Raw genomic sequence first — 55647 nt, forward strand, 5'->3', positions numbered from 1 at the left:
CGGTCGGTACGGCGACGAAAGCCCTTGCCGCATCCGGCAGCGGTCCGATTATTTTCATGACGTGGGGCGGAGCGTTCGGCGCGGGAGTGCGCACGGCTTTCTCCGAGCCTTACACGAAGAAGACCGGGATCGAGATAAAGGACATCACGCCTTTCAATCTCGGCAAGTTCCAGACAGCCATGCGCAACGGCAATCCCGAGGGATATGACATCGCATGGTTCAACGACGAGGTGGAGCCGGCCCAGCTCGGCGCCGACGGCATGCTTGAGGAAATCAACTACGAGTGGATGCCGGCGGCGGAGGGCGTGATTGCCGGCGCGCGCCAGAAGTACGGCGTCGCGCCCTACGTGACGCTCTACCAGATGTGCTACAACACCGAGGCGCTGAAGGGAAAGACGCCGCAGAACTGGAAAGACTTCTGGGACGTGGAAGGAATTCCCGGTCCGCGCTCGCTTGGCTCATGGGTGTGCGGTGTGCTGGAGGCGGCGTTGCTTGCCGATGGCGTGGAGCCGGACAAGCTTTATCCGCTGGACGAGGATCGCGCGTTCAGGAAGCTCGACGAGATCAAGCCGCATATTCGCGTGTTCCACGACACCCAGGCCAACGATGCCATGCAGCAGATGCTCGAACAGGGCGAGGTCGCGATGACCTTGACCTGGGCGACCGATACGCTGGCCGCGCATCTTGCCGGAAAACCCGTCAATATCGTCTACAATCAGGGCTTCTACTTCAGCCCGCTGGTCGGCATCGCCAAGGGCACGCCGAAGCTGAAGGAGATCCACGAATATCTGAATATGTTCTTCGAGCCGCAGGCAGAGCTCGATTTCATCAAGGCATGGCCGACATCGCCTGCGAATCCGGCCGTGCTCGACCTGCTTACCGACGAGCAGAAGGCGTCCGTCGCTCCCGGCAATCTTGACAGGATGATCAACTTCAACGTCGAGTACTATCTGGCCAATCGTGCCAGGCTGCAGCAGAAGTACGACAGCTGGCGCGTTGTGTAGCCCGGCCGGGCTTTCTGAGGGGCCGCAACGACGGATCGGGGCGGCCCTCCCGGGACCAGTTCGCAAGCCTAGTCGATCGGCGAGGATCAGGCCTGAATGACCCAGAACACACCGACCGGCGTGGAAAAAGGTACCGGTGCGTCCATCGAGATCCAGGATCTCTCCAAGAAGTTTGGAGAGTTCACGGCCGTGTCCGACTTCAACCTGAGCATCCGGGGCGGCGAGTTCATCTCCGTGCTGGGTGCTTCCGGCAGCGGCAAGACCACGGTGCTGCGTATCCTGGCGGGCCTTGAGGAGCCGACCGGCGGCCGCATCCTGATCGATGGGCAGGACGCAACGCTCCTTCCGTCCGAAGCGCGCGACATCGGGCTTGTGTTTCAGGACTACGCGCTGTTTCCGCACATGTCGGTCGAGCAGAACATCGCTTTCCCGCTGCGCATGCGGAAAGTTCCGAAGGACAGGATCAGGGCCGACGTGGACCGCATCCTTGCGCTCGTCGGCGCGTCGCATCTGAGGACGCGAAAACCCAACCAGCTGAGCGGCGGCCAGCAGCAGCGCATCGCGCTTGCCAGGGCGCTGGTGTTCAACCCAAAGCTGCTCCTGCTGGACGAGCCGCTGTCGGCCCTGGACAAGAACCTCCGCGAGCATATGAAGGCCGAGATCAAGGCGCTGCACCGCAAGACCGGCGTGACGGTCATCTACGTCACGCACGACCAGTCCGAGGCTCTGGCGCTCTCGGACAGGGTCGTGGTGATGCGGGACGGCCGGATTCTGGACATCGACGCGCCCGACACGCTGTATCAGCTTCCGACCTCGTCCTATCTGGCCACCTTCGTCGGCGACGCCAATCTGATCGACGGCGTCGTGGCGTCTGTCTCGGGCGACAATGTCCAGATCGACAGCCGGCTCGACAGGATAGAGCTGCCGAAATCGCGCGTTCGTCTGGAAAGCGGCGTTTCGGAAGGCGCCCGCATCAAGCTCGTCGTCAGGCCGGAGAACATCGTGATCGATCCGCCGCAGCATATGGATGGATTGCTGCGGATCGACGGCTCTATCCTGGAGATGCTCTACAATGGCGCGCACACCATCTACACCGTTTCATCCGATCGTCTTCCGGAACCCCTGATCGCCCGGTGCGGACAGCATCAGAGCGGCACGTTCCAGACGGGGCACAACGTTCCGATCGGGCTGCGGACCGATCGGTTCGTCGCCGTGCCTGACAATGGCGAGAGCGTCGGTCCATGAGCGGCGCTCCGATGCCGACCACGCTCGCGGCGGCAACGGCCACGCCTGCGGCAAGGACGGGCAGGCGAGGGAGATTCCCTTTTGGCGGCTGGCTGCAAGGGAACGCGTTCATCTGGCTCGTTCCCGGCATTGCCCTGATGCTTGCCGTCTTCATACGCCCGATCCTGCTCATCGTGCAGGAATCGTTCACCGATCCCTCATTCGGCCTCGAAAACTACAGGACGCTCGCCAGCGACCCGCTTTACCGCAGGGTCATGTGGAACTCCGTCAACTCCGCCTTGCAGGCGACGCTTTTCTGCATCCTGATCGGGTACCCGGCGGCATACGCCATCTACAAGGCAGCCCCGAAGTGGCGGCAGGCGATGCTGGTGATCCTGCTGTTCTCGTTTGCCGTGGGCACAATACCGAGAGCTTTCTCGTGGCTCGTGATCCTCGGCGACAAGGGGCTGGTGAACAACCTTCTGTTCTGGATCGGCGGATGGGAAACCCCGGTTCACCTGCTCTACAACCAGATCGGCGTGGTGGTGGGCATGGTCCATGTCATGTTGCCCTATATCATCCTGATCCTTCTGGGATCGATGATGCGGGTCGGCACGACGCTCGTTCCGGCGGCCCGGACGCTCGGGGCGCGGCCGCTCCGCGCGTTCTTCGAAATATTCCTCCCATTGACGATGCCGGGCGTCGTGGCGGGGGCGATGCTGGTGTTTGTCTATTCTCTCGGCTTCTATCTCGTGCCGGCCGTGCTTGGAGGCGCTTCCCAGACCACCGTCGTCATGCAGATCGAGAGCCTGGCCCTGCGGTCGGGTCTCTGGGGCATGGGTTCAGCGCTCTCGACCATCGTGATCGTCGTCTCGGTCATCGGCGCCAGCGTCTATGTCCGGATGACCGGCCTGAGCGATATCACGAAACGCCATTGAGACCAGGTCCCTCGATGAACGCCGCCCGAATTGCCAGACCGATCTTTCTGATTGCTCTCTTCACCTTTCTCGTGGCGCCGATCATCATTTCCGGCAGCGTCTCCTTCACCAGCGACCGGTTCATGAGCTTTCCGCCGAACGGTTTCTCGCTGAGATGGTACGAAAAGATCGCGCAGGACCCCGGTTGGCGCGGCGCATTCGTCGACACCATCATTATCGGCGCCATCTGCATGGTGATCGCCACCACCGTCGGCACGCTTTCCGCGTACGGCATCAGCCGCATCCGATCGGCGTTCCTGCGAAACGCGGTGCTGATCCTTTTTCTGTCTCCGCTTGTCGTGCCCTATGTCGCGTACGGGATGGCGGTCTATCCGATCTTCGCGTCCTACAGGATCATCGGCACCCATCTGGGCGTCGGTCTGGCGCAGTCGATCATCGCGATACCGTTCGTCGTCATCACTGTCATATCGACGATACGCCGGCGCGATCAGGTGCTGGAGGCGGCCGCCAGGACGCTGGGGGCCAGCCCTGTCCAGGCATTCTGGCACGTCGTGCTGCCGCTTCTGACGCCGGGCATCATCGCAGGCGCGGTGCTCTCCTTTCTCACGTCGTTCGATGACGTGATCATGCCGATGTTCCTTGGCGGCGCATCGGTTTCAACGCTGCCGAAGGCGATGCTGGACGCCTTGTCCATGAGCAGCGATCCTTCGGTCATGGCCGCGTCGAGTGTCATCTCGCTCATCGGCCTGATCACATTTCTCGTCATAACGTTCGTAAGGCGGGCGCGCGAGCGCTGAACGCGCCGACATCCAGCTTCATCGGGAGGTATTTTGTGAGCACGATTCTGGCGAATAGTTTTGTCGCGGCCAATGGCGAGGCCACCGCGATTTCCGTGGCGCACTGGCTTACGGACATCGCCGCATCGACAGATGGCCCGGTCTCGATCTGCCTGTCGGGAGGAGGAACGCCGCGCATCCTTTATCGTATGCTGACCGAGCCTCCATTCCTCGGACGGTTCCCCTGGTCGCGTGTCCACTGGTTCTGGGGCGATGAGCGTTTCGTCGCACCGGATCATCCGGCCAGCAATTATCGCATGGCGCGCGAGGCAATGCTCGACCTCGCCCAGGTTCGGCCGCTCCAGATACATGCAATCGATACGACGCGGGCCGACGCCCGGGAGGCGGCCGATGCCTACGAGGCCACGCTTCGGACCTTTCAGCGGGACATCAGGACACCCGCCGGCAAGGACACGCTGTTCGACGTGGTCCTGCTCGGATTGGGTGAAGACGGCCACACGGCATCGCTGTTTCCGGGAACGCCTACCCTTTCCGAGACGGGGCGGCTGGTCGATTCGATCGTCGGCGCGCGTCCCGAGCCCCGTATAACCCTGACCTTCCCGGCTATAGCCTCGAGCCTTCACGTCGCCTTCATCGTCTGCGGATCGGGGAAGCGGGATATCGTGCGCCAGATCCGCGACGGCGCGGACGTGCCGGCGGCGCGGGTGACGTCACGCGGCACCATATCGTGGTTCTTTGACACGGCCGCCGCCGACGATATTGTGTCGGACAGTAAGCGGCGCGCCGCGCGGGCGTGATTTCCGTCGGCCGCGGCCGACAGATCGCAATCGGGCCTTCGCATGCCGAGCAATGGTGTATGTTCTCACCGCTGATCCCGGAGGGCAGGGCGCTTGAACATCGTTTTGGCGCGCACGTTTCTTGAGCTTATTCAGGCGAGGAGCTTCAACAAGGCTGCCGACCGGCTATGCGTGACCCAATCCACGGTCACCGTGCGCATCGCGGCGCTCGAGGAAGAGCTTGGCCAGCAGCTTTTCACCCGCGACAAGGCCGGCGTCGACCTTACCGTCGCCGGGCGGAAGTTCCAGCCCTTCGCCGAAATGCTGCTCCAGACCTGGCAGCATGCCAAGCAGGAACTGGCGCTGCATTCCTCCCGCTCGGTGATGTTCTCGGTCGGCGTCGCGGCGGCGCTGTGGGAGGGGTTGGGCGACCGCTGGCTGCTGCGGATGCAGCGGGAGCAGCCGAGCGTCGCCCTCGGCATCGAATCCGGGCGCTCGGCCCACGTGGTCGAGAAACTCGCTCAGGGCTTCCTGGATGCGGCGGTCGTGCTGGAAGTCATGCCGCGCAAGGACCTGATCATTGAAGAGCTCTTTTCCGAGAAGCTGCTTCTGGTTTCGACCTACCCGCGCAAGGCCGAACGGTGGAATCCGGACTATGTGTACATCCAGTGGAGCGAGGACTTCGCCGTCTACCACCGCACGATCATGCCGAGCGAGATCACGCCGCCTGTCAGCTTCACCGACAATGCGGCCGCCCTGCAGTTCATACTGGAAAGGGGCGGGTCCGGCTACTTTCCCCTCCGGCAGGTCGGAAAGCTGATTGACGAAGGCCGTCTCCATATTGTCGAGGGCGCCGGCGCGGCGCAGCAGCGCACATACCTCGCCCACGCGCACGCCTTGGTCGGACTCGCATGGTTCGACGATGCCGTCGCCACGCTTCGCGAGCAGGTTTCACATCTGTCCGATGCGGAATCCGACCCGCGTTTCGCACATCTCTAGGCCCAGCTGACATTGGCAGACGCATGCGCGCACCGCTTGTGCGGTCGCGCGCTCACCTATCGAATTATGCGATTTGGGCAATGATTTCTTTTCATTTTACTTGGCCATTTTGAGGTGTGAAACTGAATGAGGATCGGGATTGTGAAATAAAATCTCTAAAATATTTCAGATTGTTCGGAGGACAGTAAAATAAAATGACCGCGTCATCTGCATATTCTGAAAACCTTGCGAAAGCGAAGGCTCTTGATTTTCAGACGAGAGCCTACATAGGCGGAAAATTTGTTGATTCCGTATCTGGAAAGACGTTCGACTCTATTTCTCCGATCACCGGAAAAGCTCTTGCCAGCGTCGCGGAATGTGACGAGGCGGATGTCGACAGGGCGGTAGAGGCCGCGCGCAAGGCCTTCGACTCGGGCGTATGGCGCAACATGGCGCCGGCTCGGCGGAAGGCACTCATGCTCAAATGGGCGGATCTGATGGAAAAGCACGCGCATGAACTGGCGCTGCTGGATGTGCTCGACATGGGCAAGCCCATCAAGGATGCCTATGGCGCCGACCTGCCGAGCACGATCACCTGCTTCCGCTGGTTCGCGGAAGCGATCGACAAGGTCTACGACGAGATTTGCCCGAGCGATCCCGGAAGGATCGTTCTGGTCATGCGCGAGCCGCTTGGCGTCGTCGCCTGCATCATCCCGTGGAACTTCCCGCTGATGATGATGGCCTGGAAGGTCGCGCCGGCCCTGATCGCCGGCAACTCGGTGATCCTGAAGCCGGCGGAGCAATCGCCGCTTAGCGCTCTGCGCATTGCGGAACTAGCGGCGGAAGCCGGTATCCCGGAAGGCGTGTTCAATGTTGTGCCCGGCTTTGGCCCGACGGCGGGGCAGGCGCTGGGCCGTCACCCGGATGTGGATTGCATTGCCTTCACCGGTTCCACGGAAGTCGGAAAGCTCTTCCTCAAATATTCCGCGGAATCGAACATGAAGGCCGTCAATCTGGAGTGTGGCGGAAAGAGCCCGCACATCATCCTTGACGACGCGAACATCGACGCGGCGGCGACCTCCGCCGCATGGGCCGTCTTCTATAATCAGGGAGAGGTCTGCAGCGCCGGAACGCGTCTCCTGGTCGACGCATCGGTGAAGGACCGCGTGCTCGACAAGGTGAAGTCGGTGGCTGAATCGATCGTCGTAGGCGATCCGCTCGACCCTGACACGCAGATGGGCGCGATCGTGGACCAGACGCAGCTCGATCGCGTCCTGGGCTACATCGAAGTCGGCAAGGAAGCCGGCGCCAGGCTCGTATGCGGAGGCGAGCGCAGCAGGCGCGACAGCGGCGGCTATTTCGTCAAGCCGACGATCTTCGATGGTGTCGATCCGTCCATGCGCATCGCCCGCGAGGAGATATTCGGCCCCGTCCTCTCCACATTGACCATCAAGGGAGCCGACGATGCCGTGCGCGTGGCCAACGACACCATCTACGGGCTCTATGCCGCGGTCTGGACCACCGACATCAACAAGGCTTTCAAGGTCGTCCGCGGCGTGCGGGCAGGCGCCGTCAACGTGAACACCTATTCGGGCGGCGACATCACGACTCCGTTCGGCGGCTTCAAGCAGTCGGGCTTCGGCCGGGACAAGTCGCTCCACGCTCTGGAGAAATACACCGCCCTGAAGGCGTCCTGCATCGTGCTTGCCTGAGTGGCGAGAAACCCAAGCCGAAGAGCTTCACATGAAAATCGATACCGAGTTTCCGAACGCCAGAGAGGGTGTGTTCGTCCCTCCCGGCTTTGCCAGTCCGGACGAGATCGTCGAAATCGTCCAGTTCTGCGAGGCCATGGGATACCACGGCCTGTGGGCGACGGACTTCATCACGCCGACGCCCATGTACGGCATTCCGGAGGGTGAGAAGCCCGACTGGTTCGAGCCGCTGATATCGATCGCCTTCTGTCTCGCCCACACGCGGAAGATCAAGCTGGGCACGGGCCTGATCCTCGCGCCCTTCCGCGAGCCTGTAATCCTGGCGAAGCAGGTCGCCACACTGGATCAGTTCAGCAATGGCCGGATGTTTCTCGGACTGGGCCTCGGCATGTGCCGGGACGAGTTCGAGGCGCTGAACCCGCGCCGCCCGAAGGCCCACCGCGGCAATATGATGGACGAGTTGATCGAACTTCTCCATCGCTTCTTCTCCGACGAACAGAATGTCACTTTCGATGGCGAGTTCAACGCCGTCGCCGGGATCAACCTCTATCCCAAGCCGGTGCAGAAGCCGTTCCCGATGTATGTCCCGCTTCGGGCCGAGGAAGCCCTGGAGCGCATCGCGAAATGGGGGCTTGGCGTCACGGCGCCCTTAGCCATCCTGCCCGACCGGCTGAAGGCGCTCGAGCCGCACCTCCATGCGGCCGGGCGCACCCTGAAGGATATCGATGCCGTTGCCGAAGCCGAGGTCTTTTTCGGAAAGACGAAGGAAGAGGCGATCGAGGGCTACAAGAAAACCCGGCATGGCCAGTTCAGACTGAAACGCCAGCCGCTGGAGTCCTTCCTTGCCCAGAACTTCGTCGGCACCGTCGACGACGTCGTCGAAGGCGTTCTGAAGGTGAAGGAAGCAGGCATCGACCACTTCAACATTCTGCATGTGCCGGGCGACACGCTGTCCGCCCGCAAGGAACTGCTTCAGCAGTTCTCTGAAGAAGTCATGCCGAAGATCGATTGAGCTCTACAGGTCAAATTCAGGAGGACCCCGATGATCTACGAAATGCGCCGCTATGACGCCATGCCGGGCAAAATGGCCAATCTGCACGAACTGATGGAGACGCTTGCCGTTCCCGTATTCAAGAGGCTCGGGATGGAAGTCGTTGCGTGCTTCAATCCGGAACTCGGCGATGACGAGAATTCGCTCATCTATCTGCTGGGCTATGCCGACATGGCCGCCAGACAAAAGGCGTGGGACGCATTCTGGGTCGACCCCGAATGGACGGCCAAGCGGACGGAACTCGCCAAGAAGTTCGGCGGGCCTGTCGTGGCCAAGAGCAACAGCGTTTTCCTCAAGCCGACGAAATATTCGCCGCTGAAGTGATCGCAGGCCCGCGGCTATCCGTGCCTTTTTGCTGTCAGCCGGCGGCGTCGCCCGCCGGCATCAGACGCATAAAACCAATTATACATCACACGTCAGGGCAGGCCGAGGACGAGCGCTGCCCTGAATTGTCCGCCGCCTTTCAACGCCGGATTAACGAACGCGTGCTAGGATCGTGGCCGGTTTTAGCCTTCATCGAAGTCCCGGATAAGGCTGACGGCGGAGGGGGTTGAAAAAGAAATATTGAGACGCAAAAATTCGTTTCTGAATTTTCTTTATAAGTTTGCGGCCGTTTCGAACAATCAGGCAATAATGATTGCACAGTGCACAGCGCTGTCCCGCCTGATACCGCTTATGTATTTTATCCTGGTGGTCAACAGCTGGATGCTTGCGGCCAGTTTCTGGGAAAAAGCGCCGCTCTGGCTGACGCTCTACGCATCCTCTGGGCTCACCGTGGTCTGCGCGATCCGCATCGTGGCGTGGTGGCGCAGTCGAGGCGAGACTCTCACCTTCGCCAAGGCGAAGAAAGAGTTGACGCGGCTTCCGATCCTGACGGCGGCGCTGGCGGTGGCGTTCACCTCTTGGGCGCTCGCGCTCTTTCCCTACGGCGACGCGTTTGCAAAGGGACACGTCGTCTTCTACCTGACGATTTCCCTCATCAGCACGATGTTCTGCCTGATCCATGTCAGGTCGGCGGCGCTTATTCTCGCGGGGATTGCGGGAACGATAATCGTCACGTTCCTGGTTCTCCAGAACACGCTGATCTTCCATGCGATCGCGCTGAACATCACGCTGGTCACGATCGCGGCGGTCATCGTCATCCTCATCCAGAGCCGCGACTTCGTGCGAATGGTCAACGCCCTGGCGCGCAGCGAGGCGCTGAGCGACGAGAACCTCAGGCTGGCGAATATAGACAGTCTCACCAACCTGCCCAATCGCCGCGCTTTCTTCAGCCAACTGAACGAATCGTTCCGGATCGCCGAGAAATACGGCACGCGTCTGGCGCTCGGGGTCATCGATCTGGACGGGTTCAAGCCCGTGAACGATCTCTACGGACATGCCGTCGGCGACAAGCTGCTCGCGGAGGTCGCCGACCGGCTTTCAAAGGTGTTCTCGAAAGGGTCGATGTTCACGGCGCGTCTGGGAGGAGACGAATTCGCGTTCATAATATCCGACGCGCCTGACGACGAGACGCTGGTCCGCCGGGGCAACGAGATCGGGCTTGCCTTGCGGTCGCCGTTCTCGATCCCGGAGGCGACCATCCAGATATCGGGATCGGTGGGGATCGCCGTCTATCCCGAGATGGCCTCGTCGTCCGAGCAGCTCTATGAGCGCGCGGACTACGCTCTCTATCATGGCAAGGATACGCAGCGCGGCGGAGCCACGCTGTTCGCCGCGAGCCACGAGGCGAGGATCAACAGCGACGCGAAGATAGAGCAGGCCTTGAAGCTCGCCGATTTCGACAGGGAGCTTTCGGTGGTTTTCCAGCCGATCATCGACGTCCGGAACCAGGCCACGATCGGTTTTGAGGCTTTGGCGCGCTGGTCGAGCCCGTTGGTGGGCGTCGTTTCGCCAGCGCAGTTCATTCCCGTCGCCGAAAGGGCGGGCATCGTCAGTTCGATCACGCGGCCCTTGTTGAAAAAGGCCCTGGAATCGGCGGCGTCATGGTCGGACGAGATCCGGCTTTCGTTCAATCTCTCCGCCCACGACCTCAATTCCGCCGAGGGCGTGCTGGCGATCGTCGGCATCATCCAGGGCAGCGCCTTCGACGCCAGGCGCCTCGATCTGGAAATGACCGAGACCGCGTTCACGCATGATTTCGAGCAGGTGAGACGGTCGATCGAGATACTCAGGCTGCTCGGCTGCGGCATCTCCCTCGATGATTTCGGCACCGGCTATTCCAGCCTGTCGCGGCTTCATTCGCTGCCGCTGACGAAGATCAAGATCGATCGCAGCTTCGTCACGGGTCTGGACACCAACCCCGCGAGCCACAAGATCGTCAAATCCCTGCTGGCCCTGAGCCGCGACATGGGGCTTGATTGCGTCGTCGAGGGTGTTGAGACGCGGGAAGAACTGCTGGCCCTCAAGAAGCTCGGCAAGGTCATGGTCCAGGGATATTATTACTCGCGGCCCATCGAACGGAGCGACGTCATGGATTTTCTCGCGGCAGGGTCCGGCGCCGGTTCGCGAGCGGTGAACTAGGTTCTCCGGTGTGAGCGGAGCAGCATCGCCGCGACACGCCGGCGGGCTTGAAACTCGGCGCTTATGAGCGCTTGATGGGAAAAGGACGACATCCGCCGCCCGCGCGGATTCGACGGAAATGCTCCGTGATTTGTTGACGTTTGTCGTGCATTTTCTGGCCGACGGGCGGTTTTGATGTTACCGCTGGCGCCCTGCAGCTTCGCGGTCGGGGCTTCCTATCGGACATGACGGGGAAAGCGGATGGAGTGGGATTTTCGATACTGGTCGACGCTCACCGAGGCGCAGCAGACTGCCTTTCTCGCAAGTTATGTTAGCACGCTGGATTCCGGCTATCAGTGGCGCAAGACGACGATCACCTACTCCTTCCCGTCGTTCCCGACCGGCGAGGAATACCTGCCCTACGTGCCGGCGGGTGAGACGCTTCGCTTCAGCCCGCTCGACGCGCAGGAGAAGGCCTATGTCCGTTTCTTCTTCTCCTATATCGAGAGCTTCCTGAACCTCGATTTCCAGGAGGTTTCGGGCGCGGCCGGCGATATCGTCATCGCCCAGCACAATATGGACGTTGCCGGCTATGCCGACCTTCCCGGCGATTTCTCGAAATCCGGCATGTTCCTCGCGGACGACGTGCAGTCCACCGAATTCGGCGACTTCGCCTACACGGTGCTGACCCACGAGATCGGCCATCTGCTCGGGCTTGAGCATTCCCGCGCCTATGACGGAGAGATCCGCCCGAATCCGAGCCTGCCGGTGCAGTACGATACGACGCTGATGTCGGTCATGTCCTATTCCGACATGGTCAATCTCGCGGCCGGCAAATATGTCAGCGCGCTGATGCCGCTCGACATCGCCGCCCTCATGGACATGTACGGCGCGCGCGCCTCGACGGAGAACAACGTCTTCCGCGTGGTGGACGGCTATCCGACGCCGACCCATAGCGGCAACACCTGGACGATCAGCGGCAACGTGCCGTTCACGGTGGTCGATACGGGCGGCTTCGACACCATCGATGCGTCCGGTTACACGGCGACCGCCGGTGTCCGGTTCGTCTTCGACGAGGGATTGTGGCTGTCCGGGCAGAATCCCTACAACCAGCTGAGCTACTATATCGACGCCGGCAACCGTCCATGGATCGACCTTGCGGGCCAGACGGACGGCGTGCCGATGATCGGCATCTTCCAGGGAACCGTGATCGAGAAGTTCATCGGTACTGCCGGCGGCGATCACGTCTACGGCAATGCGTTCAACCAGACTGCCGATGGCGGAGCGGGCGTCGACGTCTTCTATTTCTCCGGCGTCGCCGGCGGATACGACCTTTCGGTGGACGCTGCGACCGGCGACATCATCGTGGTCGACATCAACCTCTCCGACGGCAATGACGGCACCGACAGGCTGATCGGTTTCGAACTGGCGAGCTTCGCCGGTCAGGCGGCGGTCACCATCCAGAGCCTTCTCGATCCGATTCTCTGGTACGAAAGCCGCGACGACGTGACCACCGTCGCCGCCACGTGGCAGTTGATGATGGGTATCGTGCCCGAGGCATCCGGCTTCGAATATCTCATCTCATCGCCCGCCAATCCGACCGATCTCAACGATCCCTATTTCGCGCAGTTCAACGTCGAGAACACATACCTGAACTTCGCCTGCAATCTCGCCTTCGAGATTCCGCAGAGCCTTGCCTGGTACGAGGCCGAATATGGCAGCCTCAGCTTCGCGCAGGCCGTCGGCAAGGCCGTGGATACGATCATCACCGCATCGGGAACAGCCAATCTCGCCGGCGCGAAGAACTTCTTCCTCGGCGCCGAAAGCTATTACACGCAGGTGGCGCTGGAGCGCATCGTCCGCCCCGGCGTCAGCCTCGACGACGCCGTGAAGGTTGCGATGCTGAGTTCCGTGCTCTACGAAAGCGTCAAGGCCGATGCCGGCCCGTATGGCGAGGCCGTCAACGATTTCGCCAACGAGGTCCGCGCGGCGGGACTGTCGGATTCCTTTGGAGAAAGCCTGTTCGCTTGAGGCGTCGCCTGCTTCCATGAGCGCTTCCACCGGAACGGACGGCTATCGTCGCCTCTACGACGGCTTCCGCTGGCGGGTGCCGAGCCGCTTCAACATCGGCGTCGCCGTCGCCGATGACTGGGCGCGACGGGAGCCGGATCGGCCCGCCATCCTCGAATACGGGTCGGGACGGCCCGCGCGGACGCTGACCTATGGCGATCTGGCGCGCCGGTCGAACGCCTTCGCCAACGCCCTGCGGGCGCGTGGCGTGAGGCGCGGCGACCGGGTGGCTCTGCTCCTGCCGCAGGGGTTCGAAGTCGTCATTGCCCATGTCGCCATCTACAAGCTCGGCGCCATCGCGCTGCCGCTGGCTGTGCTCTTCGGCATCGAGGCGCTGGAATACCGGCTCTACTCTGCGGGTGCGAAGGTCGTGGTGACCAATGCCGGCGGCGTCGAAAAGCTGCGCAAGCTGACGCCGCGCCTGCCCGGCCTGGAATTCGTCGTCTGCGTCGAAGGCGCCGCGGATGCGCTGGACTTCGACCGGCTGGTCGCCGATTCGCCTGCTGCTTTCGAACCGGAGGATACGGGACCGGACGACCCGGCACTGATGATCTTCACCTCCGGCACGACCGGGCCGCCGAAGGGCGCGCTGCACGGCCACCGCGTGCTGCTCGGCCATATGCCGGGCATCGACATGGCCTACGAGTTTCCGCCCCGGCCCGACGAGGTGATGTGGACCCCGGCGGACTGGGCATGGGCGGGCGGCCTGCTCAACGCGCTGTTTCCCGCCCTGATGCTGGGCGTGCCCGTGGTGTCGGCGCGCTTCGACAAGTTTGCGGCCGAGCCGGCGCTGGCGCTGATGGAGGAGATGCGGGTGACCTCGGCCTTCATTCCGCCGACGGCGCTGCGCATGCTGAAAGGCGCCTCGGGCGCGTTGGACAGCAGCCGCCTGCGGTTGCGCGCCGTCTGCTCGGCCGGCGAATCGCTCGGCCGCGAGACGTTCGAGTGGGCGCAGTCCGCGCTCGGGGCGAGCGTCAACGAATTCTACGGCCAGACCGAATGCAATCTCGTGCTCGGATCGAGCCGTGCGCTCGGCGTCAGCCGCGCCGGCGCCATCGGCCTTCCGGTGCCCGGCCATCATGTGGCGCTGATCGACCCGGAAGGACGGGTGCTGCCGGCCGGCAGGCCGGGCCAGATCGCCGTCCGCAAGCCCGATCCGGTGATGTTCCTCGGCTACTGGCAGAACGATGCGGCGACCGAGGCGAAGTTCGTCGGCGACTGGATGACGACCGGCGACCAGGGCATCATGGACGCGGACGGCTATGTGCATTTCTTCGGCCGCGACGACGACGTCATCACTTCGGCCGGCTTCCGCATCGGTCCCGGCGAGATCGAGGATTGTCTGACCGGCCATCCCGCCGTCGCGCTGGCGGCCGCGGTAGGCAAGCCCGACCTGCTCCGCACGGAGATCGTCAAGGCCTATCTCGTGCTGAAGGACGGCGTCGAGGCGAGCGACGGCCTGGCCGAGGAGATCAAGCTTTGGGTGCGCGAGCGCCTGTCCGCCCACGAATACCCGCGCGAGGTGGAGTTCGTCGGGTCGATGCCGCTGACCACGACCGGCAAGGTGATCCGCCGCATCTTCCGCGACAGGGCGCGGGCGGAAGGCAGCGCCTGAGCGTCCTGGCTATTTCCTGCGCAGCAGGCTCTTCACGCGGTTCCTGACCAGCCGCGCCATGTTCCGCGTCTCCTGGTAGAGATGGAGTTGCGACGCCGCCTGCCGGGTGGCGCGGTCGCTGTCCGGCGTCATGCCGATCACCATCGTGCCCATCGGCCGCCGCTCGCTCCACAACCGGCTCATCACCGGATGGTCGGGCACCGCGCAGGAATCCGTCATGACGATGTTGGGATCGTCGAGATGCTGTCTGGTCACCTCGATCATCAGCAGCGTTCCCGGCGAGAAGGCGGCGAGCGTCTCGTCATAGGCCGTCTTCCACGTGTAGGCGACGCCGGCTTCGACGAAGACGACGACCGACGCGATGACCCGGCCGTCCAGCACGAGAGAATGGACGCGGCAGTGGTCCTCCTCCGACAGACGGTGCACGGCCTCGCGGGCGAAGGCGGCCCTGTAGCGGTCGATCGCCATCGCCGTGCCCTGGCGTCCTTTCCAGCCTGCGGCTTCCAGCGACAGGAAGCTCTCCAGCCCGCTCCGCACTTCGTCGACGGTTCGGTCGATCCGGTACTCGAGCGTGCCCGTTTCCTCCAGCCGGCGCTTGAGGCGACGGAACTCGCGGTAGTGGTGCGACCTGAGCGATGCCTTGAGATATTCCCTGCCGTCGAGCCGGCTTGCGAGGACCGGCCGTTCCACGCGCGCCGTGATAACCAGCGGCAGGCCGCGGCTGTCTGCCGCGCGGCTGACGATCGAGGCCACCGGTCCGTCCAGCCGCATGTCCGGCAGGACGAAGATTCTCGGCAGCTTGAGATGCGGCCGTGACATCATCGCGAAGAAGCTCTCGACCACGCCCTCCGGCTCGTCGCGGTCGAGCAGCGGTGTCCCGAGGGGACCGAAGGGGCTCGACCAGGCGCGCAGGATGGGTTGTCCCAGCGGCCCGACCGGCCGCTCGACCGAGAAGGGGACGAGGAAACGCAGCCGGTTCCTGAATTCGTCCCCGTCGCGGATCACCGCAAGCCGCACCTCGCGATCCTCGAGCCGCGGCATGGCCGGGGCGAGGAAGCGGGGATTGAAGAAGACGTTCGGCTCCACGGTGCGCGCGCTGAGGAAATCCAGTTCCTCGACCAGGTCGAAGCCGGCGGCGGCCGGGTAGATGGCGAGCTTGCGCTGCGGCCGGCTGCTTTCCAGCAATTCGTATTGCGCGACATCGGCGCTGTCCGGACTGATGCCGGCGAGCCCGGCGATCATCGGCGCCGAAGCGCTGCCGCTGGTTTCTTCGAGGATGGGTATGGCCGCCATCAGACCGCTCCGCGAGCCGGTGGGGAGAAGAAGATCGCCATGACGATGCCGAGCCGGCGCCAGACGGTGAAGGAAAGCGCCGAGGCTTCGAAGACCATGGAGAGCGTGGTCGCGATCGCCGCGCCCCAGAGCCCCATGGCCGGAATGAGCAGGACCGAGAGGAATATGTTGAGCGCCAGCGTCAGCGCATAGACGGCCGCGCAGATGTTCTGGTTGCCGCTCATGGTGAGCAGGCTTTCCGCCGGCCCCACGGCAGCGCGCGCCACGACGCCGCACACCAGCAGGAAGAGCAGCGGATAGCCGGCTGTGAACTCCGGACCGAACAGCGCCAGCATCGGCTCGCCGAGCACGATGACGACCAGCGCCATCAGCACCGACGGCCAGAAGGTCCAGGATACGGTTTCGCGCGCGAAGGCGGCGAGGCGCTCCGGATCGCCATGGGTGATCGCGGCATAGCGCTGGGCGACCCCCGCCTTCACGGCGAAATAGACGAAATGCACCAGCGCCAGTGTCTTCACCGCCGCGAAATAGACGGCGACGCTGTCGGGGTCCATGAAGAAGCCGACCATCAGCACGTCTGCATTGGTCAGCAGGAAGAAGAAGCTCTCGACCAGGAAGATCGGCAGCGAAATGGCGAACCACGTCCACAGGTGGACCCGGATCGGTCCGCGCGGCACCCGGCGGTCGACCCGCGTGGTGACGCTGACGAGTTGCGCGATCGTGGTCGCGTAGGTGGCGAGGATGGCGGCGATCACCGCCGTCACCGCATTCGCCTCGTAACCCAGAAGGAGGGCGCCGGCCATGCATGCCAGGATGAGCACCGGGCGCGTGATATAGGTGGGCGACAGCGCCGAGAACGCCCATGCATTGGCGCGCGAAATGCCTTGCAGGAGGTCAGACAGTGCGATCATCGGCATGCAGATCACGCCGAGGATGAAGGGCACGACATAGTAGGTCTCGACATGCGGCGACAGCAGCCAGATGCCGAGCGCGCCGGCGCCGGCGATGAGCGTCGAGGCGATCAGCACGAAGACCCGGCTGGCGACGAGTATGCCGCGCAGCTCGTCCATCATGTGCTTGGCGCGGAATTCCGGGATGAAACGGATGATCGACGTGTGGAAGCCGAGGCACGCAAGGTTGCCGGCGATGATCATCGTGGTCCAGACGAGAACGAAGATGCCGTACTCGAAGCTGCCCATCCAGCGGGCGAGCAGCACCTGGCTGACGAAGGCGATGACGGCGCTGAAGATGCGGATGCCGAAGGCGATCACGGACATGCGGCCCGCTTCGCCGCGTTCGTCCGACGCGGAGATCAGGGCGTCCACCCTGTCGAGCGTCGGCCGCAGCCTCAACGCAAGGCGATGCGGCAGCAGCCGCTCGGCCGTGGTCGCCGCGGAAAAACGCACGCACTACTCTCCCGTTTCCGGCTGCGACCCTAGCCGAGAGTCTTTAAGAAACCATTGGATTGAATGCTTCATATGGAGCGTCCGCCGCCACGCCATTTCGATGGCGCGAGGCCCGCGGGATGCGCTAGACAATCTGCCGAAGCCGCGCCCGCACCGGGCGCATCTGGGGAGAGAGACATGAAGCTTGGCATACTGACGGCTCCGTTTCCGGAGACGCCGCTGCTGGACGTGGCCGCCTGGGCGGAAACCGCCGGTTTCGAGGCTCTTGAAATCGCCTGCTGGCCGAAGTCGACGGGGCCGACGCGGCGCTATGCCGGCACCGCCCATATCGACGTTGCGGCCATTTCGGCTTCGGAAGGCAAGGAGTTGGTCGCCGCGCTGGCGGAAAAGGGCCAGTCGATCTCGGCGCTCGGCTACTATCCCAACCCGCTCCATCTCGACCGCGGGCATCGCGAGGCGGTGACCAGCCATCTGAAAAAGGTGATCTCGGCCGCCGGCCGCATGGGCGTTTCGCTGGTCAACACCTTCTGCGGCGGCGACGCGTCGCAGACGGTCGACGCCAACTGGCAGGAGGCGCTGAAGGTCTGGCCGGACATCATTGCCCATGCCCGTGAAAACGGCGTCAGGCTCGCCTTCGAAAACTGCCCGATGATCTTCAGTCACGACGAATGGCCGGGCGGCCACAACATCGCCTATTCGCCCGAAGTCTGGCGTCGCATCATCGAAACCTGGAACGGCGAGGTCGGCATGAACTACGATCCGTCGCATCTCGTCTGGCAGATGATCGATCAGGGCCGTTTCATCCGCGAATTCGGCGGGCACATGCTCCATGTCCACGCCAAGGACCTGATGATCGACCGCGACGGCCTCTACGAGCGGGGCATCCTTTCGGCCGGTATCGGCTGGCAGGTACCCCGCATGCCCGGTCTCGGCGAGGTGGACTGGAACGCCTTCTTCTCCGGCCTTTACCGTGTCGGTTATGACGGCCCGGTCATAATCGAGCACGAGGACCGCCGCTTCGAGGGTTCGGACGAGGCGGTGAAGCGCGGCTTCCTGCTGGCCCGCGACGTGCTGCGGCCGCTGGTGAAGTAGGCTCCTGTCACCTTCTCCGACAGGGGAGAGGGAGGGGTAGCGCCGCCGTTTAAGCGAACGCCCCGTGGCAGTGCTTGTATTTCTTGCCGGAGCCGCAGGGGCAGGCCTCGTTTCGGCCGATCTTGCCCCAGGTCGCGGGATTGTTCGGGTCGCGATCCTCCGGCGCGACGACGCGCTCCGTCACCACGCGCGTCATCAGGGCCGCGTCGCCGAAATCGCCTTCGTTGAAATCGTCCTCACCCGTCGTCGCGTCGAGGTGATGGCCGATGGTCTGCGGCGTCTGTGGCGGCGGTGCCTCGGCCGCCTCGCGCACCAGCTCGACACGCATCAACTGCGCGGTGACCGCCTGGCGAAGATTGCCGAGCATGGTCTGGAAGAGCTCGAAGCCCTCCTGCTTGTACTCCTGTAGCGGGTCGCGCTGGGCGTAGCCTCGGAACCCGACGACGGAGCGCAGATGGTCGAGATTGACCAGATGCTCGCGCCACAGATGATCGAGCGTCTGCAGCAGGATGGAACGCTCGACATAGGCCATCACGTCCGGTCCGAAGCGCTCCGCCCGTTGCTGCGCCGCCTCGTCGGTGAGCTTGATCAGCCGCTCACGGATGTCTTCCTCGGCAATGCCCTCTTCCTTCACCCAGTCCTCGACCGGAATGTCGAGGTTGAGGAAGTTGCGCGCATCCTCCTTGAGTCCGGCGGCGTTCCATTGCTCGGCATAGGCCGTCTCGGGAATGTATTTGTTGACCAGCTCCTCGATGACGTCGTGGCGCATCTCGGTGACGGTCTCGGTGAGGTTTTCGCCGTCCATGAGGTCGAGACGCTGCTCGAACACCACCTTGCGCTGGTCGTTCATCACGTCATCGAATTTCAGCAGGTTCTTGCGGATGTCGAAGTTGCGGGCCTCGACCTTCTTCTGCGCCTTTTCCAGCGCCTTGTTGATCCACGGATGGGTGATCGCCTCGTCTTCCTTGAGGCCGAGCTTCTGCAGCATGCCGTCCATCCGCTCGGAGCCGAAGATGCGCATCAGGTCGTCCTGCAGCGACAGGAAGAATTTCGAGCGGCCGGGATCGCCCTGGCGGCCCGAGCGGCCGCGAAGCTGGTTGTCGATGCGGCGCGATTCGTGGCGTTCGGTGGCGAGCACGTAGAGCCCGCCGGCGGCCAGCGCCTTCTCCTTGAGACGCGCGACGTCCTCGCGGATCGCCTTTTCGCGCGCGTCCCGATCCGGACCCGGCTCGGCGTCGGCGAGTTCCTCGGCTATGCGCATGTCGGCATTGCCACCCAGCTGGATGTCGGTGCCGCGGCCGGCCATGTTGGTGGCGATGGTGATGGCGCCCGGCTTGCCGGCCTGCGCCACGATCTGCGCTTCCTGCTCGTGATGGCGGGCGTTCAGCACCTGGAATTCCTTGAAGCCCTCCTTGCGCAGCCGTTCAGCGAGTTGCTCGGACTTGTCGATGGAGGTCGTGCCGACGAGGATCGGCTGGCCTTTCTCGCGCGCCTCGCGGATTTCCTTGACGATGGCGCGGTACTTTTCCTCGACCGTGCGATAGACCTCGTCGTGCTCGTCGATGCGCTGCACCGGCAGATTCGTCGGGATCTCGGTCACTTCGAGGCCGTAGATGTTGCCGAATTCCTCCGCCTCGGTCAGTGCCGTGCCGGTCATGCCGGAGAGCTTCTTGTACATGCGGAAGTAGTTCTGGAAGGTGACCGAGGCGAGCGTCTGGTTCTCTGGCTGGATCTGGACGTGCTCCTTGGCCTCCAGCGCCTGGTGCAGGCCCTCGGAGAAGCGGCGGCCGGGCATCATGCGGCCGGTGAACTCGTCGATGATGACGATCTCGCCGTTGCGGACGATGTAGTCCTTGTCGCGCGTGAAGAGCCGGTGCGCCTTCAGCGCGTTGTTGACGTGGTGGACCATGGCGACGTTCTCGACGTCGTAGAGCGATTCGCCTTTCAGCAGTCCGGCGCCGCGCAGCATGTTCTCGACGTTTTCCGTGCCTTCCTCGGTGAAGATCGCCGTGCGCTGCTTCTCGTCCACCTCGTAGTCGGCCGGCGCGAGCTTGGTGATGAAGGCGTCGACGGTGTTGTACATCTCCGAACGGTCCTCGAGCGGGCCGGAGATGATGAGCGGCGTGCGCGCCTCGTCGATCAGGATCGAGTCGACCTCGTCGACGATCGCGTAGTTGTGGCCGCGCTGCACCATCTGCACGCGCTCATACTTCATGTTGTCGCGCAGATAGTCGAAGCCGAGTTCGTTGTTGGTGCCGTAGGTGACGTCGCAGGCATAGGCTTCGCGCCGCTCGGTATCGTCCATGCCGTGGACGATGACGCCGACGGTAAGGCCGAGGAACTTGTAGATGCGGCCCATCCATTCCGAGTCGCGCTTGGCGAGATAGTCGTTGACGGTGACGACATGGACGCCCTTGCCGGCGAGCGCGTTGAGGTAGACCGGGGCGGTGGCGACCAACGTCTTGCCTTCGCCCGTCCGCATCTCGGCGATGCCGCCGCCGTGCAGCACCATGCCGCCGATCATTTGCACGTCGAAGGGCCGCATGCCGAGAGCGCGCTTCGCCGCCTCGCGCACGGTGGCGAAAGCGGGGACGAGCAGATCGTCGATATCGGTTCCGTTGGCGAGCTGTTCGCGGAATTGCACGGTGCGCGCCTTCAGAGCATCGTCCGAAAGGGCGGCAAGCTCGTTCTCCAGCGCGTTGATCGCCGCGACGCGAGGCCGGAAGCCCTTGACCCGCCGGTCATTCGACGAGCCGAAGATTGTGCGAGCGAGAGAGCCGAGGCTGACCATCCAGTGGTCCTTTCATCCCAGTCAAGGCCGACCGTGGAACGCCGGCCACTACCGCCATACAAAGTTAGAGGCGGAGACAAACAAGAAAAGCGCCCGGAAATCACTTCTGGACGCAAAGTCGTTGGACAGATAAGAGGGGGCCGAAGCGATGTCAACGCCGCGTGAACATGCGGTCGAGCGCTGAATTCCGCCACATTCGGATCGCCTTGAGGGCGGTCGTAAATTTCACCCGGAGACACTTCATGCTGGTCGTAACGCGTCGTTTGAGGCCGCTTGGCCTTGCCATGGGCCTGTCGCTCGCCATGCTGGGCGGCCTGCAGGCCCAGGAAGACAAGGTGGTCGCGACCGTCAACGGCCAGCAGATCACGGAACAGGACCTCAAGGCCGCCGTCACCGATCTCGATCCGCAGCTTGCGCGCCTGCCGGCCGAACAGCAGCGTGCCGCCGCCCTGTCGGCCCTGATCGAACTGCGCCTGATGGCCGGCGAGGCCGGGGCCAGGGGGCTGGACAAGAATCCGGAGTTCCAGCGTCGGCTGGCCATGCTCAACCAGCGCGCCCTGCATGCCGAGGTCATCGATCAGGAAGTGGCGAAGAAGATCACCGATGAGGAAGTCCGCGCCCGCTACGATCAGGAGATCGCCGCCACGCCGGCCGAGAACGAGGTCAAGGCCCGTCACATTCTGGTGAAGACGAAGGAAGAGGCCGAGGCCATCATCAAGGAGCTCGACGGTGGCGGCGACTTCGAAAAGATCGCCAACGAGAAGACCGAGGACCCGAGCGGCAAGACCAGCGGCGGCGATCTCGGCTATTTCGGCGCCGGCCAGATGGTGCCGGAATTCGAGAAGGCGGCCTTCGCGCTGGAGCCGGGAAGCTACACCAGGGAACCGGTGCAGTCGCAATTCGGCTGGCATGTCATCAAGGTCGAGGACAAGCGCGCCAAGCAGCCGCCGGCCTTCGACGAGGTGAAGGACCAGTTCCGCAACGTCGTGCTGCGCGAGAAGTATTATGCGCTGGTGAAGCAGTTGCGCGATGCCGCGACCGTCGACATCGCCGACGCGGACCTGAAGAAGGCGCTGGAGCCGGCGGCGGAAGGCGCGGGCGAAAAGCCGGCCGAGCAGCCTCAGCAATAGCGGTCAGCGGGCGCCGGCCTGTTCCGGAGCCGCGCCGCTTCGCCGGAAATGCTCAGTCCCGGCGGAAGATGCCTTCCAGCGTCGAGATCAGCGAGGCGGTCTCGAACGGTTTGCGCACTATGGGCACGTCCTTGAATTCCGGCGGGATCATGGCGCTGTCGGCGTAGCCGGTGGCGAACAGGAAGGGAATGCCGCGCCGCCGCAGTTCCTCCGCCACCGGGATGGAGGTGCCCTGGCCGAGATTGACGTCCAGAATGGCCACATCCGGCTCGACGTCGCGCAGCCGCGCCAGCGCCTCCGCGGCCGACCCCGTGGTGACGATCTTCTGGACGCCGTGGTCGGACAGCGTCGAATCGACGTCCATGGCGATCAGCATCTGATCCTCGACGATCAGCACGGTCACGTCGCTCCCGAGCGCCGATCCCGAGGCGTCGTCCGTCGTTCGCGCCGCGCCAGCCATGTCCTGTGAACTCGCGCCCAGAGCGGACGACAGGTGACGCGCCGGGAGGACGAAGGTCGCGCGAAGGCCCTCCCGCTCGAAATCGACGATGCTCCTGCCGCCGAGATCGTAGGGTATGCTGCGATCGATCAGCCGGCTACCGAAGCCCTGTCGCGCCGGTGGCGTCACCGGCGGCCCGCCGCTTTCGCGCCAGACGATCTCGGCATCGCCGTTCGGCAGGTAGCGCCACGTCACGGACAGCGTGCCGCCCGTCCGGGAGAGCGCGCCGTATTTCGCGGCGTTGGTCGCCAGCTCGTGGAGCACCAGCGCCATGACCGAGAAGGCGCGGCTGTCCAGCCAGAGTTTCGGCCCTTCGAGCATGATCGTCGATGCAGGTCCCCGATAGGGCGTGAGTTCCGCATTGATGAGATCGACCAATGCGCCGCCGCCGTCGCCGCGTATCACCTGGTCGTGCGCGAAGGCGAGAGCCTGGATGCGGCCCTTCAGCGACGCCACATAGCTTTCGAGCGTGCGCCCCTCGCGGATCGGATGGCCGACCAGCGATTTGATCACGGCGAGGATGTTCTTGACCCGGTGGTTCAGCTCCTCGTTGAGCATGCGCTGGCGCACGTCCGCCCGGGCGCGCTCCTCGCTCATCAGTTCATTGTAGCGCAGCGCGACCTCGACGGTGGCGCCGCGCGTCGCCTCGGCGATCTCGCGGTCGGCCTCCGTCCAGGGCTGCGACTGCCGGTGCACGGTCTCCTTCCAGATTGCGAAGCTCTTGCGCGGCGTCAGCCGGTCGCCGAGCGGCCCGGGCTGGTAGGACTTGTTCGGATCGCCCGCCCAGTTCAGCGTCTGCACGAACTCCTTGCGGAAGAAGAAGAGATAGTCCCGCGGCGTCTGCGAGAGCGGAACGGCGAGCAGGCCGGCTGCTTCCCCGGCGAAATCCTCGCCCGGCGGGTATTTCTGCGCCAGCGCATGCGTCGCCCACACCCCGCCGGCCGCGACCGAAGTGACGAAGCGGGCAAGGTCCGGAACGGCGCCGGCGGGTGGCGTCGAGCCCAGCCCATGCCAGCTGCCGTTCATCCACAGGCCGACGCCGTCGCTCGGGATGAGTTCGGCGAAGTCCGGGAGGTTCTCCCGGAACAACTGTCCGATGTCTGTATGGTGCGATGCGAGCCGCAGGAAGCGATCCAGAGATCGCCGGGCCGCGTTTGCCGTGTCGAGCTTGTGCTTTTCCCGAAGGGCGTTGAGATGCAGGGAGAAGAACTCCCCGAACATTTCGGCGGCGACGCGCTCCGCCATCTCCATCCGGCGGGGCGAATAGTGGTGGCATGCGATCAGGCCCCACAGCGCCCCGTCGACGATCACCGAGATCGACATGGAGGCGGCTACGCCCATGTTGCGCAGATATTCGAGATGGATGGGCGAGACGCTGCGCAGATGGGCGAAGGAGAGGTCGAGCGGTTCGCCCGATCCGTCGAGCGCCGGTTCGATGGCGACACGCGCCCCGCTGGCATCGGAGATGATGCGGATGGTGTTGCGCAAATAGAGCGCACGCGCCTGCTGGGGGATGTCGCTCGCCGGAAAATACTGGCCGAGGAAGCTTTCGAGATCGGCGCGTTTCGCCTCGGATACGACCTTGCCGGCCCCTTCCTGCTGGAACTGGTAGATCATCACGCGGTCATAGCCGAAGCTGCCGTGCACGAGTCGCGCCGTCTGCTTGACCAGACGCTCGACGCTGTCGATATTCTTGATCCTGCCGATCAGCTCGCGGGCGAGCTGCAGCGGACGCCCATGGGCGCCCGGCTCGAACTCGATAATGACGCTCGATTTGAAGCTGTGGATCGCCATGTCGAAGCGCCCGCCCGCCGGCAGGCCGACATCGAAAAGAAGTGCCGGGCGCGACGCGTCTCCCGCAATGGAAAGGGCATTGCGCAGGTCGTGCGCCACCTTCGCTCCGAGAAGGTCGCCCAGCGCGCGGCCATTGATCTCGCCTTCCAGCCCGAGCATCGCCGCCGCGTTGCGGGAGTGGCGCAGCACGATCGCGGCGCTGGCGTCGCAGGCGATGAGAGAGCCGTGCGGCTGGATGCTGCCGGGGATGTGAATCGGCTCGCGGTCGCAATTGGTGAGGTCGACGCGCTCCCCGCCGCTCATCTTGCGGCTCTCCGGAACGCGTCGAGTGCGTGGCCGAACGTGGCCGATGCGGCCGCGACCGCCGCGTCGGGATCGAAAGGCTCCGCCGCTTCCAGCGCGCCAATGTAGTTTTTCCAGCAATCGGCGCCCCGGCTTTGCACAGACAGATGACGCGCACCGTGCTCCGCCCTGAAGCCGAGCGATATCGCCCGGCGGAAAAGCAGCTTCGCGCCAAGCCGCGAGCCTTCCAGCACGTAGGCGACGCCTAGCGCCTCCGAAATCGAGCGCGGCTGGAGCGCAACGCCGATCGCGGGCGTCCTTCCGATGCCGAGATCGGCCATGTCGGCCTCGATCAGGTGCCGAAGCGGCTCCGGCCGCCAGCAGATCGCCGGATTTTCCTCGAAGCACGGTTCGACTGCCGCCCTGAAGGCGTGTATGCCCGTCAGATAGCGGCTGTAATCGCCGATGGTGTCGAAACCGCCCACAAGGCGGTCCAGCTCGGCGTGTGCGGCGGCAGTCCGTTCGCGCAGTTCGAAACGTCGCGTCTTCGTCAGCATTGCAGGGCGGTCTCGCTGCCTTCTCGGTTGTCGCCAGGCCGCGGGGGCCGACCGAAGCCTGTCCACGAAGCAAGTCGCCGAATAGATAGAACAATGGGCCTGTACGTCAATTTCCTTGGGCGTTGGCGGGTCTTGCGCCTGTCCCCGCGATCGGGCAAACGGAACTCCCGTTTATTCCGCAAGCCGTCCGAGGCCCCATGTCCGCCACCGTTTCCCCGCTCGCGCCGAAGAAATACGTGAAGCTGCCGGCGCTCGAGGGTGTCCGCATCCGGACGGCGGAGGCGGGCATCAAGTACAGGAACCGCACCGACCTCCTGCTGATGGTGTTCGACGAAGGCACCGAGGTCGCCGGCGTCTTCACGCGGTCGAAATGTCCTTCGGCTCCGGTCGATCTGTGCCGCGCCAACCTTCCGGGCGGCCAGGCGCGCGTGCTGGTGGTCAATTCCGGCAATGCCAACGCCTTCACCGGCAGGAAGGGCCGCGAGACGACGTCGCTCACCGCCAAGGCGGCGGCGGCGGCGGTCGGCTGCCGGCCGGACGAGGTGTTCCTCGCCTCGACCGGCGTCATCGGCGAGCCGCTCGACGCCGGAAAGTTCTCGCATCTGCTCAAGGATATGGCCAAGGGCGCGGAAGCCGGGCTCTGGGGTGAGGCCGGCAAGGCCATCATGACCACCGATACCTACCCGAAATATGCCACCGCCACGGTGAAGCTCGGCGATGCCGACGTCACCATCAACGGCATCGCCAAGGGCGCGGGCATGATCGCGCCGGACATGGCGACGATGCTCTCCTTCGTCGCCACCGACGCGCCGATCGCCGCGACCGTCCTCCAGCAGATGCTGTCGGCCGGCACGAAGGGCACCTTCAACGCGGTGACGGTGGACAGCGACACGTCCACCAGCGACACGCTGCTGCTTTTCGCGACCGGCGCGGCGGCGAAGCGCGGCGCGCCGAGGATCACCGATCCGAAGGACGCGCGCCTCATGCAGTTCCGCCGGGCATTGAACCGCATCCTGAAGAATCTGGCGCTGCAGGTCGTGCGCGACGGCGAAGGCGCCCGCAAGCAGGTCGAGGTGACCGTCACCGGTGCGAAATCCGCGCGCTCGGCCAAGAGGATCGCGCTTTCGATCGCCAATTCGCCGCTGGTCAAGACCGCGGTCGCCGGCGAGGACGCCAATTGGGGACGCGTCGTCATGGCCGTCGGCAAGGCGGGCGAGCCGGCCGACCGCGACCTTCTGTCGGTCTGGTTCGGCGACATCCGCGTCGCCCGGGAAGGCGAGCGCGATCCCGATTACTCCGAAGCCGCGACCTCCGACTACATGAAGCGCGACGAGATCCGCATCCGCGCCGACATCGGGCTCGGGCGCGGCAAGGCCACGGTCTGGACCTGCGATCTCACCAAGGCCTATGTCGAGATCAACGGCGACTACCGGAGCTAGAGCTTGCCGACCCCACTCGCACAGCCTGAACTGGCCGCCGTGCGCCGGTTCGAGGCTGCGGGCTTCAGGGCCTGGCCGGCGGCGAAGGTCCATTATGACGGCACCTGGCTCGTGCGGCTCACGCCGGGCCATCCGGCCAAGCGCCTGAACTCGGTCAATCCGCTCGATCCGGGCGATACGCACCATCTGGAGAACCGCATCGAAAAGGTCGGCCGCGAGTTCGCGGCGGCAAGCCTGCCGCTGACCTTCCGCATGTCGCCGCTTTCAGGCGACGCTCTGACCGAGCATTTCGACCGGATTGGCTGGCGGCGGTTCTCCGAGTCGCTCGTCATGCACCGCCCGCTCGACGACGACCTGATCGCCGATGGGCTCGACCAGATCCCGATGCGCGACGTCGCCCGCTTCGTCAGCGCGGCGATCAAGGCCAAGGGCGCGACCAACATATTGCGGCCGGCGCTCACCGACATATTGCTGGCCATCGAGCCCGAAGCCGGTCTCTTTTCGCTGGAAAGGGACGAGGAGCCGCTGGCGGTGGCGATCTGCGTGCAGGATGGGGACCTCGCCGGCCTGTTCGAGGTGGCGACGGCGGAGAGCGAGCGCGGCAAGGGATATGCGCGCCGCATCGTGCTTTCGGCGCTCAAATGGGCGCGGCTGCGCGGCGCTCGCACGGCATGGCTGCAGGTCGAGGAGAGCAACGCGCATGCGCGGGGCCTCTACGATTCGCTGGGCTTCGCCGAACTCTACCGGTATCATTACCGCCAGCCCCCGGAGGCGGCATGACAGACCGCAAGCTGGTCCTCGTCGCCGCCTGCGCGCTGATCGACGTCGACGGTCGCGTGCTGCTGGCGCAGCGCCCGCCGGGCAAGACGCTGGCCGGTCTGTGGGAGTTTCCCGGCGGCAAGGTGGAGCCCGGCGAAACGCCGGAGGAAACGCTGATCCGCGAGCTGCGCGAGGAGATCGGCATCGAGACGAAGACCACCTGCCTCGCGCCGCTGACCTTCGCCAGCCATACCTATGAGACCTTCCACCTTTTGATGCCGCTCTATGTCTGCCGGCGCTACGAAGGCATTGCGAGGCCGCTGGAAGGACAGGCGCTGAAATGGGTCCGCCCACGCGACATGCGGGATTATCCCATGCCGCCGGCCGACGAACCGCTGATCCCTTTCCTCATCGATCTGCTCTGAACGCCGCTTTTCCCGGAATTGTTAAGAGAACGTTCAGCCGAACGTGAAAAATGTAGGCGATCTGGATGCATATCGACCCGTCGCGCGGGCGACGGCAGGGGGCCGCGATGCAGAATGAGGAAGATTGGGAACGAATCCGGAGCAGCCGGGGCGACCGTGCCTTGCCCGGTATCAGCCCTGTCCGGGTTGCCCTGTTGTTCGGCACGGCGGCGATCGCGCTGGCGCTGTTCGCCACCTCCTACCTCGCCGACAGCGGCCGTCGCTTCTATGCCGATGGCGGTCGCCCGGTCGAAGTGGACATGATGTCGACCGGATCGATCTCCCCGTCTCGCACCTACACCATCCGCAAGAGCGTGCTGCAAAGCTCGCCCGACGCCGAATGCATCATCCGGTCCGACGGTTCGACCCAGGGCGAGTGCTGATCGGGTGCGGATGCTCGCGGCGCGCTGGCGTTGCTTGGCGCAATGTTTTTCAACTCAAAGTTAAGGTTGCGGCCTGAGCGTCTGTTAATCTCTTTGCGGTAATTGAAGGACCGACGAGGAGATCCCGTGCGCATGCGAGCCCTGATCCATCGCTTCATCGACGACTGCGCCGGCGCTACGGCGATCGAGTACGCGCTGATCGCCGCGATCCTGTCTCTCGTCGCCATCACCGGCTACTCGACCATGGCCAACAGTGTCCAGAATGCCTATCAGGCGCAGGGCGCGGCCGTCGACAGCACGCGCGAGCGCTTCCAGTAGCCGTCACTTCTCTCCCAGAACCGATTTCAGCGAGATCTTCGCCGAGCCCGGCTTGAGCGGCTTCTGCTGCGTCGGCGATGGCGCCCAGCCGGAAAGCCAGACGATGGCGAAGGTCGCGCGGATGCGGCCGTCCGCATCGGCGAAGCGTTCCGCGTAGATTTCCGCCGCGCGCCGGAAAAGCCTTCGCGTCCCCGGCCGCCGCGAACGGTCGGCGAGCGCGTTGGTCGAGCCTGTCGCCCGGAGATCGCGGATCAGGTCGAACATGGTGTCGTAGCGCACCATCAGCGTCTCTATATCGGAGACCGGCAGCGCCAGCCCGGCGCGCTGCAGAAGCGCACCGGCATCGCGCACGTCGGTGAAGGGGATGACCCGGGGGCTGGCGCCGCCATATAGTTCGGTTTCGGCCGCAAGCAGGCTCTCGCGCAGCTCCGAAAGCGTGCCGGCGCCAGGAAAAGCGGCGAGGAAAAGGCCGTCGGGCTTCAGCGCCCGCCGGATCTGGATCAGCAGTCCCGGCAGGTCGTTGACCTCGTGCAGGGAAAGCAGCGACACGGCGAGGTCGATGCTTTCCGGCGCGAGCGGCACACCTCCCGGCCCGCCGACGATACCCGGCTCGCCGCAGAGAAAGGCCGCGTCCGCCTCCAGCCGCTCCGCGTCTTCGGCGCGGCCGCTGGCGATCACGGCGCGGCGGGCGTCGTCGGTGAAGGAGTAGAGGCTCACCGCCCGCCCGAACCGCCGCCCGACCGTCGAGAGCCTGTCCTCAAGGTCTTCGGCCACGCGCTTCATCAGGAACAGCGCCGACGGGTCGCCGTCTTTCAGCGCGCGCAGCCGGCGCGCGAGGGTCAGTCTGGTGTCGAACAGTTCTTGCAACGGCGTTTCCGGGTCGGTTTATTCATGGATATGGAGGGGCGGTCATCCCGGCGCCAGCCATCGATAGGGGTTTCGTGGACAATCGGGCGTCCGAGATCAAGTCTGTGCTTCGTTCCGGATTGAGCTGGAGCGCGAATCTTCTGTTCCCACCCGCCTGTCCGGGCTGCGGCCTGCGCGTATCCCGTCCCGCGACCTTGTGCGGCGACTGCTGGCCGAAGCTGCGTTTTCTGGAGCGGCCATGGTGCGACGTCCTCGGCACGCCGTTCGAGCGCGACGAGGAGGAGGCCGTCGTTTCGGCCGCCGCGATCGCCGATCCGCCTGTCTTCGACCGCTCGCGCGCGGCGGTCGCCTATACCGGTGTCGCCCGCAAGCTTGTGCAGAACCTGAAATATGGCGACCGCACCGACCTTGCGCCATGGATGGCGCGCTGGATGCTGCGCGCCGGCGCCGAACTGTTCGAGCCGGGGCAGGTCGTGGTGCCGGTGCCGCTGCACTGGCGGCGCTTTCTGTCGCGGCGCTTCAACCAGTCGGCCGAACTGGCGCGCGCGCTTGCCCGGCTGAGGGGCCTGACCTTCGCGCCGGAACTTCTGGTGCGGGCCCGGCTGACGCGCCAGCAGGTCGGGCTCGGCCAACGCGAGCGCAAGGAGAATGTCCGGGCGGCTTTCGCCGTGCCGGCTGCGCTGAAGCCGCGCGTTTCTGGCGCCGTTATCCTGCTTGTCGATGATGTCTATACGACCGGCGCGACCGTCTCAGCGGCGGCAAAGGCGCTGAAAAGGGCCGGTGCCGCGCGCGTCGACGTGCTCACCTTCGCGCGCGTCCTGCCAGGGGACTTCCTGCCGGAGGATCAAGACCTTATATAGCCGGTTGATGCAACGAGGCCGGTCATGGTCGATGTAACGATCTATACCCGAATGATGTGCGGCTACTGTGCCGCGGCGAAGCGTCTGCTCGACAGGAAGGGCGTGGCCTATGACGAGCGCGACGCCAGCTTTTCCCCGGAATTGCGCCAGGAGATGATCTCCCGGGCCAACGGGCGTTCCACATTTCCGCAGATCTTCATCGGCGACGTCCATGTCGGCGGCAGCGACGATTTGCATGAACTCGAGCGGCAGGGCAAACTCGACGCCCTGCTGGGCAAGGCATAGCCGGGGCGTTTGAGGGCGAGGCGATGGGTGTTTTCAGGGCTGCGGCCGTTCAGATGCGTTCCGGCACCAGCGTCGAGCGCAACGCGAAGGCCATGGAAGAGCTGGTGCGCGAGGCGGTCGCGCAAGGTGCGCACTATGTCCAGACGCCGGAGATGACCGGCGCGCTGCTGCGCGACAAGGAGGCGTTGCGTGCGTCGCTCAAGCCCGAGAACGAGGATCTGATCGCCGGCGCCGCGAGCCGCCTCGCTTCCGAACTCGGCATCTATCTCCACATCGGCTCGACCGCGATCGCGCGGCCGGACGGCAAGATCGCCAACCGCGCCTTCCTGTTCGATCCGAAAGGCGGCCTCGTCACCACCTACGACAAGATCCACATGTTCGACGTCGATCTGGACAATGGCGAGAGCTGGCGCGAATCCGCGACCTACGAGCCCGGCCAGAGCGCGGCCGTCGTCGACCTGCCCTTCGCCCGGCTCGGCTTCGCGGTCTGCTACGATCTGCGCTTCCCGCAGCTTTTCCGCGCCGAGGCGCTGGCCGGCGCGAACGTGCTCACCACGCCGGCGGCCTTCACCCGCCAGACCGGCGAGGCGCACTGGCATGTGCTGATCCGCGCCCGCGCCATAGAGAACGGCGCGTGGGTCGTTTCGGCCGCGCAGGGCGGCGTGCATGAGGACGGTCGCGAGACCTACGGCCATTCGCTGATCGTCGATCCGTGGGGCAGGGTGGTTGCCGAGGTCGACGGCAATGCCCCGGGTGTCGCCGTCGCCGAGATCGACACCGAAGCCTCCGTGGCGGCGCGTGGGAAAATTCCGAACCTCAGGAACGCCCGCGAATTCAAGGTGGCTGCGACCGGCGACGCCGCGCCTGCCCTGAGGGCCGCATCTTGATCCGCTTCTCCCTCCACTGCGAGCACGCCCACGAATTCGAGGGCTGGTTCCGCAGCAACGACGATTTCGACACGCAGAAGAAGCGCGGTTTCGTCGAGTGCCCGGCCTGCGGTTCCAACAAGGTCGAGAAGGCGCTGATGGCACCGGCGGTCTCCACCTCGCGCAAGCAGGAGAAGATGGCGCTCGCCATGGGCGAGCAGCAGCGGCGTGCCATGGCCGAGTTGAAGGCGCTCTCGCAGAAGATGCGCGAGAATGCCGATTATGTCGGCGACAAGTTCGCCGAGGAGGCGCGCAAGATCCATTTCGGCGAGACGGAAGCGCGCGGCATCTACGGCGAGGCCACGGCCGAGGAGGCGAAGGGCCTGATCGACGACGGCGTCGATTTCATGCCGATTCCGGTATTCCCGGACGAACAGAACTGAGCATTTCCAGAAAAAGTGAAACGGTTTTGCGTCCGCAAATACGGATAATTGCTCCGGCCTGACCCGTATCGCGATGTCCGTCTGGCCCATTCCCGCCGGTCGCGATGAGGTCAGTGTAGCGGTTCGACTAGCCGATTCCATCAGCAGGGCCGCTTTCCATGTCTCGCGTCTGGAACTCCGCCCTGGCCCTGCTGCTCGTCACCGGCACCATGCTCGGCCTCAACCTGCCGTTCGGCAAGCTGGCGACCGACGGCGGCGTGTCGCCGATCCTGTGGGCCTTCATCATTTCGGCAGGTGCGAGCGGTCTCCTGCTTGTCGTGCTGCGCGCACGTCGCGGCAGGCTGGTGCTGACGCCGCATAATCTGCGCTACTTTCTCATCACCGCCGCGGTCTCCTACGCCATCCCGAATCTCCTGATGTTCTCGGCCATGCCGCATCTCGGCACCGGATACATGGGCATCATGTTCACCCTGTCGCCGGTCGTCACGCTGGTGTTCTCCATCCTCCTCGGCGTCAGGCGGCCGACCGGCCTTGGCGTCGCCGGCATCGCGATCGGCTTCGCCGGCGCCCTCATCGTCGCCATGACGCGCGGCGGCAGCGGCGGCTCGGCAGGCCTGTTCTGGATCGTGATCGGCCTCCTGATGCCGGTCAGCCTCGCGGTGGGCAACGTCTACCGCACGCTGGACTGGCCGTCCGGGACCGGGCCGATCGAACTGGCGGTCGGCAGCCATGTCGCCGCGGCGATCATGCTGCTTGCCGGATCGCTCGCGGTGGACGGGGGAGGGGCTTTCGCCGCGCTCGCCGATATGCCGCTGCTCGTCGTCGCGCAGATCGTTTCGGCCGCGGCGATGTATGCCTTCTATTTTCGCCTGCAGGATGTCGGCGGGCCGGTCTATCTCAGCCAGATAAGCTATGTCGCGGCCGCCATCGGCCTCATCTCGGGCATGCTGGTCTTCGGCGAGCGCTATGCGCTGCTGACGTGGCTTGGCGCGGCGATCATCTGCGCCGGCGTCGCGATGACCACGAAGGCGCAGAAGGGCTGACCGGCGGAAGGCCCGTCACCCAGCGATCAGCGTCGTCACCCAGTAGGTCGCTGCCGCGATGGCTCCGGCCATCGGAATGGTGATGATCCACGCGACGACGATGCCCTTTGCCACGCCCCAGCGGACGGCGGACGCCCGCCGCGCCGCGCCGACGCCGATGATCGCGCCGGTGATGGTGTGCGTGGTTGAGACCGGAATGCCGAGCCAGGTCGCGCCGAACAGCGTCAGCGCGCCGCCCGTCTCGGCGCAGAAACCCTGCATGGGGTTGAGTCGCGTGATCTTCGAACCCATCGTGTGCACGATGCGCCAGCCACCGAACAGGGTGCCGAGCGCCAGCACCGCCTGGCAGGACAGCACGACCCACAGCGGCACGTAGAATTCCGGCCCGAGCATCCCCTGCGAGTACAGGAGCACGGCAATGATGCCCATCGTCTTCTGGGCGTCGTTGCCGCCATGGCCGAGCGAATAGAGCGAGGCGGAGACGAATTGCAGGACGCGGAACGTGCTGTCCACGGCGAAGGGCGTCCTGCGCACGAACACCCACGAGACGATGAGCACGAGGATCAGCGCCAGCATGAAGCCGGTGAGCGGCGACAGCACGATGGCCGCCGACGTCTTGATGAGGCCTTTCCAGACGATGGCGCTCAGCCCCACCTTGGCGAGACCCGCCCCGACCATGCCGCCGATCAGCGCGTGCGAACTGCTCGACGGGATGCCGTAGTGCCAGGTGATGACGTTCCAGGCGATCGCGCCGATCAGCGCGGCGAAGATCACGGTCGGATCGACGATGTCGGCGCTTATGATGCCGGTGCCCAGCGTCTCCGCGACGTGGAGGCCGAAAAACAGGAACGCGATGAAGTTGAAGAACGCCGCCCAGGCCACGGCGTAATGCGGCCTCAGCACCCGCGTCGAGACGATGGTGGCGATGGAGTTGGCCGCATCATGCAGGCCGTTGAGAAAATCGAAGACCAGCGCGACGCCGATCAGCGCGACGAGGATGGGCAGGGCGAGGGTGACGTCCATGTGAAGGTCAGACGTTCTCGATCACGATGCCGCTGATCTCGTTGGCGACGTCCTCGAAGCGGTCCATGACCTTCTCCAGCTCCGAGTAGAGCTCGCGTCCGATCATGTAGGCCATCGGGTCGGAGCGCCCGTGCGTCTTGAACAGTTCCTTCAGGCCGAGATCGTGCAATTCGTCCGAGCGCCCCTCGATCCTCATCACCTCTTCGGCGAGGGCCGTCAGTCGGGGCGCGTTGGCGCTCACCTTTTCCAGGAGCGGGATGGACTGCGCGGTCAGCTTGGCCGCCTGCACGATGATGCCGCCCATCTCGCGCATGCGCGGGTCGAAGCTGTCCTGCTCGAACAGCATCACCGTCTTGACCGTCTTGTGCATCATGTCGATGGCGTCATCCATGGACTGGATGAGGTCCTTGATGTCGCCGCGGTCGAAGGGCGTGATGAAGCTGCGCCGCACGGCGGCCAGCACCTCGGCGGTGATCGCGTCGGCCTGGCCCTCCAGCTCTACGATGCGCCGGCATTCGGTCGCGACGCCCTCGCCGCCGGCCAGCAGCCTTTCCAGCGCTTCGGCGCCGCCGACCAGCACCTTGGAGTGCGCGTTGAAAAGGTCGAAGAACTTGTCTTCGCGCGGCAGCAGCCGCCTGAACCAGCCCATCATGTCCGCAATCCACCATTGTCGCGAGCGATCGTCCGCGCCTTTTCGCACGACTTTAGCCGCTTAAACAATTTCCGATTTTGCGAAACGCACAGCTGCGCAAGGAAGTTCGATCCGATGCGCCCGGCGGTGCGGCCAGATCCTGAACTTTGGTCAGACCACCGAGAGTTTCTCGGCGAGCAGCATATAGTTGACGTCCATGTCCCTGGACTTCTGCCATCGGTCGGCGAGCGGGTTGTACACGACCCCCGTGCGGTCGACGATGCCCATGCCGGCGTCGGTCAGCGCCTTTTCCAGTTCCTCCGGCCGCACCAGCTTGCTGAACTGGTGGGTGCCGCGCGGCAGCCAGCGCAGCACGTATTCGGCGCCGACGATGGCGAGCGCCAGCGCCTTGAGGGTGCGGTTGATGGTTGCGACGAACATCAGCCCGCCCGGCTTTACCATGCCGGCGCAGGCATTGACGAAGAGCGGCACGTCGGAGACGTGTTCCACCACTTCCATGTTGAGGATGACGTCGAATTTTTCGCCGGCTTCGGCCAGCGCTTCGGCCGTCGTCGCGCGATAGTCGATCTCGACCTTCGATTCGGCGGCATGAAGCTTCGCCACCTCGATATTGGTCTCCGACGCATCGGCGCCGACCACGTCCGCGCCGAGCCGCGCCATGGGCTCGCACAGCAGCCCGCCGCCGCAGCCTATGTCGAGGATGCGCAGGCCCGCCAGCGGCCGCGCCGCGCGCGGGTCGCGCCCGAACCGCTCCGCGATCTGGTCGCGGATATAGGCGAGCCGCACGGGGTTGAACTTGTGCAGCGGCTTGAACTTGCCGTTCGGGTTCCACCATTCCGCGGCGAGAGCGGAGAAACGTTCGACTTCCTCTACGTCGATGGTCGATCGTCGTGCTTCGGGCATGGGCGTTGTCTCCTCGCGGCAGAATCAAGTCGGGCGGGAGGCCTCGAAAGTCAAGGCAGCAATTTTCATCTGGCCTGCAGGGTCGGGAGCCGATGTCAGCAGATGGCAGTTCATGGGCGAGTTCGATTGCGGGCGTCGCCGGTCTGCCTATATGCAGGGCAGCCATTTTGGATCAGCCATTTCCATGCAGCCGATTCTTTCCGTTCAGGATCTCTCCAAAACCTATGCCAACGGCTTCCAGGCCCTGAAGCGCGTCAGCCTCGACGTGCGCAAGGGCGAGATTCTGGCGCTGCTCGGGCCGAACGGGGCGGGCAAGACCACGCTGATCAGCATCGTCTGCGGCATCGTCAACGCCAGTTCCGGCTCGGTCGAGGTGGCCGGCCACGACATTGTTCGCGATTATCGCGCCGCCCGCGCGATAATCGGCCTCGTCCCGCAGGAGCTCACCACCGACGCCTTCGAGACGGTCTGGGCGACCGTCTCCTTCAGCCGGGGCCTGTTCAACAAGCCGAAGAATCCCGGGTTCGTCGAAAAGGTGCTGCGCGATCTCTCGCTCTGGGACAAGAAGGACCAGAAGATCATGACCCTGTCGGGCGGCATGAAGCGCCGCCTGATGATCGCCAAGGCCCTGTCGCACGAACCGCAGCTTCTGTTTCTCGACGAGCCGACCGCCGGCGTCGACGTCGAGCTTCGGCGCGACATGTGGGAGCTGGTGCGCCGGCTACGCGACACCGGCGTCACCGTCATCCTCACCACCCACTATATCGAGGAGGCGGAGGAGATGGCCGACCGGGTGGGCGTCATCAGCAAGGGCCAGCTCATGCTGGTCGAGGAAAAACGCACGCTGATGCGGCAGTTCGGCAGGAAGCAGCTGACGCTCGAACTTCAGGAACCGCTTTCCGCGATCCCGGATGCGCTCGCCAAATATCCGCTGGAGCTGCGCGACGAGGGCCGGACGCTGGTCTTCACCTATGATTCGCGGGGCGAGCGCACGGGCATGACCGCGCTGCTGTCGGATGTGATGGCGAGCGGCATCCGCATCCGCGATCTCGACACCGAGCAGACCTCTCTCGAGGACATTTTCGTCAACCTCGTCAGCCACGGCATTGTGGGGCAGCAGCAATGAACCTGCGCGCGATCCAGGCGATTTACACATTCGAGATGGCGCGGACATTCCGCACGCTGCTGCAGAGCATCGTGTCGCCCGTGGTTTCCACCTCACTCTATTTCGTGGTTTTCGGCGGCGCCATCGGCTCGCGCATCCAGGAAGTGGACGGGATTCACTATGGCTCCTTCATCGTGCCGGGCCTCATCATGCTCTCGCTGCTGACGCAGAGCATCTCCAACGCCTCCTTCGGCATCTATTTTCCAAAGTTCGTCGGCACGATCTACGAACTGCTTTCGGCGCCGGTCTCCTTCGTCGAGATCGTCATCGCCTATGTCGGCGCGGCGGCGACCAAGTCGATCATCCTCGGCGTCATCATTCTGGGCACGGCGTCGCTTTTCGTGCCGCTCCGCATCGAGCATCCCGTCGTCATGCTGCTGTTTCTGGTGCTCACCGCGACGACCTTCAGCCTCTTCGGCTTCATCATCGGCATCTGGGCGGACGGCTTCGAGAAGCTGCAACTGATCCCGCTGCTCATCGTGACGCCGCTCACTTTTCTCGGCGGCAGCTTCTATTCCCTCGACATGCTGCCGCCCTTCTGGCACGCGGTCTCCTACTTCAATCCCGTCGTCTATCTGGTCAGCGGCTTCCGCTGGAGCTTCTTCGGCACCGCCGATGTCGGCGTCGGCATCAGCCTGATGGCGACGCTCGCCTTCCTGCTCGCCTGCATCGCCATTGTCGCTTGGATATTCCGGACCGGCTACAAACTGAAACAGTGACGGGCCGGCGCGGGGCCGACGGGTTTCTTGCGGATACGGGGGGCTTGGAGTAGATTCGCCGCAGCCTTTGCAGTCAGTGAGCTACTGCCATGAGCCACGCCAGCAGCATGTTCGGGCTACTCCGCCAGGCCGCCGACAACGATGTCGTCGATGCCATCGAGAGGCTGGTCGCCGACGCGCCGGACCGGTATCTCAACCGCGTTAATGCGCTGGCTTTCGCCGGAAAATACGGGCTCGACCCGGAGAAGACGATCGCCGCCTTCCTGCACGGCGCCCGCATCGGGCTGTTCGACATGGCGTGGAACGTGCTCTGCCCCGGTTGCGGCGGAGTGCTGGACACCAATGCGTCGCTCAAGACCATCCGCAAGGAAAGCTACATTTGCGCGCTCTGCGCCGACAATTATTCGCCCACGCTGGACGAGATGGTCGAGGTGACGTTCACGGTCAGCCCTCGCGTGCGCAAGCTCGAGGCGCATGCGCCGGACGAGCTGCCGCTGCCCGAATACTACCGGCAGATCTATTGGGGCTCCGGCGTCGATCTGCCGGAGGAAGGCTACGAGGAGACGATCGACCAGTTCGTCATCGATCACGTCGAGCTGGACCCCGGCGAGAAGGCGGTGCTTTCGGTGCAGCTGCCGCCCGAATTCATCATCATCTTCGAGCCGGTGACCCACGGCGTGCAGTTCATCGACGTCAAGGGCGAGCCGACGAAGGAGCGGCAGTCGCTGTCCATCGGCTACGACAGGGCGCACACCCACAACAAGACGCTGGAGATGCAGCCCGGCCCGCTGCGGCTCTCTCTGGAGAACCGCGCCGACGTGCGCGTTCTGCCCAGCATCTGCATCGCGGGCGAGGTGCTGCACGACATGCTCGGCAGGCGGCGGCCATTCCTGACGGCGAAGCACCTTTTGACGAACCAGACGTTCCGCGATCTCTACCACGCGGATTCGCTCGATGTCGGCCAGCGCCTGAAGATCACCAGCCTGACCTTCCTTTTTACCGACCTGCGCGGCTCCACCGAACTCTACGAGCGCGTCGGCGATCTGGTGGCTTTCGATATCGTGCAGTCGCATTTCGAGGTGCTGAACGAAATCGTGGCCGCCGAGGCGGGCGCGGTGGTGAAGACCATCGGCGACGCCGTCATGGCCACCTTTCCGACGCCGGACCGCGCCGTGGCGGCCGCTCTCCGGATGCGCGACGCCATGCGGCGGCTGAACGAGGAGCGTGGCAGCGAAGACCTGCTGCTCAAGATCGGCGTCCATGAAGGGCCGTGCATCGCCGTGGCGATGAACGAACGCCAGGACTATTTCGGCCAGACGGTCAACATCGCCTCGCGCGTGCAGGGGCTGGCGAACTCCCATCTGATCTTCGCCACGGAAGCGGTGGTCGGCGACACCAGGACGGCGGACCTCCTGCGTGGCCGGTCGCTCAGCCCCGAGGCGCGGCCCGCAACGCTGCGCGGCATCGGTCACGAGATGCAGGTTTACGCCATTCCGTGAGGCGCGGTTCCATCCGGTGCGTCCGGTGGTTGCTCAGCCGCCATGTCGTGCGCGCCCGGGCAGCGCGCCGATATAGCGCGCGCCAGGCCGGATCAGCCTGTCGCTCGCCAGTTGCTCCATGCCGTGCGCTATCCAGCCGGCGGTGCGGGCGATGGCGAAGAGGGCTATCTCCGATCCTGTCGGCAGGCCGAGCGTGCGCACCATCACGGCGAGCGCATAGTCGATGTTGGGGAACAGGCCGGTCGCCTCGGCGATCAGCCGCGGCGCTTCGGTGGTCAGCCTTGGGTCCGTGCCCGACCGCGCGAGCGCGGCCAGAAGGTCGTCGGCGCGGGGATCGCTGGTCCGGTAGACCTTGTGGCCGAAGCCCGGCATGGCCTCGCCGAGCGCGACACGGGATCGGATCGTCTCGTCGAGGTCGGCTTCCGCAAGGCTGTCCACCAGCCGCGCAGCCAGCAGCCCTGCGCCGCCATGCTTCGGCCCTTTCAGCGCGACCAGCCCGGCAATGGTGGCGTCGTAGAGGTTGAGGCCGGTCGAGGCGGCGCAGCGTAGCGTGTAGGTGGAAGGGTTCAGTTCGTGATCGGCAAGCAGGACCAGCGCCCGCCGTATCAGCGCCGCCGCGTCGGTGCGCGGGCTCGCCCACCTTCGGGCGATCTGCGCGTGGATCGGGTCTGCCGAAGGCGCGGTCCCGAGAATTGCTGCGGAGACGAGGCGGACGATGCGTGCCCCGATCCGCGCACGCCCTTCGGCGGAGCGGTTGTAGGCCTGCGGATCGGCCTCCGCCGCGAGCGCCAGCACGGCCACGGCGCGCGGCAGCGGCGGCGATGCCGCCGACGCCGAGAGGATCGCCCCCATTGTCTCGCTCATCACCGGCAGGTTGTCGGCGCCGAACGGATCGATGCCGCTGACATCCCACAGAAGCGTCGCCGCCTGCTCCAGCGTGGCCTCGGCGGCCAGCCCGATGGCATCGACGCCGCGATAGACCGGTCCCGCCTCGGTGATGGTGCTCACGGCGGTCTCGATGACGGGCTGCTCGACATCCGCGCCGCGTGCGCTGCTTTCGCTGCGGCGGCCTTTCAGGGCGCGCACATCCTCGGCGCGGTAGCGCCGTTCGCGGGATGCCTCGATCGGCTCCGAACGGATCAGCCCCCGGCTGACATAGGCATAGAGCGTGGCGGGCGACACCGAGAGTTCGCCGGCCGCCTGCCGGGCGGTGAGATAAAGGGGTTCACGCGGATTTTTCATATTGATCAAGCTAATCAAGATTGATCAATATGTGAAGTGTCGCGATCTTCCTCCGAAAGAACACGGAGAAAGACGATGACTCACCACCCCAAATCCCTGATCGGCCTGGACGGCGTCGCCGCCGCCGAGACGCGCCTTTCGGCCATCGACGGCGAGCGCGGCGTGCTGGTGATCGCTGGCGAACGGGTGGAGCGACTGGCCGTCGGCGCTGGCTTCGAGGCCGTGGCGGCGCGTCTATGGTCGCTGGCGGATGGTGTCGAGCGCGATCCGGAGCATGTGCGCGCCGCACTTGCGGCGGCGCGGCTGGTGGCCTTCGACATGCTGTCCTCGCTGCTCGCCGCGACTGCGGGAATGCCGGTGGTGCCCGCCTTCCGTGCAGCCATTGCCGGCCTCGGGCCGCGTGGCGGGCTGGAGCCGGAGGCCGTCATCGTCGGCGCCATGCCGGTGATCGCCGCCGCCATTGTCCGCGCCGCGCGCGGCGAAGCGCCGGTGCGGCCGGACCCCGACCTTTCGCACGCCGCCGATACGCTGCGCATGCTTCGCGGCACGCTGCCTTCGGATGCCGAGGCGAGGGCGCTGGACACCTATCTCGTCACCGTCTCGGACCACGGCATGAACGCCTCGACCTTCGCGTCGCGCGTCGTCGCCTCGACGGGCGCGGACCTCTTCATGGCGGTCACCGCGGGCTATTGCGCGCTGACCGGTCCGCTGCATGGCGGCGCGCCTGGGCCGGTTCTGGAAATGCTCGACGCCATCGGCAGCCGCGACCGCATCGCGCCGTGGATCGATGCCGCGCTCACGCGCGGCGAGCGCCTCATGGGCTTCGGGCATCGCGTCTACCGCGTGCGCGATCCGCGCGCCGACGTGCTGAAGGCGGCCGTCATGAGCCTCGGCAGGAGCGAAGCCGAACTCGGCCTCGCCGCCGAGGTGGAGGCCTATGCGCGGCAGGCGTTGGCGCGGGCGAAGCCGGATCGCGCGCTCGACACCAATGTCGAGTTCTACACGGCGATCCTTCTTGACGCGCTCGGTATCCCGCGACAGGCCTTCACGCCCGTCTTTGCGGCGGCGCGTGCGGCCGGCTGGACCGCGCATGCGATGGAGCAGCAGCGCAACGGCCGCCTGCTTCGGCCAGCGGCGGCTTATGTCGGAACGATGCCTGCCGATTGAAGACTGCGATCCGGGCGGCCTGCGGAAAATCCGGGGAAGGTTGCGGCGGTCAGGCGCAGTACAACCGGCCAACTTGCGGATGCGGCGTCTTTTGGCTATGGAGGCGCCGCATTCGGCGCTGTGGTTTCCGCGGCGCTTTCCCGACAATCTCCAAGGCTTGACGCCCAGGACTGCAGACAGGGCATTCCGTTCCCATGGCGCGCATCGTGATGAAGTTCGGCGGAACGTCCGTCGCCGATCTTGACCGCATCCACAATGTGGCGCGTCACGTCAAACGCGAGGTCGAAGCGGGCCATGAGGTCGCGGTCGTCGTCTCGGCCATGGCCGGCAAGACCAACGAGCTGGTCGGCTGGGTGCAGAACATGCCGAAGGTCGCCGGCTCCAATGCGCCGTTCTACGACGCGCGCGAATACGACGCCGTGGTCGCCTCGGGCGAGCAGGTGACGGCCGGCCTGCTGGCCATCGCGCTCCAGTCCATGGGCATCAACGCCCGCTCCTGGCAGGGCTGGCAGATTCCGATCAGGACCGACAACGCCCATGGTGCGGCGCGCATCGCCGAGATCGACGGCTCCTTCCTGATAAAGCGTTTTGGCGAAGGGCAGGTGGCGGTCGTCGCCGGCTTTCAGGGCATCGCGCCGGACAACCGCATCGCCACCCTCGGTCGCGGCGGTTCCGACACCAGCGCGGTCGCTATCGCCGCCGCTGTCAAGGCCGACCGCTGCGACATCTATACCGACGTCGACGGCGTCTACACCACCGACCCCCGTATCGAGCCGAAGGCCCGCCGCCTCGACAAGATCACCTTCGAGGAAATGCTCGAAATGGCCTCGCTCGGCGCCAAGGTGCTGCAGGTCCGCTCCGTCGAACTCGCCATGGTGCACAAGGTGCGCACCTTCGTCCGCTCGTCCTTCGACGATCCGGACGCGCCCGGCATGGGCGATCTCATCAATCCGCCTGGAACGCTCATTTGCGACGAGGATGAAATCGTGGAACAGCAAGTCGTGACCGGCATAGCCTACGCCAAGGACGAGGCGCAGATCTCGCTCCGCCGCGTGGCCGACCGCCCCGGCGTCGCCGCCGGTATTTTCGGCCCGCTGGCCGAGGCCAACATCAACGTCGACATGATCGTCCAGAACATTTCCGAGGACGGCAAGTCGACCGACATGACCTTCACCGTGCCGTCGGGCGACGTCGGCAAGGCGCTGGCCGTGCTCGACGAGCTGAAGAAGACGGTCGGTTTCGACGTCGTCCAGCATGACGAGGGCATGTCCAAGGTTTCGGTGATCGGCATCGGCATGCGCAGCCATGCCGGCGTCGCCGCCACCGCCTTCCGGGCGCTGGCGGAGAAGTCGATCAACATCCGCGCCATCACCACGTCGGAGATCAAGATATCGATCCTGATCGACGGCCCTTACACCGAGCTCGCTGTTCGGACTTTGCATTCGGTCTACGGGCTGGATAAGCATTAGCCGGACGAGATCTCGTCGGGATTCGCCGGTGGCCGCGTGCCTGCCGGCTTCAGGCCTTGGAGAGCCGGAATGCGTGACCTGGGCGGCGGCCCGCGCGTATTGCTGAAAAGGCTCCGCGAATTGATGGCGGAGCCGCTCGAGCCGCAGGCGCGGCTCGACCGCATCGTGCGTGAGATCGCCTCCAACATGGTGGCGGAGGTCTGCTCGCTCTACGTGCTGCGCGCCGACTCCGTGCTGGAACTCTACGCCACCGAGGGCCTCAACCCCGGCTCGGTGCACCACGCGCAGCTGCGTCTGGGGCAGGGCCTCGTCGGCACCATCGCGGCCAGCGCCCGTCCGCTCAACCTGTCGGACGCGCAGCAGCACCCGGCCTTTGCATACCTGCCGGAAACGGGCGAGGAGATCTACAATTCCTTCCTTGGCGTGCCGGTTCTGCGCGCCGGGCGCACGCTGGGCGTTCTCGTCGTGCAGAACCGCACCAAGCGCGTCTACCGCGAGGACGAGCTGGAGGCGCTGGAAACCACCGCCATGGTGATCGCCGAGATGATCGCCACCGGCGATCTGGCGCGGCTCACCCGTCCGGGCCTCGAACTGGACCTGACGAAACCGGTCAGCCTCAACGGCCTGTCCTTCAACGAGGGCATCGGTCTCGGCCATGTCGTGCTGCACGAGCCGCGCATCGTCGTCACCAACCTGTTCAACGAGGACAGCGAGGAGGAGATACGCCGCCTTGAAGCGTCGCTGAGCTCGCTGCGGCTATCGATCGACGACATGCTGTCGCGCCGTGACGTAGCATTCGAGGGCGAGCATCGCGCCGTGCTCGAAGCCTACCGCATGTTCGCCAACGACCGCGGCTGGGTGCGCCGGCTGGAGGAGGCGATCCGCAACGGCCTCACCGCGGAAGCGGCCGTCGAGAAGGTGCAGAGCGACATGCGCGCCCGCATGATGCACATGACGGACCCCTATCTGCGCGAGCGCATGAGCGATTTCGACGATCTCGCCAACCGGCTGCTGCGGCAGCTGATGGGCCGCGCGCCTGACGATGTCGCCGCTGCTCTGCCCAAGGATGCGATCATCGTCGCCCGTTCCATGGGCGCGGCCGAACTGCTCGACTATCCGCGCGAGAAGCTGCGCGGCCTCGTGCTGGAGGATGGCGCGGTGACGAGCCACGTCGTCATCGTCGCCCGCGCCATGGGCATTCCCGTCGCCGGCCAGATGAAGGGCGCGGTCTCCATGGCGGAGAACGGCGACGCCATAATCGTCGATGGCGAGGAAGGCATCGTCCATCTGCGCCCGCAGCCGGACGTCGAGGCGGCTTTCGCCGAAAAAGTTCGCTTCCGCGCCCGCCGGCAGGAGATCTACCGGGGGCTGCGGTCGCAACCGGCCATGTCGAAGGACGGCGTCAAGGTCGACCTGCTGATGAATGCCGGTCTTGCCGTCGACCTGCCGCAGCTTGCCGATTCCGGCGCGGAAGGGATCGGCCTGTTCCGCACGGAACTGCAGTTCATGGTCGCCGCCACCTTTCCGCGCGCCGAGCAGCAGGAGCGGCTCTATCGTGACGTGCTGGATGCGGCGCGCGGCAAGCCGGTCACGTTCCGCACCATCGACATCGGCGGCGACAAGGTGCTGCCCTACTTCAAGAACGCCGCGCATGAGGAGAATCCCGCTCTCGGCTGGCGGGCGATCCGGCTGACGCTCGACCGTCCGGGTCTGCTGCGCACGCAGCTGCGGGCCTTGCTGCGCGCCGCCGGCGGCCGCGAGCTGCGGCTCATGCTGCCGATGGTGACCGAACTCGGCGAGATCGCGCAGGCGCGCGAGATCATCGACAAGGAGGTGCGGCATCTGTCGCGCTTCGGCCACGACCTGCCGACCATCCTGAAGGTCGGCGCCATGCTGGAAGTGCCGTCGCTGCTGTTCCAGCTCGACGAATTGATGCAGGCGGTGGATTTCGTCTCGGTCGGCTCGAACGACCTCTTCCAGTTCGTCATGGCGACGGACCGTGGCAACACCCAGCTTTCCGATCGCTTCGATCCGCTTTCGGTCCCGTTCCTGCGCGTGCTGCGGACCATCACCGCCGCCGGCGAACGGAACGATACGTCGGTGACGCTTTGCGGCGAGCTTGCCGGCAAGCCGATCTCGGCGCTGGCGCTGATCGGCGTCGGCTTCCGCTCCATTTCCATGTCGCCGGCCTCGATCGGCCCGGTGAAGGCGATGCTCATCGAGACGCCCGTCAACGAATTGAAGACCTTCATCGACGACAATCTTGAGGGTCCCAGTGCGCAATTGCCGATGCGCGCTTTGCTGCATGGCTTCGCGCAGGAGCGCGGCATACCGCTGTAGCGTCAGCGGCGCGGAATACGTCGACTCCGCTTTTCGCGGATCGCCTTTACGAAGCTTTCCAGCACGCGTCGATGAAAAGCCCCACTGAATGCTCCGATACGGAGCGTTCGAGCAGATCGTGATTGTATTCGTCGATCACGACCCAAAGCGGCATGTCGTCGAGCCCGGCCCGCCGCCGCTCGATCTGCGGGACTTCGATAGCGATACGATCTTGCGGCGGCGAGGAGGTGATCGGTAATATGAGGAGGTTGGTGCTTCCTCCCTGGCCAGGCATCACCGTGACGAAAGCGGCAGGCCGGCTCTTTCGCCCCTCGGTCTCAAGGCCTTCATGTTGCCATTGCCACAAATAGGGATAGTCCCAGATGTCGCCCGAGCGCGGCTTAGCCACGCTCGGCTTCCCCATCAAACTCTTTCAGAGCCTTCTCGAACATTGCGAGATGATCGTCGGGTGTATCCTCGATCCGGTAGCTTCGCCGGGGATCCTCGGGAAAGCGCTCTTCATAGGTTTCGAGGCTCATAAGGACAAAGCGGGACTTGCCGTGCTTTGTGATTGCGACCGGCTCGCGGCTTGCCACCGCAAGGACATCGCCGAGGTGCTGTTTCAGTTCGCTTGACGGGTAACGGCGCATGAGAGTCTCCTGTTCGGTCTATAATGGATAAAATAGACAAATTGTGCAATATCCAATATTTGTCCGATAGCGCTTCGGCACCCCGCGTTGAGCTTTGGCGCGATCTCCGATATGCCGCATCGCTTCAGACAGCAGGCAGAGCATGATCAACCTTCCCCGTGACCGCATGGACCAGGTCGTCAAGCGCTTCGACATGCTCGAGGCGCAGATGGCGGCCGGCGTCGAGCCCGATGCCTATGTGAAGATGGCGTCGGAATATGCCGATCTTCAGGAGATTGTCGGCAAGGTGCGGGGATTACGCGCTGCCGAGACCGAGGCGGTCGACCTGCGCGCCATGTTGGACGACAAGGCGACCGACGCCGAGATGCGCGAACTGGCAGAGGCGGATCTGCCCGCCGTCGAGGAGCGCATCGAGGCGTTGCAGCGCGACATCCAGATCCTGCTCCTGCCGAAGGATGCCGCCGATGAAAGGAGCGCGATCCTCGAAATCCGCGCCGGCACCGGCGGCGACGAGGCCTCGCTCTTCGCGGGCGATCTGTTCCGCATGTATGAGCGCTACGCCGCGTCGCAGGGCTGGCGCGTCGAGATCGTTTCGGCGAGCGAAGGCGAGGTCGGCGGCTACAAGGAGATCATTGCAAGTGTCGCCGGCAAGGGAGTCTTCGCGAAGCTGAAATTCGAATCCGGCGTGCATCGCGTCCAGCGTGTGCCGGCGACGGAGGCGCAGGGCCGCATCCACACCTCCGCCGCTACGGTCGCGGTCCTGCCGGAAGCCGAAGAGGTCGATATCGAGATTCGCCCCGAAGACATCCGCATCGACACCATGCGGGCGTCGGGCGCGGGTGGCCAGCACGTCAACACGACCGACTCCGCCGTGCGCATCACCCATATCCCGACCGGCATCATCGTCGTGCAGGCGGAAAAATCGCAGCACCAGAACCGCGCCCGCGCCATGCAGATACTGCGCGCCCGCCTGTTTGATCAGGAGCGCTCTCGCCTTGCCGACGAGCGCTCCGAATCCCGCAAGCTGCAGGTCGGCTCGGGTGACCGGTCCGAGCGCATCCGCACCTACAATTTCCCGCAGGGACGGCTGACCGATCACCGCATCAACCTGACTCTCTACAAGCTCGACCGCGTGATGGAAGGCGAGCTTGAAGAGGTGATCGACGCGCTGATCGCCGATCATCAGTCGAAGCTGCTGGCGGACGTCGAGGGCAACGGCTAGCTCATGGCGTGTAACGCTGTTTCGCGCCCCCTCCGTCCTGCCGGGCCATGACCCCCCTTTCTTCGACTCTTTCCGAACTTTATCGCCATGCCCGCACCCTGCTCGGCGACGCCGGCGTCGAGACGCCGGAGTTCGATGCCCGGCTATTGCTGGAGGACATCGCCGGCATGGCTTATAGCGATCTGATCGCCAGGCCGGATATGCATGTTGAGCCGGCAAAGGCCGCCGCCTTCGAGGCAGCGCTTGAACGCCGCCTCGCGGGCGAACCGGTCCACAGGATCCTTGGCCACCGTGATTTCTGGGGCATGCGGCTCAGGCTTTCGGCGGAAACGCTGGAGCCGCGACCCGACACCGAGACGCTGGTCGAGGCAGCGCTTCCTCTGCTGCGCGATCGGCAGGCGGGGGGCGTGGCGCCGCGCATCCTCGATCTCGGCACCGGCACCGGCGCCATCGCGCTGGCCCTGCTGCGGGAGCTTCCCGCCGCGACCGCTGTCGGAGTGGACGTATCCGCCGACGCGCTGGCGACGGCGCGCGCCAATGCCGTCGACCACGGACTCGCGCAGCGCTTCGAAGCGCGCCGTTCCGACTGGTTCTCGGCCGTGACCGAAAAATTTCATGCAATCGTCGCAAACCCTCCCTATATACCTTCCGAAGCGGTCCAGGCGTTGTCGCGCGAAGTTCGCGAACATGACCCCAGGAGGGCGTTGGACGGCGGAGCGGATGGCCTTGATGCCTACCGCGTCATTGCGACACAGTCGGCAAATCACCTTGAACGTGATGGGGTCGTTGCGGTCGAGATAGGGTATGATCAGTTCGATGGCGTGAGCCGCCTGTTTTCAGGCGCCGGCTTCGCGCTGAAGAAGACCGGGATGGACCTCTCGGGACGCGTCAGGGTGCTTGTCTTCTCGAAGGCTTAACCTGTCTTTTCCAAGGGGTTAAGCCCGGAAAACCGCGATAAACCGCTTGGCAATGGACGCGAATGTCGCTAGGGTCCTTGCAACCGGATGAAACGAAGCAGGCAGCGAACCTGGCGATTCGGTCCCCTTAGGAACAGCGGCGACGGTTCGATAAGGCGACGCTCGGGCTTTGTTCGGGGTGTCCGGAAACAGATTTGAAACCGGAATTGGACGACGTCGCGCAAGGCGCGGCTGATAGCGGGCGAGACCGCCCAATGCGCAGACGGACCTGAAGCCGTTTCGCGGCAACACTTTCAACCTGAAGAGAATCGGATGAGGCCACAACAGCAAAACCGGCGCATGCGCGGCCGCAGCAATAATAACAACAATAACAACAACAATCGCCGCGGACCGAATCCACTCACCCGCACCTACGAGAGCAACGGTCCGGACGTGAAGATACGCGGTTCCGCGCAGCAGATCGCCGAGAAATACGCGACGCTGGCGCGCGACGCGCAGAGTTCCGGCGATCGCGTCATGGCGGAAAACTATCTTCAGCACGCCGAGCACTACAACCGCATCATCGCGGCGGCGCAGGCGCAGATGCCCATCCAGAACGTGCAGCCGCCGCGCAGCGATCTCGATGACGAGATAGACGAGGACGGCGACGATTTCGCTCCCTCCTACCAGAGCAACGGCAATGGCGGTCAGCCTCATGCGCACAGCGGCCAGCCGCAGCCGCAGGCCGAGGATGGCTTGGGTCCGCAGCCGGTAATCGAGGGTACGCCCGCCGAGGTGGCGTTGAACCCGGAGGCAGCGGGCGAGGAGAATGAGGCCGAGCGCCAGCCGCAAGTCAACGGCAATACCCCGCATCAGGCGAATGCCGAGGCCGAGGAAGGCGGTTTTCGCCGTCCCCGCCGCCCTCGTCGCGGCCGCGGCCGTCAGAACCAGAGCGGCGATGCCGCGGCCGAACAGGCAGGCGCCGACGGCGATCAGCCGGGCGTGGCCGAGTCCGCGTCGCCCGCATCCGACGCGCCGGCTTTCGAGCCGGTCGAGAGCTGAGCCGCGCGCACCGGCAATCTGAATGTGCCGACGGCGGGGATTTCCCCGCCGTTTCTTTTTGCATGAAGCGGCTTGCGGCGTCTTGAGAGACAGCCGCCCTTTTCCCATATCACTCCAGAATTGACCTGGCTCAACGAGCAGGTCCGTCAACTTTGGCCAATGTGGTGCCGCAAAGCGGGCCGATTGGGGAACGGAGACAGATATGAACCTTGAGAAATACTCTGAGCGCGTGCGCGGCTTCATCCAGTCCGCCCAGCAATATGCGCTCAACCGCAACAACCAGCAGTTCACGCCCGAGCATATCCTGAAGGCGCTGATCGACGACGAGGAAGGTTTCGCCGCCTCGCTGATCGAGCGCGCCGGCGGCGATGCCAAGGCGGTCGAACTCGGCGTCGACGCGGCGTTGAACGCCCTGCCGAAGGTCGAGGGCGGCAACGGCCAGCTCTATCTCGCCCAGCCGCTGGCGAAAGTGTTTTCCACTGCCGAGGATCTCGCCAAGAAGGCCGGCGATTCCTTCGTCACCGTCGAGCGGCTTTTGCAGGCGCTGGCCATGGAGAAGTCGGCCAAGACGGCGGATATCCTCGCCAAGGCGGGCGTGACGCCGCAGGCGCTGAATGCCGCGATCAACGACATCCGCAAGGGCCGCACGGCCGACTCGGCTTCCGCCGAGCAGGGCTATGACGCGCTGAAGAAATACGCCCGCGACCTCACCGCCGAGGCCCGCGCCGGCAAGCTCGATCCGGTCATCGGCCGCGACGACGAGATTCGCCGCACCATCCAGGTCCTGTCGCGCCGCACCAAGAACAACCCGGTGCTGATCGGCGAGCCTGGCGTCGGCAAGACGGCGATCGTGGAAGGTCTGGCGCTGCGCATCGTCAATGGCGACGTCCCGGAATCGTTGAAGGACAAGCAGTTGATGGCGCTCGACATGGGCGCGCTGATCGCCGGCGCGAAATATCGCGGCGAGTTCGAGGAGCGGCTGAAGGCCGTGCTCAACGAGGTCACCGCGGCCGCCGGCGGCATCATTCTCTTCATCGACGAGATGCACACGCTGGTCGGCGCCGGCAAGGCGGATGGCGCGATGGACGCGTCGAACCTGCTGAAGCCCGCGCTCGCCCGCGGCGAACTGCATTGCGTCGGCGCAACCACGCTGGACGAATACCGCAAGCATGTTGAGAAGGACCCGGCGCTCGCCCGCCGCTTCCAGCCCGTCTTCGTCGACGAGCCGGCGGTGGAGGACACCATCTCAATCCTGCGCGGCATCAAGGAGAAGTACGAGCAGCATCACAAGGTGCGCATCTCGGATTCCGCCCTGGTCGCAGCCGCGACCCTGTCTAACCGCTACATCACGGATCGCTTCCTGCCCGACAAGGCCATCGACCTTGTCGACGAGTCGGCGTCGCGCCTGCGCATGCAGGTCGATTCCAAGCCCGAGGCGCTGGACGAGGTCGACCGCCGCATCATGCAGCTGAAGATCGAGGCCGAGGCGCTCAAGAAGGAAAAGGACGACGCGTCGAAAGATCGGCTCGGCCGTCTGGAAAAGGAACTCGCCGGGCTCGAGGAGGAATCCTCGGCGCTCACCGCGAAATGGCAGGCGGAAAAGCAGAAGCTCGGTCTTGCGGCGGATCTGAAGAAGCAGCTCGACGAGGCGCGCAACGAACTGGCCATTTCCCAGCGCCAGGGCGATTTTGCCAAGGCGGGCGAGCTTGCCTATGGCCGCATTCCGGAGCTTGAGAAGCAGCTCAAGGAAGCCGAGGCGCAGGACGGCAAGGGCGGCATGGTCGAGGAGACCGTGACGCCGGACCACATCGCGCATGTCGTTTCCCGCTGGACCGGCATTCCGGTCGACAAGATGCTGGAAGGCGAGCGCGATAAGCTCTTGCGCATGGAAGACGAGATCGGCAAGCGCGTCGTCGGCCAGGGCGAGGCGGTGCAGGCGGTGTCCAAGGCCGTTCGCCGCGCCCGCGCCGGCCTGCAGGACCCGAACCGGCCGATCGGCTCGTTCATGTTCCTCGGCCCAACCGGCGTCGGCAAGACCGAGCTGACCAAGGCGCTCGCCGCCTTCCTGTTCGACGACGACAACGCCATGGTGCGCATCGACATGTCGGAGTTCATGGAGAAGCACTCCGTGGCCCGCTTGGTCGGCGCGCCTCCCGGCTATGTCGGCTATGAGGAGGGCGGCACGCTCACCGAGGCCGTCCGCCGCCGGCCCTATCAGGTCGTGCTGTTCGACGAGATCGAGAAGGCGCATCCGGATGTCTTCAATGTGCTCCTGCAGGTGCTGGACGACGGCCGTCTGACGGACGGGCAGGGCCGCACGGTCGACTTCCGCAACACGCTGATCATCATGACGTCGAACCTCGGCGCCGAATATCTGGTCAACCTCAGGGAGGATCAGGATGTCGATGCCGTGCGCGACGAGGTGATGGGTGTGGTGCGTTCGCACTTCCGGCCGGAGTTCCTGAACCGCGTCGACGAGGTGATCCTGTTCCATCGCCTGCGCCGTCAGGACATGGACAAGATCGTCTCGATCCAGCTCGGCCGGCTCGAGAAGCTGCTGGCGGATCGCAAGATCACGCTGGATCTGGACGACGAGGCGATCGACTGGCTGGCGGGCAAGGGCTACGACCCCGCCTATGGCGCGCGTCCGCTGAAGCGCGTGCTGCAGAAGGAGCTGCAGGACCCACTGGCCGAGCGCATCCTCGTCGGCGACATCAAGGACGGCACCCGCGTGAAGATCACCGCCGGCTCCGACCGGCTGAACTTCCGCGCCACACCGGGCGTTGTCGAGACGGACGAGGAAGCCGAAGCGGCCTGAGCCGCACGATGACGGGCATCTGACAAGAGCGCTCCCGCCGCAAGGCGGGAGCGCTTTTTCTTTGCTGCTCCGCCGCAGTGGCAATTGCTATTGGCGGAAGGCTCACGAGACTATATGGTTGCATCGTACAACCATATTGGACATCGCCGTGTCTGAAGACTTTCCCGCCCTTGAGCACATCCGTGCAGCTTCACGCCGGCTCGTTCGTGAACTCGGCTTCATGGGCGGCGATTTCGCCGGCACGGAGCTGTCCCCGTCGGCCGTCCATGCCCTGATCGAGATCGAGGCGCGTCCGGGCATCACCGCGCGTGATCTCGGTAGCCTTCTGCGTCTGGAAAAGTCGAGCGTCAGCCGGATGCTTCGCAAGCTCGTGCTTTCGGGAGACGTTCGTGAAGAGGCGGATGATGGCGATAGCCGCGTCAAGCGGCTGGTCCTGCGCGAAGCCGGCGCACGGCGCGTCGCCGCCATCCATGGCTTCGCGCGCGCTCAGGTGGCGGGCGCGCTTGGACGGTTGGCTCCGGGACAGGATAGGACGGTTCTGGAAGGGCTCCGCCTCTATGCGGATGCGCTTTCGTCTGATGTCGAGAAAGGCCCGGCTTTTCAGCGGATCGAGATCGCGAGTGGATACCGGCCGGGCATCATTGCGCGGGTAACGCAGATGCACGCGCTCTACTATGCGCGGACATCGGGTTTCGGCCAGCGTTTCGAATCGGTCGTCGCCAGCGGGCTGGCCGGCTTCTGCGACAGGCTCGACAATCCGCGAAATGGAATCTGGGTCGCGGTCCGTAATGGCGAGATCGTCGGCTCCGTTGCGATCGACGGCGAGGATCTGGGCGGCGACATCGTGCATCTGCGCTGGTTCATTGTCGATGACGGCGTGCGCGGCGGTGGCGTCGGCGGCAGGCTGTTGTCCGCCGCGCTTGCCTTCGCCGACCGGCAGGCTTTTGCCGAGACGCATCTCTGGACCTTCAGCGGCCTGTCGGCGGCGCGGCACCTCTACGAAACCCACGGCTTTATCTGCGTTGAGGAACGTTCCGGCCGCGAGTGGGGAAGCGAGGTTCTGGAGCAGCGCTTTGCAAGGCCGCGGGGTGGCTGATTCAGGTGAACCCCAACATCGCAATGCGCCGTTTTGGCGGACCCCGCCTGTCGGGTTAAGCTGCGACGGCAGAGCTGGAGAACGCCTCGGCCATGACCCTCGAAGACTACAACGCCTTCTGCGCCTCCTTGCCGGCGACGCATCATGTCGTCCAGTGGGGCGGCGCGCATGTCTGGAAGGTCGGCCACAAGGTTTTCGCCATCGGCGGATGGGACGACGGGGAGGGGTTGGCGGTCACCTTCAAAGTCTCGGACATCGCCTACGACATATTGAGGGAGCAGCCCGGCCTGAGGCCTGCGCCCTATCTCGCCTCGCGCGGCATGAAATGGATTCAGCGCCGGACGGCCGAATCGATGGATGACGGGGGCTTGCGAGACTATCTGCGCGAAAGTCACCGGCTGGTGGCGGCAAAACTGACGCGCAGGCTGCGCGATGCGCTGGGCCTCAACGGATCGTGACGGCATGGGATTGATTTCGTGCCGAAATCCGCGTGCGTTTCAGCCATCTTCATGCCGCGTTCATGTTGGAACGAATAGGCTTGGTTTGACATTCTCCGGCCATGGGGCTTGGCCGCAGCGATGACGCCGACTCGGACGGAAGCGGCTGACGTGGAGACATATTTGATGTTCCGCAGGGAAATTCTGCTTTCGGCGATCGCGGCGGCGACGGCTCTGTCGGCCACGACGGCGATGGCGGCCGTGTCCGTCGCAGACGATCGGGCGGCAGCGCCGCGTGTTGCCCAGGGCGTCCAGTTCGCGCAGATGGGCGAGATCGACGTCTACTACGACCGCTATGGACGGCAGGTGCTGGTCGACCGGGCCACCGGCGAGGTTGTCGCTGTCGAACCGCGCCGGTTGACGCGGCAGGAGTGGCGCCGGGAGCAGCGCCAGCGCGAGCTCGACAGGCAGGACGAGTTCCTTGGCGAGGATCCGGGCTACGAGGACGGTGTCGTGCTGGAGCGGCCGCGCCTCCTGCGCGAGCGGCAGGGCCGCTATGAAGAGCGCATCGCGCCCTACGAGGAGTATCCGGACGAATCGTTCGGCGAGTTTCCGGAAGCTCCGCGCGACGAGGCAGCGCGGCCCGGCGATGAGCCGCGCTCCGCGCGCCAGCAGCCGATCGAGCGCAAGCCGCTTGACGACGCCGGTACCGCACCTAGGAAAAGCACGGAAACGGCAAAGGCTGAGCCGGGCGACGGCGAGCCCACTGGTTCCACGGAGCCTATCATCGAGGCCCCGCGCACCGGCATTGTCGAGCAGACGCCGAGTTTCGCGTCGCGGCCGGAAGTGGCGGCGTTGCAGGTGCTGCTCGACCGCAAGGGCGCATCGCCGGGCGTGATCGACGGCCGTTTCGGCTCGAATGTCGACAAGGCCCTGGCGGCCTATCGCGAACTGACCGGCGACAATCTGAAGTCCACCGATGCGGAAGGCATCAGGAAGCGGCTTGCCGAATCGGGCGGCGACGCCTTCGCCGATTACCAGATCACCGCCGAGGATGCCGCGGGACCGTACATCGCCTCCGTGCCGGAGGATTACAGCGAAAAGGCGAAGCTCGAACGCATGAGCTTCACCTCGGTCACCGAGATGCTTGCCGAGCGCTTCCACATGGATGAGGCCTATCTGAAGGCGCTCAATCCGGAAGCGAACTTCAACCGCCCTGGCACCATCATCAAGGTCGCGAATTTCGGCCAGCTCGTCTCCGCACCTGTTGCGCGGATCATCGCGGACAAGGGCCGCAAGCAGGTGCGCGCCTACGATGCGGCCGGCAAGCTGGTCGCCGCCTATCCGGCGACCATCGGCTCTTCCGATACGCCATCGCCGACGGGCATCCACGCGGTGAGCCGCGTCGCGCTCGACCCGAACTACACCTACAATCCGAAGCTCAACTTCAAGCAGGGCGAGAACGACAAGGTGCTGACGATCCCGCCGGGACCGAACGGGCCGGTCGGCTCGGTCTGGATCGCGCTCGACAAGCCGACCTACGGCATTCACGGCACGCCGGAACCGTCGAAGATCGGCAAGACCGAGAGCCACGGCTGCGTGCGGCTGACCAACTGGGACGCGCGTGAACTCGCCCGGATCGTGAAGGCGGGTGTGCCGGTCGAGTTCGTGGAGTAGACTTCGCGGCGAAGGCGCCGGCTCCGGCCGGCTCAGTTGGTGACCTTGGCGCTCGCGACCTTCAGCGAATCGCCGTTCTCTTCCGCGAGCAGCGCGTCGATGCGGTCGCGTTCAAGCATGAAGGCTTCCAGCTCCGCGTCCTTCAGCACCCTGCCGGTAGGCAGGCGCACGCGCATCGCATCGACCTTGTTGCCGTTGACGATCATCTCGTAGTGCAGATGCGCGCCGGTCGACAGGCCGGTCGAGCCGACATAGCCGATCACCTGACCCTGCCGGACGCGCGCGCCGGGCTGTATGCCCTTGGCGAAGGCGCTCTGATGGTTGTACGAGGTTTCGTATCCGTTAGCGTGGCGGATGATCGTCTGCTTGCCGTAACCGCTCGCCCACCCGGCC

The 55647-nt window shown here is 64.8% G+C and carries 49 protein-coding genes and 1 pseudogene (2 of these 50 running past the window's edge); 37 read left to right on the forward strand and 13 right to left on the reverse strand.

What is annotated here, in order from left to right; genetic code table 11:
• The 12 genes from M9955_12140 to M9955_12195 all read left to right on the forward strand — a co-directional run.
• Positions 1-1004: the 3' portion of an extracellular solute-binding protein gene (locus M9955_12140; protein MCO5082394.1), read on the forward strand. 94 nt of this gene lie to the left of the window's left edge; 1004 of the gene's 1098 nt are visible here — the last part of the coding sequence; its start codon lies off the left edge, out of view; it ends in the stop codon at positions 1002-1004.
• A 96-nt stretch (positions 1005-1100) separates the two neighbouring features.
• Positions 1101-2249, forward strand: a complete 1149-nt coding sequence (locus M9955_12145; protein ID MCO5082395.1) for an ABC transporter ATP-binding protein — start codon at positions 1101-1103, stop codon at positions 2247-2249.
• The gene (locus M9955_12150) at positions 2246-3166 is read left to right on the forward strand and encodes an ABC transporter permease (GenBank protein MCO5082396.1); all 921 of its coding nucleotides are present in this window, start codon (positions 2246-2248) and stop codon (positions 3164-3166) included. Before M9955_12145 ends, M9955_12150 begins: the two co-directional genes overlap by 4 nt.
• Positions 3167-3180: 14 nt before the next feature.
• Positions 3181-3963, forward strand: a complete 783-nt coding sequence (locus M9955_12155; GenBank protein ID MCO5082397.1) for an ABC transporter permease — start codon at positions 3181-3183, stop codon at positions 3961-3963.
• Between the two features lie 35 nt (positions 3964-3998).
• Positions 3999-4760: a 6-phosphogluconolactonase gene (gene pgl, locus M9955_12160; GenBank protein MCO5082398.1), complete on the forward strand. Its 762-nt coding sequence runs from the start codon at positions 3999-4001 to the stop codon at positions 4758-4760.
• A 93-nt stretch (positions 4761-4853) separates the two neighbouring features.
• Positions 4854-5738, forward strand: a complete 885-nt coding sequence (locus M9955_12165) for a LysR family transcriptional regulator (GenBank protein MCO5082399.1) — start codon at positions 4854-4856, stop codon at positions 5736-5738.
• Positions 5739-5932: 194 nt separating this feature from the next.
• On the forward strand, positions 5933-7429 hold the full coding sequence (locus M9955_12170; GenBank protein ID MCO5082400.1) for an aldehyde dehydrogenase: 1497 nt from the start codon (positions 5933-5935) through the stop codon (positions 7427-7429).
• 31 nt (positions 7430-7460) lie between these two features.
• The gene (locus M9955_12175) at positions 7461-8441 is read left to right on the forward strand and encodes an LLM class flavin-dependent oxidoreductase (GenBank protein MCO5082401.1); all 981 of its coding nucleotides are present in this window, start codon (positions 7461-7463) and stop codon (positions 8439-8441) included.
• A gap of 30 nt (positions 8442-8471) precedes the next feature.
• Complete coding sequence (locus tag M9955_12180) at positions 8472-8804, forward strand: NIPSNAP family protein (GenBank protein MCO5082402.1); 333 nt, start codon at positions 8472-8474, stop codon at positions 8802-8804.
• A gap of 351 nt (positions 8805-9155) precedes the next feature.
• The gene (locus M9955_12185) at positions 9156-11003 is read left to right on the forward strand and encodes an EAL domain-containing protein (GenBank protein MCO5082403.1); all 1848 of its coding nucleotides are present in this window, start codon (positions 9156-9158) and stop codon (positions 11001-11003) included.
• A 240-nt stretch (positions 11004-11243) separates the two neighbouring features.
• Positions 11244-13013 (forward strand): M10 family metallopeptidase, encoded by a 1770-nt coding sequence (locus M9955_12190; protein MCO5082404.1) that lies wholly within the window; start codon positions 11244-11246, stop codon positions 13011-13013.
• Positions 13014-13029: 16 nt separating this feature from the next.
• Positions 13030-14667 carry an AMP-binding protein gene (locus tag M9955_12195; GenBank protein MCO5082405.1) on the forward strand — a complete coding sequence of 546 codons (1638 nt, stop codon included), beginning with the start codon at positions 13030-13032 and terminating at the stop codon, positions 14665-14667.
• A 9-nt stretch (positions 14668-14676) separates the two neighbouring features.
• On the opposite strand, the gene M9955_12200 is transcribed toward M9955_12195, so the two are convergent.
• The gene (locus M9955_12200; protein MCO5082406.1) at positions 14677-15960 is read right to left on the reverse strand and encodes a GNAT family N-acetyltransferase; all 1284 of its coding nucleotides are present in this window, start codon (positions 15958-15960) and stop codon (positions 14677-14679) included.
• Positions 15960-17366, reverse strand: a complete 1407-nt coding sequence (locus M9955_12205) for an oligosaccharide flippase family protein (GenBank protein ID MCO5082407.1) — start codon at positions 17364-17366, stop codon at positions 15960-15962. The genes M9955_12200 and M9955_12205 overlap by 1 nt, the downstream gene beginning before the upstream one ends.
• A 177-nt stretch (positions 17367-17543) precedes the next feature.
• Between M9955_12205 and M9955_12210 the strand changes: the two genes are divergently transcribed.
• A complete protein-coding gene (locus M9955_12210; protein ID MCO5082408.1) occupies positions 17544-18458 on the forward strand; it encodes a sugar phosphate isomerase/epimerase in 915 nt (304 codons plus the stop codon).
• A 49-nt stretch (positions 18459-18507) separates the two neighbouring features.
• Here the strand turns inward: M9955_12210 and secA are convergent, their stop codons facing one another.
• Positions 18508-21249 (reverse strand): preprotein translocase subunit SecA, encoded by a 2742-nt coding sequence (gene secA / locus M9955_12215; protein ID MCO5082409.1) that lies wholly within the window; start codon positions 21247-21249, stop codon positions 18508-18510.
• A gap of 242 nt (positions 21250-21491) precedes the next feature.
• Here secA and M9955_12220 point away from each other — a divergent pair, with 242 nt between their 5' ends.
• Positions 21492-22379 carry a peptidylprolyl isomerase gene (locus M9955_12220; GenBank protein MCO5082410.1) on the forward strand — a complete coding sequence of 296 codons (888 nt, stop codon included), beginning with the start codon at positions 21492-21494 and terminating at the stop codon, positions 22377-22379.
• Positions 22380-22431: 52 nt separating this feature from the next.
• Here the strand turns inward: M9955_12220 and M9955_12225 are convergent, their stop codons facing one another.
• Positions 22432-24975, reverse strand: coding sequence for a GAF domain-containing protein (locus tag M9955_12225; protein ID MCO5082411.1), 2544 nt, complete (start codon positions 24973-24975; stop codon positions 22432-22434).
• The gene (locus M9955_12230; GenBank protein MCO5082412.1) at positions 24972-25511 is read right to left on the reverse strand and encodes a biliverdin-producing heme oxygenase; all 540 of its coding nucleotides are present in this window, start codon (positions 25509-25511) and stop codon (positions 24972-24974) included. Before M9955_12230 ends, M9955_12225 begins: the two co-directional genes overlap by 4 nt.
• A 197-nt stretch (positions 25512-25708) precedes the next feature.
• Between M9955_12230 and argJ the strand changes: the two genes are divergently transcribed.
• From argJ to M9955_12255, 5 genes are all read left to right on the forward strand, one after another.
• Positions 25709-26950 (forward strand): bifunctional glutamate N-acetyltransferase/amino-acid acetyltransferase ArgJ, encoded by a 1242-nt coding sequence (gene argJ, locus M9955_12235; protein ID MCO5082413.1) that lies wholly within the window; start codon positions 25709-25711, stop codon positions 26948-26950.
• A gap of 3 nt (positions 26951-26953) precedes the next feature.
• On the forward strand, positions 26954-27730 hold the full coding sequence (locus M9955_12240; GenBank protein MCO5082414.1) for a GNAT family N-acetyltransferase: 777 nt from the start codon (positions 26954-26956) through the stop codon (positions 27728-27730).
• Positions 27727-28134, forward strand: coding sequence for a (deoxy)nucleoside triphosphate pyrophosphohydrolase (locus tag M9955_12245; protein ID MCO5082415.1), 408 nt, complete (start codon positions 27727-27729; stop codon positions 28132-28134). The genes M9955_12240 and M9955_12245 overlap by 4 nt, the downstream gene beginning before the upstream one ends.
• Before the next feature lie 107 nt (positions 28135-28241).
• Entirely contained in the window at positions 28242-28556 is a 315-nt protein-coding gene (locus M9955_12250) for a hypothetical protein (GenBank protein MCO5082416.1), read from the forward strand.
• Between the two features lie 132 nt (positions 28557-28688).
• Positions 28689-28874 (forward strand): Flp family type IVb pilin, encoded by a 186-nt coding sequence (locus M9955_12255; protein ID MCO5082417.1) that lies wholly within the window; start codon positions 28689-28691, stop codon positions 28872-28874.
• Positions 28875-28877: 3 nt separating this feature from the next.
• Here M9955_12255 and M9955_12260 read toward each other — a convergent pair whose 3' ends face one another.
• Complete coding sequence (locus tag M9955_12260) at positions 28878-29741, reverse strand: class I SAM-dependent methyltransferase (GenBank protein MCO5082418.1); 864 nt, start codon at positions 29739-29741, stop codon at positions 28878-28880.
• Positions 29742-29815: 74 nt separating this feature from the next.
• On the opposite strand from M9955_12260, the gene M9955_12265 reads away from it, so the two are divergent.
• The 5 genes from M9955_12265 to M9955_12285 all read left to right on the forward strand — a co-directional run bounded on the left by M9955_12265 (position 29816) and on the right by M9955_12285 (position 33238).
• The gene (locus M9955_12265) at positions 29816-30601 is read left to right on the forward strand and encodes a ComF family protein (GenBank protein ID MCO5082419.1); all 786 of its coding nucleotides are present in this window, start codon (positions 29816-29818) and stop codon (positions 30599-30601) included.
• A gap of 24 nt (positions 30602-30625) precedes the next feature.
• Positions 30626-30886: a glutaredoxin 3 gene (gene grxC, locus M9955_12270; GenBank protein MCO5082420.1), complete on the forward strand. Its 261-nt coding sequence runs from the start codon at positions 30626-30628 to the stop codon at positions 30884-30886.
• Positions 30887-30909: 23 nt separating this feature from the next.
• Entirely contained in the window at positions 30910-31773 is an 864-nt protein-coding gene (locus M9955_12275) for a carbon-nitrogen hydrolase family protein (GenBank protein ID MCO5082421.1), read from the forward strand.
• Entirely contained in the window at positions 31770-32195 is a 426-nt protein-coding gene (locus tag M9955_12280; GenBank protein MCO5082422.1) for a DUF1178 family protein, read from the forward strand. Before M9955_12275 ends, M9955_12280 begins: the two co-directional genes overlap by 4 nt.
• A gap of 158 nt (positions 32196-32353) precedes the next feature.
• Positions 32354-33238 carry a DMT family transporter gene (locus M9955_12285; protein MCO5082423.1) on the forward strand — a complete coding sequence of 295 codons (885 nt, stop codon included), beginning with the start codon at positions 32354-32356 and terminating at the stop codon, positions 33236-33238.
• Positions 33239-33253: 15 nt separating this feature from the next.
• On the opposite strand, the gene M9955_12290 is transcribed toward M9955_12285, so the two are convergent.
• The 3 genes from M9955_12290 to ubiG form a co-directional block, all read right to left on the reverse strand.
• On the reverse strand, positions 33254-34261 hold the full coding sequence (locus M9955_12290; GenBank protein ID MCO5082424.1) for an inorganic phosphate transporter: 1008 nt from the start codon (positions 34259-34261) through the stop codon (positions 33254-33256).
• 7 nt (positions 34262-34268) lie between these two features.
• Complete coding sequence (locus M9955_12295; GenBank protein MCO5082425.1) at positions 34269-34913, reverse strand: DUF47 domain-containing protein; 645 nt, start codon at positions 34911-34913, stop codon at positions 34269-34271.
• A gap of 150 nt (positions 34914-35063) precedes the next feature.
• Entirely contained in the window at positions 35064-35816 is a 753-nt protein-coding gene (ubiG, locus tag M9955_12300; GenBank protein ID MCO5082426.1) for a bifunctional 2-polyprenyl-6-hydroxyphenol methylase/3-demethylubiquinol 3-O-methyltransferase UbiG, read from the reverse strand.
• A gap of 184 nt (positions 35817-36000) precedes the next feature.
• On the opposite strand from ubiG, the gene M9955_12305 reads away from it, so the two are divergent.
• The 3 genes from M9955_12305 (at position 36001) to M9955_12315 (ending at position 39199) form a co-directional block, all read left to right on the forward strand.
• Positions 36001-36942 carry an ABC transporter ATP-binding protein gene (locus tag M9955_12305; protein MCO5082427.1) on the forward strand — a complete coding sequence of 314 codons (942 nt, stop codon included), beginning with the start codon at positions 36001-36003 and terminating at the stop codon, positions 36940-36942.
• The gene (locus M9955_12310; protein ID MCO5082428.1) at positions 36939-37700 is read left to right on the forward strand and encodes an ABC transporter permease; all 762 of its coding nucleotides are present in this window, start codon (positions 36939-36941) and stop codon (positions 37698-37700) included. The genes M9955_12305 and M9955_12310 overlap by 4 nt, the downstream gene beginning before the upstream one ends.
• A gap of 89 nt (positions 37701-37789) precedes the next feature.
• The gene (locus tag M9955_12315) at positions 37790-39199 is read left to right on the forward strand and encodes an adenylate/guanylate cyclase domain-containing protein (protein ID MCO5082429.1); all 1410 of its coding nucleotides are present in this window, start codon (positions 37790-37792) and stop codon (positions 39197-39199) included.
• A 33-nt stretch (positions 39200-39232) separates the two neighbouring features.
• On the opposite strand, the gene M9955_12320 is transcribed toward M9955_12315, so the two are convergent.
• Positions 39233-40441 (reverse strand): citrate synthase family protein, encoded by a 1209-nt coding sequence (locus M9955_12320; protein ID MCO5082430.1) that lies wholly within the window; start codon positions 40439-40441, stop codon positions 39233-39235.
• Between the two features lie 75 nt (positions 40442-40516).
• Here M9955_12320 and M9955_12325 point away from each other — a divergent pair, with 75 nt between their 5' ends.
• The 3 genes from M9955_12325 to ptsP all read left to right on the forward strand — a co-directional run bounded on the left by M9955_12325 (position 40517) and on the right by ptsP (position 45417).
• Entirely contained in the window at positions 40517-41608 is a 1092-nt protein-coding gene (locus M9955_12325) for a citrate synthase (protein ID MCO5082431.1), read from the forward strand.
• Positions 41609-41802: 194 nt separating this feature from the next.
• Positions 41803-43077, forward strand: coding sequence for an aspartate kinase (locus M9955_12330; GenBank protein MCO5082432.1), 1275 nt, complete (start codon positions 41803-41805; stop codon positions 43075-43077).
• Between the two features lie 69 nt (positions 43078-43146).
• Positions 43147-45417 carry a phosphoenolpyruvate--protein phosphotransferase gene (gene ptsP, locus M9955_12335; GenBank protein MCO5082433.1) on the forward strand — a complete coding sequence of 757 codons (2271 nt, stop codon included), beginning with the start codon at positions 43147-43149 and terminating at the stop codon, positions 45415-45417.
• A gap of 46 nt (positions 45418-45463) precedes the next feature.
• On the opposite strand, the gene M9955_12340 is transcribed toward ptsP, so the two are convergent.
• Both M9955_12340 and M9955_12345 read right to left on the reverse strand, forming a co-directional pair.
• The gene (locus M9955_12340) at positions 45464-45805 is read right to left on the reverse strand and encodes a hypothetical protein (protein ID MCO5082434.1); all 342 of its coding nucleotides are present in this window, start codon (positions 45803-45805) and stop codon (positions 45464-45466) included.
• A complete protein-coding gene (locus M9955_12345) occupies positions 45798-46046 on the reverse strand; it encodes a type II toxin-antitoxin system Phd/YefM family antitoxin (GenBank protein ID MCO5082435.1) in 249 nt (82 codons plus the stop codon). Before M9955_12345 ends, M9955_12340 begins: the two co-directional genes overlap by 8 nt.
• Positions 46047-46188: 142 nt before the next feature.
• Here M9955_12345 and prfA point away from each other — a divergent pair, with 142 nt between their 5' ends.
• The 7 genes and pseudogenes from prfA (at position 46189) to M9955_12380 (ending at position 55254) form a co-directional block, all read left to right on the forward strand.
• Positions 46189-47268 (forward strand): peptide chain release factor 1, encoded by a 1080-nt coding sequence (gene prfA / locus M9955_12350; GenBank protein MCO5082436.1) that lies wholly within the window; start codon positions 46189-46191, stop codon positions 47266-47268.
• Between the two features lie 47 nt (positions 47269-47315).
• Positions 47316-48185, forward strand: a complete 870-nt coding sequence (prmC, locus tag M9955_12355; GenBank protein MCO5082437.1) for a peptide chain release factor N(5)-glutamine methyltransferase — start codon at positions 47316-47318, stop codon at positions 48183-48185.
• A gap of 312 nt (positions 48186-48497) precedes the next feature.
• Positions 48498-49121, forward strand: a pseudogene (locus M9955_12360) (DUF4167 domain-containing protein).
• 307 nt (positions 49122-49428) lie between these two features.
• A complete protein-coding gene (gene clpB / locus M9955_12365) occupies positions 49429-52044 on the forward strand; it encodes an ATP-dependent chaperone ClpB (protein MCO5082438.1) in 2616 nt (871 codons plus the stop codon).
• 148 nt (positions 52045-52192) lie between these two features.
• Positions 52193-53140, forward strand: coding sequence for a helix-turn-helix domain-containing GNAT family N-acetyltransferase (locus tag M9955_12370; protein ID MCO5082439.1), 948 nt, complete (start codon positions 52193-52195; stop codon positions 53138-53140).
• 92 nt (positions 53141-53232) lie between these two features.
• Positions 53233-53598, forward strand: a complete 366-nt coding sequence (locus M9955_12375; GenBank protein ID MCO5082440.1) for an MmcQ/YjbR family DNA-binding protein — start codon at positions 53233-53235, stop codon at positions 53596-53598.
• A gap of 165 nt (positions 53599-53763) precedes the next feature.
• On the forward strand, positions 53764-55254 hold the full coding sequence (locus M9955_12380) for a L,D-transpeptidase (protein ID MCO5082441.1): 1491 nt from the start codon (positions 53764-53766) through the stop codon (positions 55252-55254).
• Between the two features lie 32 nt (positions 55255-55286).
• Here M9955_12380 and M9955_12385 read toward each other — a convergent pair whose 3' ends face one another.
• Positions 55287-55647, reverse strand: partial view of a M23 family metallopeptidase gene (locus M9955_12385; protein ID MCO5082442.1) — the 3' end only. The gene runs 1595 nt beyond the window's last position; only the last 361 of its 1956 coding nucleotides appear in the window; the start codon falls outside the window, past its right edge; it ends in the stop codon at positions 55287-55289.

This window comes from Rhizobiaceae bacterium, from assembly GCA_023953845.1.
Classification (GTDB): Bacteria; Pseudomonadota; Alphaproteobacteria; order Rhizobiales; family Rhizobiaceae; genus Arvimicrobium.

Bases quoted from the DNA above. Each gene is read 5' to 3' on its own strand.
- M9955_12145 (MCO5082395.1), top strand. From the start codon at position 1,101: ATGACCCAGAACACACCGACCGGCGTGGAAAAAGGTACCGGTGCGTCC.
- M9955_12150 (MCO5082396.1), top strand. From the start codon at position 2,246: ATGAGCGGCGCTCCGATGCCGACCACGCTCGCGGCGGCAACGGCCACG.
- M9955_12155 (MCO5082397.1), top strand. From the start codon at position 3,181: ATGAACGCCGCCCGAATTGCCAGACCGATCTTTCTGATTGCTCTCTTC.
- M9955_12170 (MCO5082400.1), top strand. From the start codon at position 5,933: ATGACCGCGTCATCTGCATATTCTGAAAACCTTGCGAAAGCGAAGGCT.
- M9955_12175 (MCO5082401.1), top strand. From the start codon at position 7,461: ATGAAAATCGATACCGAGTTTCCGAACGCCAGAGAGGGTGTGTTCGTC.
- M9955_12180 (MCO5082402.1), top strand. From the start codon at position 8,472: ATGATCTACGAAATGCGCCGCTATGACGCCATGCCGGGCAAAATGGCC.
- M9955_12185 (MCO5082403.1), top strand. From the start codon at position 9,156: ATGTATTTTATCCTGGTGGTCAACAGCTGGATGCTTGCGGCCAGTTTC.
- M9955_12190 (MCO5082404.1), top strand. From the start codon at position 11,244: ATGGAGTGGGATTTTCGATACTGGTCGACGCTCACCGAGGCGCAGCAG.
- M9955_12195 (MCO5082405.1), top strand. From the start codon at position 13,030: ATGAGCGCTTCCACCGGAACGGACGGCTATCGTCGCCTCTACGACGGC.
- M9955_12200 (MCO5082406.1), bottom strand. From the start codon at position 15,960: ATGGCGGCCATACCCATCCTCGAAGAAACCAGCGGCAGCGCTTCGGCG.
- M9955_12210 (MCO5082408.1), top strand. From the start codon at position 17,544: ATGAAGCTTGGCATACTGACGGCTCCGTTTCCGGAGACGCCGCTGCTG.
- secA (MCO5082409.1), bottom strand. From the start codon at position 21,249: ATGGTCAGCCTCGGCTCTCTCGCTCGCACAATCTTCGGCTCGTCGAAT.
- M9955_12220 (MCO5082410.1), top strand. From the start codon at position 21,492: ATGCTGGTCGTAACGCGTCGTTTGAGGCCGCTTGGCCTTGCCATGGGC.
- M9955_12225 (MCO5082411.1), bottom strand. From the start codon at position 24,975: ATGAGCGGCGGGGAGCGCGTCGACCTCACCAATTGCGACCGCGAGCCG.
- M9955_12230 (MCO5082412.1), bottom strand. From the start codon at position 25,511: ATGCTGACGAAGACGCGACGTTTCGAACTGCGCGAACGGACTGCCGCC.
- argJ (MCO5082413.1), top strand. From the start codon at position 25,709: ATGTCCGCCACCGTTTCCCCGCTCGCGCCGAAGAAATACGTGAAGCTG.
- M9955_12245 (MCO5082415.1), top strand. From the start codon at position 27,727: ATGACAGACCGCAAGCTGGTCCTCGTCGCCGCCTGCGCGCTGATCGAC.
- M9955_12250 (MCO5082416.1), top strand. From the start codon at position 28,242: ATGCAGAATGAGGAAGATTGGGAACGAATCCGGAGCAGCCGGGGCGAC.
- M9955_12255 (MCO5082417.1), top strand. From the start codon at position 28,689: ATGCGAGCCCTGATCCATCGCTTCATCGACGACTGCGCCGGCGCTACG.
- grxC (MCO5082420.1), top strand. From the start codon at position 30,626: ATGGTCGATGTAACGATCTATACCCGAATGATGTGCGGCTACTGTGCC.
- M9955_12275 (MCO5082421.1), top strand. From the start codon at position 30,910: ATGGGTGTTTTCAGGGCTGCGGCCGTTCAGATGCGTTCCGGCACCAGC.
- M9955_12285 (MCO5082423.1), top strand. From the start codon at position 32,354: ATGTCTCGCGTCTGGAACTCCGCCCTGGCCCTGCTGCTCGTCACCGGC.
- M9955_12290 (MCO5082424.1), bottom strand. From the start codon at position 34,261: ATGGACGTCACCCTCGCCCTGCCCATCCTCGTCGCGCTGATCGGCGTC.
- M9955_12295 (MCO5082425.1), bottom strand. From the start codon at position 34,913: ATGATGGGCTGGTTCAGGCGGCTGCTGCCGCGCGAAGACAAGTTCTTC.
- ubiG (MCO5082426.1), bottom strand. From the start codon at position 35,816: ATGCCCGAAGCACGACGATCGACCATCGACGTAGAGGAAGTCGAACGT.
- M9955_12305 (MCO5082427.1), top strand. From the start codon at position 36,001: ATGCAGCCGATTCTTTCCGTTCAGGATCTCTCCAAAACCTATGCCAAC.
- M9955_12310 (MCO5082428.1), top strand. From the start codon at position 36,939: ATGAACCTGCGCGCGATCCAGGCGATTTACACATTCGAGATGGCGCGG.
- M9955_12315 (MCO5082429.1), top strand. From the start codon at position 37,790: ATGAGCCACGCCAGCAGCATGTTCGGGCTACTCCGCCAGGCCGCCGAC.
- M9955_12320 (MCO5082430.1), bottom strand. From the start codon at position 40,441: ATGAAAAATCCGCGTGAACCCCTTTATCTCACCGCCCGGCAGGCGGCC.
- M9955_12325 (MCO5082431.1), top strand. From the start codon at position 40,517: ATGACTCACCACCCCAAATCCCTGATCGGCCTGGACGGCGTCGCCGCC.
- M9955_12330 (MCO5082432.1), top strand. From the start codon at position 41,803: ATGGCGCGCATCGTGATGAAGTTCGGCGGAACGTCCGTCGCCGATCTT.
- ptsP (MCO5082433.1), top strand. From the start codon at position 43,147: ATGCGTGACCTGGGCGGCGGCCCGCGCGTATTGCTGAAAAGGCTCCGC.
- M9955_12345 (MCO5082435.1), bottom strand. From the start codon at position 46,046: ATGCGCCGTTACCCGTCAAGCGAACTGAAACAGCACCTCGGCGATGTC.
- prfA (MCO5082436.1), top strand. From the start codon at position 46,189: ATGATCAACCTTCCCCGTGACCGCATGGACCAGGTCGTCAAGCGCTTC.
- prmC (MCO5082437.1), top strand. From the start codon at position 47,316: ATGACCCCCCTTTCTTCGACTCTTTCCGAACTTTATCGCCATGCCCGC.
- clpB (MCO5082438.1), top strand. From the start codon at position 49,429: ATGAACCTTGAGAAATACTCTGAGCGCGTGCGCGGCTTCATCCAGTCC.
- M9955_12375 (MCO5082440.1), top strand. From the start codon at position 53,233: ATGACCCTCGAAGACTACAACGCCTTCTGCGCCTCCTTGCCGGCGACG.
- M9955_12380 (MCO5082441.1), top strand. From the start codon at position 53,764: ATGTTCCGCAGGGAAATTCTGCTTTCGGCGATCGCGGCGGCGACGGCT.